The organism is Formosa sp. Hel1_33_131, assembly GCF_001735745.1.
In the GTDB taxonomy this organism is placed as follows: Bacteria; Bacteroidota; Bacteroidia; order Flavobacteriales; family Flavobacteriaceae; genus Hel1-33-131.
In genome coordinates this window covers 612843-668881 of sequence record NZ_CP017260.1, presented here as the reverse complement: position 1 = coordinate 668881, position 56039 = coordinate 612843, and the positions used below count along the sequence as shown (strand labels likewise).

The following is a 56039-nucleotide window of genomic DNA, read 5'->3' as shown; positions in this document are numbered from 1 at the left end:
TTGCTTCTGTTGCAGTTGCATCAGTTGGAGTTGTGGATGGTTGTATTGCTAACTAATACTTTGTATTATGACTAATATAAAAAAACTGATTTTTCTCAACTGTATTATTATAATATTAATATTTGTGTATTTGATAATCAATGAAGAAAAAATTATTGATAATATATGGTCAATATTAGCATTAGTTATTTCTTTAGTTAATTTATTTTTTATTAATAAAAATAAGACTAAATAAACTTTAGTTATTAATATGGGTAAATGTATCAACAATATATTTACCCTTTTATATTTTCACTTTGTAAATGAAAAACTATTTTTTCTTACTGCTTTTAGTTTTTTTTTAGGGTTTATTTCTAAAGAGTTACTTAACACAGAGGAATTAGTAATTAATTCTTTAGCTGAGCAGCTTACTACAAAACAAATAGAAAAAGCACTAAATTTTCAACAAAAATGGGAATGGATTGCTTATTTGTTATTGCCTCTATTACTTATAATTAAAATTTCTATCATTGCCTTAATATTAGATGTAGGTTGTTTCTTTTTTGATAAAGAAATTAAGTATAAAAAACTTTTTAATATAGTAACAAAGGCCGATTTTGTTTTTTTAGGGGTAATGATTTTAAAAACAATATGGTTTTATGTTTTCCAACAAGACTATACTTTAGAAAACTTACAATATTTCTATCCATTATCGGCACTTAATATTGTAGGCTATGAGGGATTACAAACGTGGTTCATCTATCCGTTTCAAGTCATCAATCTATTTGAATTCGCTTATTGGTTTATTTTAGCTTCCCTAATTAGTAAAGAACTTAAAACCACTACCTCTAAAGGTTTTTCTATTGTTGCAAGTAGTTATGGGGTTGCTCTACTTATTTGGGTCGTTGGAGTAATGTTCTTCACACTTAATATGAGTTAATTATGTTTAAAAAATTAATCTTCTTTATAGTTGTAATTGGTGTTTTAGGTTTGTTATCCTACCTAGGTTATAACATCATAATTAAAGCTAAAGAAAAAAAGGCAATAGCGGAACAACTTCAAACCATACCGGAGTTTGAATTCTTTACCCTAGAGCAACAACCGTTTACAAAAGCGGACCTAAAACCAAACTTAAATGCTATTTTTATTTACTTTAATAGTGACTGCGATTTTTGCCACTATGAGGCGCAAAACATTAGCGATAATTTAGATAGCTTTAAAAATGTACAATTCGTTTTTGTATCTACAGAATCGATTGAAGTCATTCAAAATTTTTCAAAACAATACAATTTTTACAATCAACAAAACATCACATTTTTATATGATAACAATAGCCTTTTTTCTAGTCAATTTGATGCTACATCTATTCCTTATGTATTAATCTACGATAAAAACCAAGAGCTCATAAAAAAACATAAAGGTCAACTCAATGTCAAAGGTGTTTTAAGAGCTTTACAACAAAATGAGTAAAACTATCAAACTCTCTCAAAAAGAATTACAACAGACTTTTACATTACAACACGACCAGTCCGATTGTGGAGTTGCTTGTTTGCTATCATTAATTCAATATTATGGAGGCTCAAACCATTTAGAGAAACTTCGTGAATTAAGTGGAACAACAAAACAAGGGACTACGCTTTTAGGATTGTTTCAAGCAGCTAATCAAATAGGGTTTTCAGCGAAAGGAAACGAAGCGGACTTACAAGCTATCATAGACCACAAAGAGCCATTAATTTTACATGTGGTCATTGAAGAACGTTTACAGCATTATGTGGTTTGTTATGGATATATAAATGACAAATTTATCATTGGTGACCCAGCAAAAGGAATCACGACTTACACCAAAGAGGAATTAGAAAGCATTTGGAAATCAAAAACCTGCCTTACACTTACGCCAAACAAAAATTTTATAAAAACCGAAACCCAAAGCAAAAACAAAAAAAAATGGTTTTTAAAATTGCTCAAGGAAGATTATCGTTTAATCTCTTTTAGTGTGTTGTTGGGTTTAGCTATTGCTATTTTGGGTATGGCAATGGCTATATTTTCGCAAAAATTAATTGATGATATTTTACCCTCAAAAGATTTCACAAAACTTATTACAGGCATTGCTCTCGTTGCCTTTTTGTTATTGATTAGAGTTTTGTTTACTGCTTTACGAGATTATTTTCTCATTCGCCAAACCAAAGATTTTAACAACCGTATTGTAGATCGTTTTTATTCTTCGCTGTTAAATTTACCAAAGCCCTTTTTTGATACGCGTAAAATTGGTGAGCTCGTTGCCCGTTTGAACGATACGCAACGTGTGCAGCGTGTTATTAGTCAGATTGTGGGTAATGTGGTTATTAATGCGTTAGTTACTATTGTTTCATTAGGTTTTCTATTTTACTATTCTTGGCAAACAGGCTTAATCGCTTCTATTAGTTTACCTTTTTATTTTATCCTCATTTATAGTTTTAACAAACGCATCATAACTGCTCAAAAAGAAGTGATGCAAGGCTACGCTTTTAGTGAGAGCAATTATATTACATCAATGCAAGGTATAGCCGCCGTAAAAAATAATAATAGGCAAACAATCTTTCAAAAGATAAACCAACTCATCTATGGGAGTTTTCAAGAGAAATCCTTTAACCTCGGTAAAATAAATGTACGTTTATCTGTTTTTTCAGGTGTATTTAGTGTGCTTTTCTTAATGAGTATTTTGGGTTACACTTCTATTCAAGTCTATAATGAAGTTATGCAATTGGGAGAATTAATGGCAGTTTTAGGCGTTGCAGGTAGTTTATTGCCATCTGTGGCTAGTTTGGCTTTAATAACCATTCCAATCAATGAAGCAAAAGTGGCCTTTAACAGAATGTATGAGTTTGCTTCTATGGAAAAAGAGCAAAAAGGGAATATGGAAATTTCAGACTTCAATTCGCTTGAAATTAAAAACTTGTCTTTCCGATTTGCTGGTAGAAGTCAATTATTGAAAGACATAAACATCAGAGTAAATAAAAACGAGTGTATTGCCATAGTTGGCGAAAGTGGTAGCGGTAAAAGCACGTTAGGTCAAGTCTTACAAAAATTCTATGCTTTTGAAAACGGAGCAATAATCATCAACAATAAAATTAATTTTTTTGATATAGACACAAAAAGTTGGCGTACTATTTTGGGTGTTGTACCTCAAGACGTCACTATATTTGGCGGTAATGTTATTACCAATATTCTTTTAGGCAAAGAAGATACACCTGAAAATATTGTAAAATTTTGTCAAGATTACGGTTTTGAAATTTTTATAAACACTTTACCGCAAAGTTATGCCACCATTTTGGGTGAAGAAGGCATTAATCTTTCTGGTGGACAAAAACAATTGATTGCTTTAATGCGTGCTTTATACAAAAAACCAAAGGTTTTATTATTGGATGAGTTTACCTCGGCAATGGACAGAAAAACAGAGAAGTTTGTTTTAGATTTATTAAATAAACTAAAATCTGAATTGACTATTATTTTCATATCTCATAGATTGCATTCATTACCGAAAATTGCTAACCGAATTTATGTTTTGGAAAACGGAATTATATCTAACTTTGGAACGCATGATGAATTAATGAAAACCAATAATTTTTACAGTTTATTTTGGAAAGAAATATTGGTTTAACAGCCACCCCAAATCATTAAATCGAATGACAAACAGAAATATTTTTGTAAAGTATCTTAGTCTAAGGAAATACGTTATTTTTATTTCATTGATAGTACTAATTGTTACTTCTATTTTTAGACTTGTTATAGAGTTGAATTATGGTTTTAAAGTATTACAAAATTTATCTATTTTTTTGATTTTGTTTACGCTTTTTTTTGAAGTTTTTGAGTCCCCCTTTTTCTTAAGAATATCAAATGATAAAAATGGGCTTGTTATTGAAACATTTTTTCCAAATTTTAAAAAAAATGTAGTTTTTAGAAAACAAAACATAAAAATTTTAAAAGTATATAGTAATCATAAACTAAAGAAAAAAAAACAACTAAGTTTTTTTTCTTTAAAAAAATCTATTATACTAAGTGTTGTTGATGAGAATGGGCAACAAAAAGTGCTGAAGTCATTCAATACAAGATGGCTAGGTCCGAACGGACTTGAAAAGATAAATGATATTGTAGAATGCCATAATTTTGCCAATCATAATTTTGATAGTGATAAAGCTTAGTTTTTAGATATAATGTCGTTGAATTACATTTTATAAACCACAGGAATAATTTCGCCTTTAGCCAATCTGTATTTGTCAATTTCTTGATCAGATAATGTAGCTGTATAATCCACTTCATCCACTTTAAAACCAACCGATCTTAGCGTGTCAAAGTAATCACGTCCATAAATCCGCACGTGGTCATACTGTCCAAAAATTTTGGTACGCTCTTTTTTATCAGTAATACTATGATTCTCAAAAGTAGTCTCGCGATTTAAATCTTGTGGAATTTGAAAGATCCCCATTCCTCCCGGACGCATCACCCGGTAAAGCTCTTGCATGGCTGTGGTATCGTCCAAAATATGCTCAAGCACATGATTACACAAAATAACATCAAAACTGTCAGACTCAAATGGGAGCTTACAAATATCGGCTTTCACCATTGCAATGGGAGAATTCAGATCGGTAGTCACATAATCAAAATGGTTTATTTTTTTGAACTGTTTATGAAACGCTTGCTCGGGAGCAAAATGCAATACTTTTTTTGGGGTGCTAAAAAAGTCGGTTTCATTTTTCAGATACAACCACAATAAACGGTGGCGTTCCAGTGAAAGGGTAGAAGGTGAGAGGACATTCTCACGTTGTTTCCCATACCCATAAGGTAAGAACTTTCGGAAACTCTTGCCATCAATTGGGTCTGTGTAGGTGGTGCCTTTTAAAAATAAAACGAGAAAGGGTTGGGCGACATAGCTCAATTTAATGAGTATCGGCCGTGGTATTAAATTTAAAATAAACTTAAAAAGTGTTTTCAAAATTTAAGTGTTTTGAACCTCTAATGTATTAAGTTTTAAAATAGCTTCTGTAATATGATCCCACAATTTAAGACGAAATTTCAAAGCCTCTTTTGCTGTCTCCAAAACTTCGTCCCATTTAGTAGTGTCTTCGCCACAAAGTTCAGCCACCATTTTCAATGAAATTGGGCCGTGTTCATCGCCATCTAATTCGATATGACGGTTCAAATAGTAAAGTAATTTACCATAGGTTTTATCATTGTCTTGAGTTTGCGATTGGCTCACAATTTCTAAAAACATATCTGGAATCACATCTTCTCTCCCAAACGTAAAAGCCGAAGCAATACAGTGCGGTTTGTTAGAATTCACCACTTCCATAGTGAATTGTATAAACTCTAAAATAGGGGTCTCTAAATCAATGCGTTTGGCAGCCGTTTCAAGGGAATCTCCGTTTTGAATCGCGTTTACAAACAAGCCTATGGCACTTGTATCTGCGTTCACTTGATCCATGGCGTCTATATACATTTCGTAGTGACTCATCGGCACTCCCAGTTCGTTGAGGTCGCTTTCTTCGGCCATCACAATTTCATTGATAAACCGTGCCGTTCCTCCGCCACCTTTTGGCGTCCAAGGAACATTCACATTGGTTAAATGATTTTGAAGTGATTTTAATAAGGACATAAAATCCCATACGGCAAACACATGTTTTTCCATAAACACAGCCACATCACTCATGTTGGAAAGTGTGCTGTATAAAGGATGTGATTTTAGTTGTTCACGAAGGGGTTCTAGTTGTAATTCAATTGCTTTTAAGCGACTCATCTATTGGTTAATTATAGTGTTAAAGGATTGATTCGTAATCCGTCTTCTTCATTGCTTTTTATGCCTAACGCTTCATAAACATAAGCGAAGGTTGATAATAATTCTGGTTGCCCATCTACAAGCGCGACATTGTGTTCAAAATGGGCACTTGGTTTATTGTCTTTTGTAGTGATGGTCCATCCATCGTTGTGATGTTTGATTTTATGCGTTCCCATATTAATCATAGGCTCGATAGCCACCACCATGCCTTCTTGGAATTTTTTTCCACGGCCTCGTTTTCCATAATTTGGCATTTCGGGTTCTTCATGCATGATGCGTCCAATTCCGTGTCCGATGAGTTCTCTCACCACGCCATAGCCATGGGATTCACAGTAATTTTGAATTGCATAACCAACATCTCCTACACGATTGTTGTGTTTAAAGGCGCGAATGCCTTCATAAAGCGATGCCTTAGAAACGTCTAATAATTTTTGAGTTTCATCATCAATTTCACCTACTGAAAAGGTGTAAGCATGATCGCCATAAAATTCATTTTTTAAAGCACCACAATCAATCGAAATAATATCGCCTTCCACAAGCGGTGTATCGTTAGGAATTCCATGAACGACTTGATCGTTTGGACTCATGCACAATGTGTTTGGAAATCCGTACATCCCCAAAAACCCAGGAATTGCCCCGTGATCTCTAATAAATGTTTCTGCAAGAGCGTCCAAATGTAAGGTGGTAACGCCGGGTTTCACCTCGGCAGCAAGCATCCCTAATGTTTTGGAAACAATGAGTGCGCTTTCGCGAATGAGTTCTATTTCTTCTTTTGATTTAAGCGTGAGCATAGTAAAAAAATTATGCCCAAAGATACTTAATTAAAGCATTTTTCAGTAGGTTTTACAGCCTTGATTTTGTTAGCGTTGTCTTAAAGTTTTAAGACTTGAATAGCCCCAAAAATCCTTTTTTCTTTGGAAGTGATAAAGGGTTGTCGCTGTCTGTTAGGAATTGATAAATTTCGCCCCATCCATAAAAGCCCCCAACGTTTCTATCATCGATAAAAAGGTCTGCATTTATTTTTCTGCTTTTTTTAGGGTCGTACACTTCGTTCGGAAAACTACAGTTCACAGCATAAAATTCAAGTCCATTTTCTTTACAAAAATCGACAGCTTCCTGCAACGTTTCTCCATAGCGATAGGTCCAAAGAATCAACCGATGGCCATCTTGTTGTAGTTTTTTTAAGGTTTCAAAAGCAAATATTTTTGCCTTTCCAACTTTTGGATACGCATCTTCCACGATCGTTCCGTCAAAATCAATTGCTAGGGTGAAGGTTTTGGTTAAGTCCATTCGTATGAATTTAGATTAAGCTACTTTGAGTCATCACATCAGGTTTTTCAACTCCTATGAGTTTTAAAATAGTAGGTGCAATATCACCAAGAACACCGTCCTTTATAGAGGTGAGTTCTTTGTCAATTAAAATGATTGGAACCGGATTGGTGGTATGTGCTGTATTGGGCGATCCATCAGGGTTAATCATCGTTTCGCAATTCCCATGATCCGCAATCAGCAAGGTCGTATAGTTGTGTTCCAAAGCCGTTGTGACCACAGCTTCCACACAAGTGTCAACCGCTTCACAGGCTTTAATAGCAGCTTCCATTACACCTGTATGTCCAACCATATCGCCATTGGCGAAATTTAAACACACAAAATCAAGTGTTTCTTTTTTGAGTTCTGTAACAAGAGCATCTTTAAGTTCAAAAGCACTCATTTCAGGCTTAAGATCATAAGTCGCAACTTTAGGCGAATTTTTCATAATACGACTTTCACCTTCAAAAGGGGCTTCACGCCCTCCAGAAAAGAAAAAAGTGACATGTGGATATTTCTCCGTTTCAGCCATTCTAAGCTGTGTTTTTCCATGCGTTTCAAGCACTTCTCCAAGCGTGTTTGTAACGTTGTCTTTGTTAAAGATAACTTGAATATTTTTAAAATTATCATCGTAATTTGTCATGGTCACATAATGCAAGTTGAGCTTGTGCATATTGTATTCATGCTTGTCATTTTGACTGAGAACTTCCGTTAATTCTCTTCCACGATCGGTTCTAAAATTAAAGAATAACACCACATCACCTTCTTCAATTTTGGCAACCGGTTCACTGTTGGTATCCGTCATGATAATTGGTTTTAAGAATTCATCAGTCAGTCCATCGTTATAATTAGATTCAATGGTTTCAGTCGCATTGTTAGAATGCACACCTTCACTATTAACCAAGGCATCATAGGCGATTTTCACACGTTCCCAACGGTTATCACGATCCATCGCGTAATAGCGTCCCGTAATGGTTGCCAGTTTTGCAGAAGAAGACTCTAAACGTGTTTCGAGTTCAGAAATAAATCCATAGCCCGATTTAGGATCCACATCTCTACCGTCTGTAAACGCATGAATAAAAGACTTTTCAACGCCATGATCTTCAATGACATCCAAGAGTCCATATAAATGATTCAAATGAGAGTGCACACCTCCATCACTCACCAATCCCAAAAGATGCACCGCTTTATTGTTTTTATTTGCATACAGTAAAGCGTCCTTTAAAACAGTCTCATCTTTCAATGTGTCGTTAGTCACAGCCAAATTGATTTTAGCAAGATCCTGATATACAATACGCCCTGCACCCAAATTCATGTGTCCAACTTCACTATTGCCCATTTGACCTTCTGGAAGCCCTACGTGCAATCCATCGGTTCGGAGGCTCGCATGTCCATACTTTGTATATAAAGAATCAATAAATTGGGTATTTGCATTATCAATTGCAGATACTTTTGGATCAGGAGATTTTCCCCATCCATCTAAAATCATTAAAATAACTTTCTTGTTCATAATCTCGCTGTTAAAACGTGCTCAAAGATAAGAAGATTAAAATAAAATTCAGATGAGATGTTGGATTTAGATGCTAATAAATAGTTGTATTTTTGAATTATTAAACCTTTTTAAATGCAATTTCAATTCAAAATTATCCTCGCCGACTCCATTGAGATCGTAGTGCCATTAGTCAAAAAAATGTCTAAAGAATCGATTACCGAAGCCCTGCTTTTAGAACGTTTTAAGGAAATGGTATCTCAGAATTATGAATGTATAGGTGTTTATGACGGGGATAAACTTATGGGTGTCTCTGGCTTGTGGTTTTGCACCCGCCATTATTCAGGGCGCAGTGTAGAATTGGATCATGTATTTATTGACGATGCCTATAGAAACAAAGGATTAGGGACTCTTTTTATCAATTGGATTGAGGACTATGTCAAATCAAAAGGCTATCAGGCGATTGAACTCAATGCCTATATTGATAATGAACCTTCTCAGAAATTCTACGAAAGAGATGGGTTTCAAAAATTAGGATATCATTTTGTGAAAGTGATTGGGTGACGGAAGAGTATTAAGTACAAAGTATTAAGTATTAAGAAAAAAGAGTAGAGAGAATAGAGTAGAGAACAAAGAATCAAGAACCAAGACGATGTCATTGCGAGTTTACCTATCGGCAGACAGGCTCGTAATGACGGGTGTGTATTGTCGTTGGGGGCGTAGCGCTGCAATCTCATGAAAAGGAGTCGTAATTTTCAACAGATTACTTCGTCTTGATACTTTGTACTCCCTACTTAGTACTCTCTTTTCTCTTTGTTCTTGACTCTTGTCTGTTGCCTCTAACGAACAATCATTAATTCAAACCCGACACATCCGACTCTGGCTTTAGCTCATAAGGCGTTTTATTTTTCTCAAACACTCGTGCGTTTAAGGGTCCTTTCAGCGTGATTTTTGATCCTAGAACTTCCAAATAACTCCCTTCTCTGAGTCCAATAACGGGCTGTGAATTAAAGTGATGAAATTCTTGTATTCTGGTTTCACGGGTTTCGCCCATATGCGTGCTGCTCGGATCTGGGTCTAAATAGTGTGGATTGATATTAAATGGAACAAGTCCCAATGTTTGAAAACTTTTTGGATAGGCAATCGGCATATCGTTCGATGTGCCAATGGTAAGACCACAAATATTACTTCCGGCACTGGTACCTACATAAGGCGTACCCGATTCAATCGCAGTTTTTAGTTCGTTAAAGACATCCATTTTGTAAAGTTGATCTACCAAAACAAATGTATTACCTCCGCCTGCAAAAATTCCTTCTGCATTTTTTAGAGCTTCTTTTGGATGCTCAAATTCATGCAGCCCTTTGACTGTTTTTCCTATTTTAGAAAAAGCCAGTTGGACAATTTCTGTATAGGCATCATGCGACATCCCACCGGGACGTGCATACGGAATAAAGAGAATGGTTTCTACATTCTTAAAATGAATTTTTAAAGCGTCCAACAGATAGTCTAAATAACCACTGCCATGCACGGTAGAGGTGCTCGCAATTAGGATTTGTTTCATGTGTCTATATTTATTATTTTAAAAGGTCACATGCTGCCTGCCTGCAGCAGGCAGGTTCGCTATTAGTCATTCCCATGGGTGATAATAATTTTAGTATGCTCGTCTCATCTTTTATTTTTTGTAAATTTACCGAATAATATAATTTCAAATCAATTTGAGGACTTCTTTTTTTTCAATGCAATCCATTCTATGTCTTATAATAGTTAGTGGGATGACAGTAGGTATTGCTCATGCTCAAAAGGTGGAACTCTCAGGTAAAATTATTACCAATGGAGAGCTAGAAGGGATTCATGTCATTAATAAAACGTCTTACCGTTATACCACCACCGATCAAAATGGATTGTTTATCGTAGAAGGAAAACTGTCGGATTCGCTTTATTTTTCATCCATTCAATACCTTCCAAAAACCATTGTTTTGACAGCGCAGCATATCAACAGTAAATCAATCACGGTGAGCCTTTCTGAATCTATCAATGCCTTAGATGAGGTAATGATTGGAACGGTCTTAACTGGTGATTTGAATTCGGACATTACAAACTCTGAGGTCGAACGTCCCATGGACTTTTACGATTTAGGAATTCCGGGCTATACAGGTCTGCGAATGAATTTGGCAGAAAGACGTCTTTTTGAAGCAGATGCAGGTCCTCTTGTTATTGGTTTAGGTTTAAATTTTTCCAAGCTCCTTAATATGATGTCTGGTCGTACTAAAATGCTTAAAGAACAACTCAAACTAGATAAAGACAAAAAAACCATTCAGTATATAAAAGACGTTGTAGGGCCGATTTTTTTTACAACCAATGAGTTAAAAAAAGATAAGCGTGTAGAATTTTACTATTTCTGTGCAGATGCGCCTGATTTTTTACAACGCTGTCGAGGACGAAGTGAATTAGAAATTTTACAATTCTTAGAGGATAAATTAAAAGCTTTCAAAATTGCAAGTTTGTCTAAAAATTAACAAAACAGATCAAAGAAATCTCGTTATATTTGTACCATGATACACACGCACTTTTTATTTATTAGTGGTACTGAAATCACGTTTATATTATTTATCGTGATTCTGGTGTTTGGGGCGGATAAAATTCCTGGCATTGCAAAAGGCATGGGTAAAGGCATGCGTACGCTCAAGGATGCGACCAATGATATCAAAGGAGAAATTCAAAAAAGTGCCGATAAAAATGGCATCGATACTTCGATTACTAAAGATGTAAAGGAAGAACTTGATAAAGTAAAAGAAGAGGTCAAAGACCTAACAGGATCTGTCCGTCGAAATTTCTAAAGCTATTTTTTTATACTTACCGTAAGTCCATCTCTGATAGGAAGTAACACGGTTTCCAAGCGCGGATCTTCTTTTAACAAAGCATTGTATTCTAAAACAATTTTGGTTGATACATCTGAAGGGTCAAGAGTTTCAATTACTTTCCCACTCCATAAAACATTGTCAGAAAGAATCACCCCTCCAGAGTTGAGCTTGTCTATGATTTGATGAAAATAATTAATATAATTAGGTTTGTCAGCATCCATAAACACCAAATCAAACGTAGTGTCTAGGGTGGGGATGATGTCCAATGCCGATCCTAAATGTTGAATTATTTGAGATCCATAATCAGATTTATCAAAATAGCTGCGTTGAAAATCCACCAATTCTTCGTTGATATCGATCGTGTGTAAAATACCATTTTTGTCTAGGCCCTCTGCCAAACACAAGGCCGAATAGCCTGTAAAGGTTCCCAATTCCAAAATGGTTTTGGGTCGAATGAGTTTGGATAATACACTCAAAACCCGTCCTTGATAATGCCCACTCAACATGCGGGGTTGCAAAATTTTCTGATACGTTTCTCTAGTGAGTGTTGCTAAAAGTGCGGGTTCTTCCTCGGAGTGTTTCACAACATAGTCGTCCAATTTTTCTGATATAAAATGCATTTAAGAAAGTATTTTTTGAATCAATTTTTCAGCCTGTACTTTGTCTTCCCCAAACAACCATCTTAAAACATTGTCTTCCCAAATTTCGTCGTACTGCGTTTCGGATATTAATTTCCGGTCAATAGCAAGATCTAGTAATTTTCCTGGATAAGAAGACTGCGCTTCGCTTTCCATTTCTCCTAACGGATAAGGATCGTCCAAGCCCATAATAATTTGATTACTCCCTTGACGTTTCAACATTAGTTCTAATGAATCGGTGTCATGAACCAAGGTGTCAAAATAGATATTTGGGTGTCCAACTGCTTTTCGGGGGTGAGTTTTACCCTCAAATAAATCAGGGCGACCGTCAAACCCTTGAATTCGTCTTCCAAGGTTCATTTGCGCCATTTGACCTCCATGTGCAAAACACGTTCGGATGTTAGGATAGCGTTCTTGCATACCGTTTAAGGTATAAAAATGATACGCATCTCCACATTGTGCCAGCATCCAAATTAAATGAAAACGCCACGAAGTGTTTTCGAGCTTAATCATCTTTTCACCATCATAAGGATGGACTTCAATCGCTAAATTATATTCATTTGCCAATTCAAAAATCGGGTCATTTTCCTTATCAAACACACTTCGCCATTGCCCAATACTGTCCATAAAGTGAGTGGGTAAACACAACACTCTTAAACCTAATTCTTTGACACAGCGTTCAATTTCCCATAAGGCCCCTTGAATAAATCCGGGATGCACCACAAATCCACAAGTGAATTTGGAGGCATTATCCAGTTGTATTTTGGCATTGTAGTCGTTTTGAAAACGCAAAGCTTTTTTCATTTCTTCCAAACGCAATCCGTTCCCATAGAGCTGTGATAAATTTAAAACCACTGCATGGTCAATTTTATTATGATCCATCCACTCCAGTTTTTCATCCAAGAAAAAACTTGAATGCGTCACCGGTCGACTCCAACCTTTTTGAAGCATATGCTTGCGCTCATCGTCCACCCAAAAAATCTCCTTTTCTTTCATGAATTGAGGAATTTCCTCTGGATAAGGTAGTAAATGGGAATGTCCGTTGATGCGAAGTTTACGTTTCATCTGTTTGTTTTAAATTTTGTTTGGTGCCTCCATTTTAGTGCCACATTGGGTGCAGGTACATTTTTCTTCACTTGAATAATAGCGATCAAATATAATCGGCATATCGGTTTCAATATTATCTAGCACAAAAGGCGCTCTGAACAGTTGATGGTTGCAATTTTCGCAATACCATTCCAAAGCATCTTCCACACCTTCCGGTCGTGGATACTCAATGACGATCCCTACCGTGTTTGCGCCCCGTTGTGGGGAATGGGGGACTTTTGAGGGTAATAAATATATATCACCTTCTTTGATATGGACATCTTTTGCAACGCCCTTGTCAATGATTTTTAAAATGATATCCCCTTCTAATTGATAGAAAAATTCAGGGGTTTCATTATAATGATAATCTTTTCGATTATTGGGACCACCAACAACCATTACAATATATTCGCCATCGTTCCACACACATTTGTTTCCAACAGGCGGTTTTAATAATGCTCTGTTTTCTTCAATCCACGCTTTGATATTTAGGGGAGATACTAGCTTGCTCATGGGTTTTGTATTAGGATTAATTTTTTCAAGTTACAAAGATTTTGTGCGACCACCATCTACTGGGATATTTACGCCGTTTATATAGCTCGCTGCTTCACTCGCCAAAAACACAATTGCATTGGCCGTTTCTTCTGGTTTTGCAAAGCGTTTTGCAGGCGTATAAGTTTTCATGATTGCGGTCATTTCTTTGATACTCGTCTGCGCTTGATTGGCTTTAATTTTAATAATCTCATTCAAACGCTCCGTTTCTGTAAATCCAGGCAATACATTATTGACCGTAATTCCAAAACGTCCTAATTCAAAGGACAGTGTTTTACTCCAGTTGCCAACGGCATTTCGGATGGTGTTACTCACACCCAAGCCTTCAATCGGTTCTTTTACCGAGGTTGAAATGATATTTATAATACGTCCATAAGACGCCTCTTTCATAAAAGGAACCGTGAGTTGCGCGAGTACATGGTTACATTTCAGATGTTGTGTAAAGGCATTCTCAAACTCCTCCAAGCTGGCGTCGATAATCGCACCACTTCTAGGGCCTCCTGTATTGTTGACAAGAATATGGAACCCATGATTTTTTTGAATATAGCTTTCAACTTTGGATTTTAAATCTGAGGGATTCATAAAATCAGCAATGATATAATCGTGTTGATCTGCGTTTGGAAGTGACGCAATAACGTCTTTCAGTTTGGCTTCATTTCTAGCGACCAAGGTGAGTGTAACCCCTTCAGAAGCCAAGGCGAAAGCAGCTGCTTTTCCAATGCCTTGCGTACTTCCACACACAAGGGCGTTTTTATGTTCTAAGTTTAAGTTCATCTGTCTTTTTTATTATTTGTAATTGATACATATATTTTTTGTTTCGGTGAAAAAACGGAGGACTTCAAATCCGCCTTCCCGACCGACACCTGATGATTTTACGCCTCCAAATGGAGTGCGCAAATCGCGTTGCATCCAAGTATTTACCCAGACTATTCCTGTTTCTAGTTTCTCAGAGAACATTAGACTTCGCTTTAAATTATTGGTCCATACCGTAGCGGACAAACCATATTTTACATCGTTCGCCATCGCTAAAACTTCGGCATCTGAGGTAAAAGACATCAGGGTAACGACAGGTCCAAAAATCTCTTCTTGATTTAATTTACACTGATTGGAATCGACTTCAATAATCGCAGGTGAAAGGTAGTAACCATTTTCATAACCTTCCACATGAACTTGTTCCCCTCCCAATAACAATCTGCTTTCTGTGGGGTCAATACCCTCAATATAAGACCGTACTTTTTCATAATGTGTTTTAGACACCAAAGCTCCAATTTGTGTCGATTCATCAGAGGGATGCCCTACCACAAGCTGCCGAACACGTTCTGTAAAATCGATCTTAAATTGTTCATAAATGGAGGCTTCCACAAAAATCCGACTCCCGCACAAACAAATTTGACCTTGGTTAGAAAATGAAGACCTTACTGTAGTGGTTAGCATTTTCTCGTAATCACAATCCGCAAAAATGATGTTTGGATTTTTCCCACCCAATTCGAGGGACAATTTTTTAAACATGGGGGCCGCCGTTTTGGCAATAAATTTACCTGTTTCTGTACCTCCCGTAAAGGAGATTGCTTTGATATGAGGATGTTCTACAATCGCTTTTCCGGTGCTTGAACCCAAACCATGTACAATATTTAAAACCCCTTTTGGAAGTCCTGCCTCGTTACAAATTTCTCCCAACAAAAAGGCAGTATAAGGTGTTACTTCACTAGGTTTAGCAACCACACAATTGCCTGCTGCCAGAGCAGGTGCTATTTTCCATGACAATAAATACAAGGGTAAATTCCATGGAGAGATGCAACCCACAACGCCTATTGGATGTCGCAGGGTATAGTTGATTGTTTTTTCACTTTTTGTTTCGTGGCTTTCGCTATAAAATTGAGTGATCGCATGCCCAAAAAATCGGAAGTTACTCGCCGCTCGTGGAATGTCAACTGCCCTTGCAACAGATATGGGTTTTCCATTATCTTTACTTTCTGCCGCTGCAAAGCGGTCTAAATTGGCTTCAATCAAACCGGCTATTTTCAATAAAATAGCACTTCTTTTTTCTATGGAGGTTTCAGACCAAGGGATGAATGCTTTTTGAGCAGCCTCATAAGCGGCTTGCACATCTTTAGAACTCGAGTTTGGAGTTTTTCCATACACTAAACCATCGGCAGGACCTATATTGTCGATCCATTCGTTTTGAATGGGATCTGAAAACACACCGTCGATATAGTTTTGTATGTGGATCATGCTCATTTTTTATAGGCCATTACTTTAATTTCGACCACCAAATCCGGGTGTGGAAGTTGATGTACCGCAACTGTGGTGCGCGCCGGCCCTGTTTCTGGACTGAAAAACTCGGCATAGGTTTTATTATAGCCTGCAAAATCATTCATATTTACTAAAAAGGTCGTGACATCAACCACATCTTCTAAGCTCGCTCCTTCCTTGATTAGATTGGTGTTTATATTTTGAAGGACTTCCCGCGTTTGTGTTTCAATATTCAAGTGCTTCGTACCCATTTCATCAATGATATCCACGCCAGCAATGCTGTTGTCTGCCCGTCTCGAACTGGTGCCTGAAACAAAGATAAAATCTCCAACACGTTTGGTGTGTGGATAGGCGCCTCTTGGTGTGACTTTGGTACTCATAGTGTTCGTTTTTGTTAGTATTTTAATATTTTGTAAGCGTGCCCTCTGTAAGGATGCTTTTTGTTTCTTCCTGTACTTTTTTAAGCTGATCCTTTAAATTTTCTTTCGGATCTATTTTTTGAGCGGATAGCATGTTCAAGATCGCTTTGTCTTGTGCACGACCCACAGTCATTGCTTCGTTATAACCAATTGTTTCTTTGAAAGTCACCAATGAATATTTTGAATAATAAGTCTCTGGAAATTCAGCTTCTAAAGCCATTTCAATTTTTCGTTTTTCTTGAAAAATGGGGTTGGCAATATGATCCTTCATTTCGTGAAAATTATCAATTGCTAAATCAGCAATCGCATCGGTGTCCACTTTTCTGTGTGTTTCAAACGCTTTGAATGTGGCTTCCCAATCGCCTTCATGCCGATCTAAAAAGGCATCAAATTCGACTACATCTTCAAAAGAAGCATTCATGCCTTGTCCGTAAAACGGAACAATAGCGTGTGCGGAGTCACCTAGTAAAAGGCTATTGCCTTTATAGTGCCAAGGAAAACATTTCACCGTTCCTAAGGGTGCGGTTGGGTTTTCAAAAAACTCTTCCACTAAATTGGGCATTAAATCCAGTGCATCAGGGAATTCCTTTTTGAAAAATTCAGTGACAATTTCGGGGGTTGTCAAATTATTGAAATTGTATTCGCCAGTTTCATAACTTAAAAACAGGGTCACCGTAAAGCTGCCCTCTAAATTTGGTAATGCAATGATCATAAAATCGCCTCTCGGCCAAATATGAAGTGCATTTTTAAAGGCCTTAAATTCGCCACTTTTTGTGGGCTGAATGGTTAATTCCTTATAGCCATGTGTGAGGTAATTCTGTGAAAAACTAAATAAAAATTTACGTTCTTGGAAATAACTTTTTCTTAGGGAGGAACCCGCGCCATCTGTTCCAAAGATGAGGTCTGCGGATACCTCAAAAGCATCGCCAGAAATGGTGTCTTCAAAATGCCCTACTTTGGCTTCAAAATCAACTTTTATACTACGTTTATTAAATTCAATGGTCACATTATCCAGCGCTTCTGCTTCGTCCAATAAGAGGGCGGTTAGCAATTCTCTCGAAATGGAATTTATAGATTCGTTTTCACGACCACTGTAGTTTGAAAGAAAGGTATTTCCTTCTTTGTCATGAATCATTCTGCCGTGCATTGGAATACACAGAGATTCAACTTTTGAATCCAATCCAACCATTTTAATCGCTTTCAGTCCACGATTTGAAAAGGCCAAATTGATAGAACGCCCAGCACTGATATCTACTTTTCGTAAATCTTGACGCATTTCAATCACGCGTACGTTAAATCCGCGTTGACCAAGTCGCAAAGCGAGTAAGGATCCACAGAGTCCGGCTCCAATAATTAATATATTTTCTTGCCTAGGCATTCAGAATTGTTTTTAAGATTTCTACCATTTTATAAACATCTTCAAAGGAGTTGTAAAAAGGGGTAGGGGCACAACGAATCACATCTGGAGTTCTCCAGTCAGTGATCACGTATGCAGCAGTTAATTTTGTATGTAAAGATTTGTTTGCGTTTTTCACTTGTATGGACAATTGACATCCGCGTTGTTCAGGATCTTTAGGTGTGATGATCGAAATGTTTTCATTCTGTAATTCCAGAATAAGGTATTCCATATAGCCGGTCAGTTTTATGGATTTTTCTCTTAATGCGGGCATCCCTACCTCATTAAATAATTCTAAAGACGCTTTGATTGCTGCCATGGATAAGATGGGTGGGTTGCTTAATTGCCAACCTTCCGCGCCAGGAGTAATGTCTAAGGGTTGCCGCATGTCAAAACGGGTGGCTTTGTTTTGACTCCACCAACCTGCAAATCGTTTTAAGGAAGTGTCATTGGCATAGCGTTCGTGAACAAAAATTCCGCCGAGACTTCCTGGACCTGAATTCATGTATTTATACGTACACCAAGCCGCAAAATCTACTCCTGATTCGTGAAGGTTTGGTTGAATGTTTCCAACCCCATGTGCCAAGTCAATTCCGACTTTACATCCCTGTTGGTGGCCGAGTTCTGCAATTCTTTTTAAATCTAAATATTGTCCTGTATAATAATTGACGCCGCCAATTAATAACATAGCGATTTCATCGCCTTGCGTTTCTAAAATAGATTCTAGATCTTCGATGTTTAGAAGGGTTTCACCGTTTCTAGGGGTCCATTCTACAAGCGATTCCGAAGGGTCAAATCCATGAAACTGTAATTGTGTTTCTACGGCATACCGATCGGAAGGAAAGGCGTCGCTTTCAATGACGATTTTATATTTTGTTTTGGTAGGTTGATAAAAGGAAACCATCAATAAATGAAGATTTGTCGTCAGCGTATTCATGATGACCACTTCTATGGGTTTCGCACCCACAATCTCCGCCATGGTTTTGGTCAAAAATTCGTGGTAAGGCATCCAAGGGTTTTTGGCTTCAAAATGTCCTTCAACACCCAAGTTTGCCCAATCATCCAACTCTTGTTGAATGTGGTTTTTGGTTTCTTTGGGTTGAAGTCCCAGAGAGTTTCCGGTAAAATATAACCACTCGTCTCCATTCGTATTTTTAGGAATGTAAAACTTTTCACGGTAGTGGGCTAAAGGATCTTTTTGATCTTGTGCTTTAGCATAATCGATTCCGGGCTTGTAATTTGTCAACTTCTGATGGTTTGAATTCTCTCAAAAATAAGCAATTTTGATTGAAAACAAAATGGAATTGCAGCTTAAAAATTAATGCTTCGATTTAAGTAAGTCAGGAAATTTTTGTTGAAATTTCCGTAAACGAGGGATGGAAACATTTCGTATGTAGGAATTATTCGGATGCAGACGCTCATAATTTTGATGGTAATCTTCGCCTTTCCAGAATTTTAGAAAGGGATACACTTCTGCAGCAACACTTATGTTTAACGCTTTTCCAAGGGTCTCTTTCTTTTGATCTATAATTGCTTTTTGTGCCTTATTTTGATAGAAAATAATAGAGCGGTATTGGGAGCCTCTATCAGGCCCTTGGCCATTGACTTGCGAGACGTTCTGAGAACCGAAATACACATCTAACAAGGTTGAGAAGCTCACAACTGTTGGATCGTAAATAACTTCTACAGCTTCGGCATGTCCTGTTCTTCCAGTATTACTAGCATGGTAAGTTGGGTTGTCGGTATAGCCACCTGCATAACCATTAATGACTTCAGAAACGCCTTTGACACTTTCATATATGGCCTCGACACACCAAAAACACCCACTGGCAAAATAGGCACGTGCCATGCCATCTTTTAGAGGGACTTCAATGGGAGCGGCATTTTCTACTTCAAGTTGCATTTTAGTTTTTTCTTTTTTTGTTTGACAACTCATAAAACTGAAGGTCAAGCAAAGCATAAGTGTGGTAAGATTCTTCATGGGTTTTTATGTTTATTTACGCAATAAAATTACAACCCAAATTTTATAATAGTGTGAAAATTATATTAAATAAAAAAAGCCCTCATTAAAAATGAAGGCTTTGAATAATGTAAGGTAAAAAGTTAAAGTTTAGAAATCAATTTTTCCATTTTAAGTTTTTGTTCTTCGGCTAAAACAGCATCTACTAAAATTCGACCACTGTGTTCATCTGTGATGATTTTTTTGCGAGACGCAATTTCCATTTGCACTTGTGGTGGGATTGTAAAGTAAGATCCCCCGGAAGCACCTCTTTCAATAGGTACAATGGCTAAGCCATTTTTGACGTTAGTACGTATTTTAGTGTAAGCTTTTACAAGGCGTTCTTCAATGTTCTTTTTGTAATCGTCTGATTTGGCCAATAAAAGTTTTTCTTCTTTTTCGGTTTCAGCAAGGATCGCATCAAGATCTGCTTTTTTATGTTTTAAATGCGTTTCGCGTTCTTCTAAACGTTCTTTAGTAGAAGTGATCACAACATTTTTTTGTTCCATTTGAGCACTAAATTCTTTGATGTGTTTTTCGGCCAATTGGATTTCTAATTCTTGAAACTCAACTTCTTTAGTTAAAGAGTTAAACTCACGATTGTTACGAACATTTTTTTGTTGTTCGGTATATTTTTTAATCAAACCAGTCGCTTCTTCAATAAGAATCTTTTTAGCTTTTATTTGATTGTCGATTTCGGTTAGACTTTCTTCAAGCTTTTGAACTCTGTTTTTGAATCCTTCAACATCATCTTCTAAATCTCTAACTTCTAAAGGAAGTTCCCCTCTCACATTTCTAATTTCGTCAACTCTTGAGTCGATTAATTGTAAATCATAAAGAGCTCTTAATCGATCCTCTACGCTTAGTTCTTTCTTTTTAGCCATGCTTATTTATACTTTACGGGATTTGTATTTGTCTTTGATAAAAGGACTGCAAAATTAGTAATTTTTTTCTTAAGATGGGCAACTAAAATATTTTTTATATGTTGCTCGCTTTCATAGTGCCCTACGTCTGCCAATAACAGCGAATTTTCAGCACTAAAAAAATCGTGATATTTTAAATCAGCGGTGATAAAGGCATCAGCACCAGCGGCCTTAGCAGCTTCGATTGCAAAGCTTCCTGACCCTCCTAACACGGCTACTTTTTGGATGGGAGTTTCTAAGAATTCCGAATGCCGTATAAGTGTGCAATTTAAACGGGTTTTTATAAAGTCTATAAACGAAGTTTCGTCCATTGGTTGCTCTAACTGGCCAACCATTCCCATGCCAATATGTTGATTTTTGTTTTCTAAAGCGATGATTTCATAGGCAACTTCTTCATAAGGGTGGCTGCTAAAAAGTGTTTTTAGAATGTCATTTTCCAGATGTTTTGCAAAACTGACCGTGATTTTTGTTTCTGATACTTTTTGTAAAACATGCTTCGCTCCCATCACAGGATTTGAATGTTCATTTCCTTTAAAAGTTCCAGTACCTACGCTATTAAAACTACAATCGGTGTAATTTCCAATACTTCCAGCACTACTCTCAAACAAGGCGGTTCGGACGGCATCGGCATGTTGTTCAGGGACATAAGTGGTCAATTGTTTGATGGTTCCCACTTGTGGAATTAGAATCGCTTTATTTTTTAATCCTAAAAGATCACAAAGTCCAGCATTTGAGCCTTCAAAAGCATTGTCAAGTGCTGTATGGATGGCATAAATTGCAATTTTATGTTCGATCGCTTTTATCAATACACGTTCCACATAGGTGTTTCCCGTGATTTTTTTAAGGCCTTTAAAAATAATCGGGTGAAAACTCACAATCAAGTTGCATTGGTTTTCAATGGCTTCATCTACCACTGTTTCAAGAGTGTCTAGTGTCACTAATACACCTGTTACTTTAGTGGTTTTATGCCCGACCAAAAGGCCTACATTGTCAAATTCTTCAGCATAGGCAAGTGGGGCCAAAGCCTCTAAATGCGTGATCACATCTTGAACTATCATAAGTTTTTGTTTAAGTTCAAAGATAAAATAATTACTTTCGTTGCAATGAAGCTTTTTAGAAAAATATTATTCCCCTTTGTACCCCTCTATTATGCGGCGGTATTTTTAAGAAACAAATTATATGATTGGTCAATCTATAAGTCCAAATCTTATGAATTTCCATTGCTCTGTGTGGGCAATCTATCCGTAGGTGGCACTGGAAAAACACCCATGATTGAATATTTAATTACTCTGTTGGGTTCGAAGTATAAGCTGGCAACCCTCAGTCGTGGGTATGGACGAAAGTCCAAAGGCTTTCTGATTGCCACGCCAAATGCCACGTCTCAAGATATTGGGGACGAGCCTTTACAGATTTTCAATAAATTTAAAAATATTACGGTGGCAGTGGATGCCGATCGCCAAAATGGTTTAAAATATTTGAAAGAACACAACCCCTTGTTAGAAGTTGTGTTGTTAGATGATGCGTTTCAACACAGAAAAGTCACGGCAGGATTTAATATTCTACTGACCGCATACGATCAATTGTATTGTGATGATTTTGTTTTGCCAACAGGCAATCTGAGAGAACCTAAATTGGGTGCCAAACGTGCACAGTTAATTGTGGTAACGAAGTGTCCAGAAAATTTGGGTGACTTAGAAAAAACAGCAATCACTAAACGTTTGAATCCAGAAACCAATCAAACCGTATTTTTTAGCAGTATCCAGTACAGTGAAACGCTTATTTCATCGACTTCAAACCGTGCTTTGTCGGATTTAAAAGGAACTCATTTTACGCTGGTGACAGGCATTGCAAACCCGACACCTTTAGTCGAGTATTTAACTGAAATGGAACTTGAATTTGAGCATTTAAACTATAAGGATCATCATGAGTTTTCTAAACCTGAATTGGAATTCATACATTCAAAATCGTTGGTAGTAACTACCGAAAAAGATTTTTCACGCTTGCATACAGAGGCACAAGATCATATATACTATTTGCCCATTCAATTGAAAATAGAGAACGCTTCGGAGTTTGAACGTTTGGTGGCGGGGTATGTTGAGGTTTTTTAGTTGATTTAGAAAAACACACAATGATCAGAAACTACACAAAAAAAGACAAATCAACTCTCATTGAATTATTACGACAGAACACTCCTGAATATTTTGATCCCTCCGAAGAGATTGAATTTATAAATTACCTAGATCATGAAGTAGAAGACTATTTTGTTTATGAACTTGATTTTAAAATTATCGGGGCTGGAGGTATCAACTATTTTTTGGAAGAAAAATCGGCACGAATCTCTTGGGATATGGTGGATTCAAAATCACAAGGAAAGGGCATCGGAAAAAAACTAACCCAACACAGAATCAACCATTTGAAGAGAAATACAGAAGTTGAAATCATTAGAGTCAGAACAAGTCAGCATGCCTATAAATTTTATGAGAAAATGGGCTTTGAATTAGAGAAAATTGAAAAAGAGTATTGGGCAAAAAACTTTGATTTGTATCTAATGCAGATGAGGAATGAGACAAATATCTAATTTTTTACTCTATAAATCAAATCTACAATACGGCTGGAGTAGCCTGTTTCGTTATCGTACCATCCAATAATTTTCACCATCGTTCCAATAACAGACGTCATTTGCGCATCAAAAATACAGGAATGCGTATTTCCGACAATATCAATCGACACAATCGGGTCTTCGGTATATTCTAAAACCCCTTTAAACGAGGTTTCAGCAGCCTCTTTAAACGCTTTGTTAATTGCTTCTACAGAAGTCTCCTTTTTTACATTAAACGTGATATCCGTTAGCGATCCATTAATAACCGGCACTCGAATTCCACAACCTCCAATACAGTTGGCCAACTCCGGAAATACTTTTGTCAATGCTTTCGCCGCTCCCGTTGTTGTGGGTACAATAGACTGTCCTGCAGCACGTGCACGTCTTAAATCTTTATGCGGTTGGTCATGTAAACTTTGATCGGATGTATAGGAATGCACCGTTGTGATGTATGCCTGGTTAATACCGCAAAGCTCGTTGATAATGGAGAGCATGGGCGCTGCATTATTAGTGGTACAAGAAGCGTTTGAAATGATGGTATCTTCTGTGTTTAATAAATCGTCATTTACTCCTAAAACGATTGTTTTGACAGTGTCATCGATAGGAGGGACGCTCAAAATAACTTTAGAAGCCCCGTTATTTATATGGTGAATTAACTCCTTTTTGGTTTTAAATTTCCCCGTTGCTTCAATGACGATGTCCACAGTATAGGGCGTCCAGTTGAGGTCTTTCAGATGGGATTTATTTAAGACAGGAATCGAATGACCATCAAGGATGATGTGCGTGTCATCGCTCGAAATAGTTCTTTTTAAAGTGCCGTGAATACTGTCGTATTTGAGTAGATGCGCCAAGGTTTTGGTATCTGCCAGATCGTTAATTGCAACCACTTCAATCGTTGGGTGTGCCAATAACAGTCTGAACACTCGACGCCCAATGCGTCCAAATCCATTGATTGCGACCCGTACCATCGTTAGTTGATGTGTTTTTGAGCTTTATAAGAAGATCTTACCAAGGCACTACTTTCTACATGGCGAAAGCCTAAATCCAATCCAATAGTTTCATATTCTTTGAATTGATCTGGGGTGATGAATTGCTTTACAGGCAAATGTTTTTTACTCGGTTGCAAGTATTGACCGATGGTAACCACATCTACATTCGCATTTTTTATATCGTGAAGCGTTTCAATCACTTCATCACGGGTTTCTCCAAGGCCAAGCATCAAACCTGTTTTGGTACGGCGTTGCCCTTGATCTTTTAGGTATTTTAAAACACCCAAACTTTTATCGTATTTCGCTTGAATGCGGACTTCACGTGTCAAGCGTCTTACCGTTTCCATATTATGAGACACCACTTCGGGAGCGACTTCTATAATGCGATCGATGTGTTTTTCAATCCCTTGAAAATCTGGAATTAAAGTCTCCATCGTGATGTTTGGATTCATACGTCTTACCGCTTTCACAGTTTCTGCCCACATGATACTTCCCATATCTTTCAAGTCATCACGATCTACACTCGTCAGAACCGCGTGTTTGATATTCATAATTTTGATGGAACGCGCAACTTTTTCAGGTTCATCCCAATCCACAGTTTCTGGCCGTCCTGTTTTGACGCCACAAAACCCACAAGAACGCGTACAGATATTTCCTAAAATCATAAAGGTTGCTGTGCCTTCTCCCCAGCATTCGCCCATATTCGGACAACTTCCGGAAGCACAGATGGTGTTGAGGTTGTATTTGTCAACAAGCCCTCTGAGTTCGGTGTATTTTTTGCCTGTTGGCAATTTGACACGAAGCCATTTTGGTTTGGGTTGTCTTATAATTGGGTCTGAAAGTGTTTCTACAGCCATGCGTTCAATTTGAGCCACAAAGATACAAAGTATTCTTATAAACAAATCATAAAATTGTGAGATACCACACGCTAAAACCGATTAAAAAAAGAATACCAAAACAGCTCATAATGTGGAGGATCTTGGATGGACGCCACTCCTTTGGGGTGTGTTTACTTGAAATTAAAATATAGTTGGTGAGTGCGTAAAAGGGAGCGGTTAAAAATGATAATACCGTGGCTACTTTTATGAGACTTCCCATTTCCGAGAGAAAGAAAAAATAAATACTGAGAGTTCCTAAAATTAATACAACGCTCCATATTAAATAGCCATTTTTGAAGGATTTTTCAAACACCAACTCCGTGGTTTTATGCATAGATCGTGGCGAGGCGTCAAGGGTTGTCAAGGTCGTACTAAACATGGTGGTGAACGCAGCGATTCCAATAATGACATAAGCCCAGTTGCCGAGACTTTGGGTGTACATATCGATAAGTTGAACAGAAAATGTACCAGCACTGTTGCTGAAACTATTGCCTGTAGGGTGCATGACAAGTGCGCCAAGTGCTACAAAACTAACCCCTAAAAGAATCGTTCCTAAATACCCAATATTAAAATCTAATAAAGCTGTTTTTGGATGGCGTTTCTCGGTGCTTGTTTTTTGCTTTTCAGTGGTCCATAACGAATGCCATACCGAAATATCCAAAGGCGCTGGCATCCATCCCATAAAGGCGATTAAAAATGTAATTTCAATACTGCCTTCTGGTAAGAGTTGTGTAAATGATACGGCCTCGCTCGAATTGTAAATGGCCATCGCAGTGGCAACCAAGGTTGTGAGGGTTAGAGTGATGATAATGACTTTCATCATGACGTCTAAAAATCGATACTTTCCAATATTTAAGATGATAAAACACACGCTTAAAATGACCACAGTCCAAACTTTTACGCTGATGAAGTCTCCAAATAAAGAAGTAGCAATACCGGCGGTTACAATCGTCACAGCCGCTTGAATGGTAAACATGGTTAGGGAAGTAAGTAGTCCGTACAGTATCAATACACCTTTTCCCAATTTCCGATAGCCTTCTAGTAAACTTTCACCCGTTGCACTGGCATAGCGAGGCCCGTATTGAAAAAACGGATATTTCACCAAATGAATGAGCAGTAACGCCCAGAGTAATCCAAATCCAAAATCTGCTCCTGCACGCGTGGACTGTACAAGATGAGAGACACCAATGGCAGCTCCTGCAAACAGAAGTCCAGGACCTAGTTTTTGTATAAAGCGTTTCATTGTTTTGTCAAAATAATTTCGGCTAGCAGTTTTTTGGCTCTTAAGAGTTTAATTTTTACATTATTTATTGGCGCCTCAATCTCATTAGAGATTTCCACATAAGATAATTCTTGGAAATACCGCAAATTAATCACTTGTTGGTAATGCGGTTTTAACTTTTTGATGTCTTTTAATAACTCCGCAAGATTTTGCTTCGTGATGAGTTTGTCTTCTGGGGAAGGTGCCTCATCTTGAATCCAATACACCCGCTTTTCATCTTCTTCAGACGTTTGATTGCTCAGAGATATTTTTTGTTTCCTTAAACTGTCAGAATGGGTATTTTTTGCAATGGTAATCAGCCATGTTTTGAATTTAAATGATTCATCAAAAGTATTGATTTTCTCAAAGGCTTTGGAAAATGCCTCGATTGTAATGTCTTCTGCGTCATTTTCATTACGGGTCCGTTTCATCAAAAACCCATACACATCGTTCCAAAATGTATGCAATAAAAAATTAAATGCAATTTGATCGTTTTCTTTAGCTTTCTGAATGGCGTCGTTTACTTCCAATGGGCTGGTATTGATTTAAGAGTGCTGAGGTTCAGAGCAATCTTCATATTCCTCGGGGGTTTTTCCACAAAAGCCACAGGCTTCCCCATCTTTGTTCAGCATGGGGTTTTGACTGGCACAAGTCCCTGCAAATACGCCATCTTTTTTTGCCCATATTTTTATTGAAATTCCTCCAACAGCAAGTCCTAAGAGCGCTAACGTAATTAAAAATAGAGTCATCGTATTTTTTTTTACAAAGATACACTTTTAAGGAATTTGATTTCGGTATGTGACTTTTTTTTAATTCTTGTGTCATATTTTAAAATCTAGATATTTTATTATTATGAAAAAATTATTTGCAGAGTTTTTTGGAACCTTTTGGCTTGTGTTTGGAGGTTGTGGTAGTGCTATTTTTGCAGCCGGATATCCAGATGTAGGAATTGGATTTGTAGGGGTTTCCCTCGCGTTTGGTTTAACCGTATTAACGATGGCTTTCGCAGTAGGCCCCGTTTCTGGGGCGCATTTTAACCCAGCAGTCACAATTGGTTTTTGGTCTTGTGGGCGTTTTGCTACCAAAGATTTATTAGGCTATATTCTAGTTCAAGTTCTTGGGGCGATTGTTGCTGCCGCTACTTTATTCTTAATTGTTTCAGGAAAATCTGATTTCGAAACAGTTGGAAGCTTCGCCGCAAATGGATATGGAGTGCTTTCTCCAGGCGGATATTCTATGACGTCTGTATTGATTACAGAATTTGTGACCACTGCTTTTTTTGTGATTATTATTCTTGGGAGCACGACTCATAAGTCCACCAAAAAATTCGCGCCTATTGCTATTGGGTTAGCACTCACATTGGTTCACTTGATTAGTATTCCTATTTCAAACACATCTGTAAATCCAGCGCGATCTACGGGTCAAGTATTTTTTGCTCAAGGCGGGGATTATGCAGGGCAGCTTTGGTTGTTTTGGTTGGCACCCATTGCAGGAGCACTTGTGGCTGGTTTTGTTTGTAGATTAAGTAAAAAGGCGTAAAACTTTTTTTAAAATATTTAAAGCGCACAAACGTGCGCTTTTACAGAATATTGACTTCCGTTTCTAAATCAATATCAAAAATGAATTTTACAGCTTTTTGAATTTGGATAGAGAGATTTAAAATATCCATTCCTGAAGCACCGCCATAGTTTACCAAAACCAAGGCTTGTTTGGCATGGACTCCAAAATTTCCAAATGTTTTGCCTTTGAAGCCTGCGGTATCAATCAACCATCCTGCAGGGATTTTAACAACGTCCGTAGAAATTTTATAATGTTGAATTTGTGGAAATAGTGTTTGTAATATTTCAAATTTCGAATAAGTAACCACAGGGTTTTTGAAAAAACTACCACTGTTACCAATTGTTTTTGGATCTGGTAACTTTGAGTTTCTAATCGAAATAACGGCTTTTGAAATGTCTTGAATTGTGGGGGTTTTTATGCCATAATTTTGAAGTTCAGTTTCAATCGCACCATAATTTGTTTTCAGACTGTGCTCTTGATTGCTTAACTCAAATACGACCGAAGTAATGATGTATTGCCCTTTAAGCTCTTGCTTAAAAATAGAGTTTCGATACCCAAATTGACATTCTTCTTTTGTGAAGGTTCTCAGTTCTTTTGTTTTTATATTAAGAGCTTCACAGCTTACAAAAGAATCTTTTAATTCCACGCCATAGGCACCAATGTTTTGAATGGGTGCAGTCCCTACATTCCCAGGAATTAAAGATAAATTTTCGAGTCCTCCAAAATTTTCATTGAGACACCAACACACCAATTCATGCCAGTTTTCACCCGCTGCAACTTCTATTTGAACACTATTTTCAGATCTAGAAATTACAGAAATTCCTTTGAGGTTTATTTGTAATACTAAAGCTTCCACATCTTTAGTTAGTAATATATTACTCCCACCACCAAGAATCAGTAAGTCCGTTGGATTTGTATTTAAAACATCCCTAAGCTCTTGTATGGAATTGATGGATGCAAATTCTGTTGCTTTGACATCAATTCCAAAAGTATTGAAAGGTTTAAGAGTTATGTTGTTTTTAATGATCATTAGGCGTTGTACTGATTGAGAGCTACTTTTAAAATAGCAACCGAAGTCCTAAGGTCTTCTTTATTTAGGACATAAGCAACTCGAATCTGATTTTTCCCGAGCCCCTCCGTCGAATAAAATCCAGCAGCTGGTGCCACCATGATGGTTTCATTATCAAGCCTAAAGTCTTCTAATAGCCATTGCGCAAATACATCCGAATCTGTGATTGGCAACTCTACAATACAGTAAAAAGCACCTTTTGGGATGGCGACTTTGACGCCTTCAATTTTTTGAAGTTCTTCTATTAATACATTTCTTCGTTCCACATATTCAGAGATGACTTCACTAAAATAACTGTCTGGTGTTTCTAAGGCTGCTTCACTTGCGAGTAGGGCATAAGTTGGCGGAGACAATCGTGCTTGTGCGAATTTTAAAGCCGTATTAAGAACCGTTGTGTTTTTGGTTACAATACACCCAATTCTTGCGCCACACATGCTGTATCGTTTTGATACAGAATCAATGATGATGGCATTCGGTTCTAAGCCTTCTTCTTGCATGATGGAATAATGCTCGTGACCATCATAGGTGAATTCGCGATAGACTTCATCAGAAATTAGAAATAAATCGTGTTTTTTAACCAGTATTGCAAGTTGTTTAATTTCAGCCTTGCTGTATAAATAGCCTGTAGGATTGCCTGGGTTACAAATTAATATTGCTTTTGTTTTTGGGGTGATTAACGCTTCAAAATCAGCGATAGGAGGTAAGGCAAAATTAGATTCAATATTAGAAACAACGGGCACCACTTTGACACCTTGCGCCGTAGAAAATCCATTGTAATTCGCATAAAAAGGCTCGGGAATAATCACTTCATCCTCGGGATCCATAATGCTTCCAAAAGTAAAAAACAAGGCTTCGCTTCCTCCTGTGGTGATGATAATATCATTGGCACTGACGTGAATGTCATTTTTTTTATAATAGGCAGTTAATTTTGTACGGTATGTTTCCGAGCCTTCCGAACGACTGTAGGCTAAAGTGTCTAACGTATTGTTTTTGACAGCATTTAGTGCCACTTCGGGAGTTTTAATATCAGGTTGACCAATATTTAAATGATAGACATTTATACCTTCTTTTTTTGCTTGTTCGGCGTAAGGCACTAGTTTTCTAATGGGTGATTGTGGCATTAGTGCCCCTTTTCGAGAGATTTTTGGCATAGTTCTATAATATAAATTGCCTACAAATTTATCTTAAAGTTTGTATAAAATAAAGCCCTTTAACTATTATTTAAATAAATCTGTCGTAAATTGTCTTTACCCCCTTACTACGATTCTTATGTTGAATGTAAAATCGCTTTGTATTTTTCTTTGTATTGGCTTTAATTTGAGTGTGTTCTCTCAAGGAAATTTTGAACTCAAAAATGGAGTAAGTGACAAAATACATTTTAAATTGGTGAATAATTTGATTGTTATTCCTGTGACTATTAATGGTGTTTCTTTGTCTTTTTTACTAGATACAGGGGTTTCAAAGCCGATTCTTTTTAATTTCTTCAATTTAAAAGAGGAATTATCAATCCATGAAACCGAATTAATCCTTATTCATGGATTGGGCAACGATGAACCGATTGAAGCCTTGCGCTCCTCAAATAATACAGTGATCATTGGGGAGGCTGTAAACCTAAATCAAGATTTATTTGCAATTATAGATGCCTCCATCAATTTTGTGCCTAGTTTAGGAATTCCTGTTCATGGCATTATTGGCTATGATATTTTTAAAGATTTTGTGGTCGAAATTAATTACAGTCGAAAATTTATAAAACTTTACAACCCTCTGTTGTATGATTCTAAATTATCCCGAAAATGGAGAAAATTAGATCTCATTTTTTATAATAAAAAACCCATTATAGAAGCATCTGTGACGGTAGATCATAAAGCCGTTCCAGTCAATCTTTTAATTGATACAGGTGGGAGTGACTCCTTATGGCTTTTTGAAGACCCTGCACAATCCTTATCCATCCCAAAAAACACTTTTGACGATTTTTTAGGGAAAGGCCTTAGTGGTGCTATTTTCGGAAAACGCTCGGTACTCAAATCCTTTCGTTTAAAAGACTTTCAATTAAACAAAGTCAATGTAGCTTTTCCAGATTCCTCATCCATTCAAAAAGCAAAAATCAATACGCTAAGAAATGGGAGTTTACTAGGAGATGTGTTGCATCGGTTTAATTGGGTGTTTAATTACAAATCACAGTGGGCTGCCTTCAAAAAAAACAAATTTTTCAACAAACCTTTTAAGTATAACAAGAGTGGAATTGTGATGCAATATGCGGGAGTCCGACTGCTTAAAACACGAGCAATACTCCCCAGTAAAATAGTGGGTTCTACTGCTGACAACACTACCCAAAGTTCGAGTACAATTAACTTCACATCTACTTACAAATTTGAAATTGTACCAGAACTAGAGATCTCAGACATTAGGCCCAATTCACCAGCGGATGAGGCTGGACTTAAAATAGGTGATATAGTACTTTCAATCAATAATCAAAGTCTCAGCTCATTAACACTTCAAAAAGCGATTGATCAGTTTTATGGAGCTGATGGAAAACGTATTAAAATGACCATCGAACGAGCAGGAGTTTCTATGAAATACCAGTTTAATCTCCGGGATTTATTGCATAAAAAAAGCACCCATTAAGGTGCTTTCGTTTATTTGATAAGGCTTAAATCTTATTGCTCTAAAACGCTTTTGTCTTTATCTTCAATGACACTGGCTTTACTAGAATCGATAACCGTTCCTTTAATTTTCAAAGCAACAGTAGGTCTAACTGCGTTAGAGGTTACTGTAATTGTTTTTCGAATTGGGTTGACTCTATTTGTGTCGTATTTTACTTCAATTTCACCGTTTTCACCAGGTAAAATTGGTGCTGTTGGTTTTTTTGGAACCGTACAGCCACAGCTTGATTTTACAGCAGTAACGATTAAAGGGATATTGCCTGTGTTTTTAAATTTAAATACACGAACACCATCGGAACCTTTTTCTATGATTCCATAATCGATTGTTTCAGATTCAAATTCAATTTTCGCAACCTTATCTTGTGCATAAATCCCCAAACTAAAGATGGAAATGAATAATAATGTAAAAAGCTTTTTCATAATAGTGTGTTTGTTAATGTAAATTTAGGTACTTTTTTTAAAACTACAAAAATGTACTCATATAAATTCAATTATTAATTCTAAAGAAAATAAAATATAAGTACTTTTGTAAATTAACATTCAAAAACTATTCCAAAGTATGTCTATTCCTTCTAAATATGATGCGTCAACTGTTGAAAACAAATGGTATGACTACTGGATGACTCATAAATATTTCCATTCGACTCCCGATTCTCGAGAGCCTTATACCATTGTGATCCCTCCACCAAACGTTACAGGGATTTTGCACATGGGGCACATGCTGAATAATACCATTCAGGATGTCTTGGTACGTCGTGCACGTTTACAGGGGAAAAATGCCTGTTGGGTTCCTGGTACCGATCACGCATCGATCGCTACTGAAGCAAAAGTGGTAGCAAAACTGAAAGAGAAAGGAATTGATAAAAACGACCTTACGAGAGCAGAGTTTATGGAACATGCTTGGGAGTGGACTGAAGAATATGGAGGAGTCATTCTTGAACAATTGAAGAAACTTGGATGCTCTTGTGATTGGGATCGTACCAAATTCACGATGGATGATGATATGAGTGAATCTGTGATCAAAGTATTTATTGATTTATTTAATAAAGGGTTGATTTATAGAGGGTTTAGAATGGTGAATTGGGATCCTCAAGCCCAAACAACCTTGTCTGATGAAGAAGTGATTTATGAAGAACGACAAGGCAATTTATACTATTTAAATTATAATATTCAAGACAGTGATGAGGTGATTACGATTGCAACGACACGTCCTGAAACGATTTTAGGCGATGCCGCAATTTGTATCAATCCGAACGATGAACGCTACACCCATTTAAAAGGAAAAAAAGCAATTGTTCCTTTAAATGATCGTGTCATTCCTATTATAGAAGATGAATATGTTGATATTGAATTTGGAACGGGTTGTTTAAAAGTAACACCTGCACATGATATAAATGATAAGGCGCTAGGTGAAAAACACCAGTTAGAAGTGATTGATATTTTTAATGCCAATGCAACGCTGAACAGTTTTGGCCTGCACTACGAAGGTAAAGACCGATTTGTGGTTCGAAAAGAAATCGCCAAAGAGCTTGAGTCCAAAGGCTTTCTGATCAAAACGGAACAACATACACATAAAGTAGGAACTTCGGAACGTACAAAAGAAGTGATTGAACCACGTCTTTCAGACCAGTGGTTTTTAAAAATGGAAACGCTTGCTAAACCTGCGATCAAAGCGGTTTTAGAAGACAAAACGATCAATCTGTTTCCAAAGAAATTTGAAAACACCTACCGCCATTGGATGGAAAACATCCGTGATTGGAATATTTCTAGACAATTATTTTGGGGTCAACAGATTCCAGCCTATTTTTATGGAGATGGCAAAGACGATTTTGTAGTGGCTGAAACCATTGAAAAAGCTTTAGAGTTAGCGAAAGATAAATCGGGCAATACACAATTAGGTCTTGAAAGTTTAAGACAAGACAGTGATGTTCTAGACACATGGTTCTCTTCTTGGTTGTGGCCAATGTCTGTGTTTGATGGCATTCGGAATCCAGAAAACGAAGACATAAAATATTACTACCCAACCAATGATTTAGTGACGGGACCAGATATTTTATTTTTCTGGGTGGCACGTATGATTGTTGCCGGTCATGAATATAAAGATCAAAAGCCTTTTAACAACGTGTATTTCACAGGACTTGTGCGAGACAAACAACGTCGTAAGATGAGCAAGTCATTGGGGAATTCTCCAGACGCCTTAAAGCTTATAGAAAACTTTGGAGCCGACGGCGTTCGTGTGGGATTATTATTAAGCTCCGCCGCTGGAAACGACTTAATGTTTGATGAAGCCTTATGTCAACAAGGGAAAGCATTTGGGAATAAAATATGGAATGCCTTCCGACTGATTGAAGGTTGGGAAGTTGCCGAGATTGAGCAACCTGAATATGCCGCCATTGCTGTTGAGTGGTACCAAGCAAAATTTCAAAAAACATTGGTAGAAATAGAAGATCATTTTAGCAAGTACCGCTTAAGTGATGCTTTAATGACTACTTATAAATTAATTTGGGATGATTTCTGCTCTTGGTTATTGGAAATGGTGAAACCTGCTTACGAGGCGCCCATTGACAAGAAAACTTATGAGGCTGTGGTAGCAATATTGGAATCAAATCTAAAAATTTTACATCCGTTTATGCCATTTCTGACAGAAGAAATCTGGCAATATTTGGAAGAAAGAACGCCAGAGCAAGCTTTAATTGTGGCTTCATGGCCAGAACTGAAGCCTTACGACTCGACTATTTTAGAAGGTTTTGAATTTGCTTCAGATGTTGTGTCAGGAATTCGTACGATTCGAAAAGAGAAAAATATAGCATTTAAAAATACTATTGAATTTTTGGTATTGAACAACGAGTCTCAAACCAAAGGCTTTGATGCGATTATTTCTAAATTAGGAAACATTTCAAACTTGAGCTACACAACTGAAACAGTTGAAAATGCCTTGTCCTTTAGAGTGAAATCTAATGAATATTTTATTCCAGCCAATGACACCATTGATGTGGCCGCTGAAATCTTAAAATTAGAAGAGGAACTTAAATATACAGAAGGATTTCTGAAATCGGTTCAAAAGAAGTTGTCTAACGAGCGTTTTGTTTCGGGAGCTCCTGAGCAAGTTGTGGCAAGTGAAAAGAAAAAAGAAGCCGATGCAGTTGCTAAAATTGAAACGCTTAAAGCAAGTTTGAACAACTTAAAATAAGCTTATTTTCGGTAAATTAAGTAAGTATTTGCCAAGTCGATGTAGCGTTGTTTTGCTTCGTCTTGGGTAATGTCTTCTACCTGAAAAAGGGCATTGGTTTTAAAAGCATTTATAATGGCTTTGCTACTACTCGGTCGGCTGTAATCGTTGGTTGATTTTTTGTAATAGGCATAGAGTTTCAAGAGGATGTCGGCAGGGAAGGGCTGCTCATGACTGTTGATGCTGTCAACAGCTTCTCTAAATTCTATTTCTAATGCCTCTGAATTCATACTATACTTCTGCGATGATACATTCGCCGCCTTTTACTTTTTGATTGAGTTTGACTTTAAGTTTGGTGTCCAAAGGTAAAAATAAATCGACTCTAGAACCAAATTTTATAAATCCAGCATCGGTACCCTGTACAACCGTTTGGCCTTCTTTCGCATAATTGACAATACGTCTTGCCAAGGCACCTGCGATCTGTCTGTAAAGGACTTTACCATAGGTTTTATTCTCAACAACTATGGTGGTGCGTTCGTTATCCGTACTAGCCTTTGGATGCCATGCGACTAAATACTTTCCTGGGTGGTATTTGCTAAAAAGTACCGAACCACTTATAGGGTAGCGTGTCACATGCACATTGATAGGCGACATAAAAATGCTGACCTGAAGACGTTTTTCTTTGAAATATTCTGTTTCTTCAACCTCTTCGATCACCACAACTTTCCCATCTACAGGGGCGATCACTTGACGATCGTTTTGATGGGTGTGACGTTTAGGGTTTCTGAAAAATTGTAGGATGAGTACAAGAATCACTATTAAAGAGAACTGAATGAGTTTTGAAACCCAAGGCATTTGTAAATTGTCGATTAATAACGATGTAGCCACTACAAAAACGAGTGCGACAAAAATTATTTTTTGACCTTCTTTATGAAACATAATTTAATATTCTTAAAAATAAATAGATAAATGGAGCTGCAAATATAGCACTATCTAAGCGATCTAATAGACCTCCATGACCAGGCATTATTTTACCGCTATCTTTGACGCCTGCTTGACGTTTGTATTTTGATTCTACCAAGTCACCCAAGGTTCCGAAAACACTCACAATAACACTGATAATTAACCAATTAGTAAAAGGTAATGAATCCGTACAATTGGCAATGACATAACTTCCCAAAGCCGCAAAAAACACACCTCCTAAAAATCCTTCTACTGTTTTCTTAGGAGAAATGCTTTCAAAAAGTTTTTGTTTTCCAAAATTCTTACCAACTATATAGGCAAAACTGTCGTTGATCCAAATCAAAATAAAAATATACGTAATGATTTCAGGACTGTAGTTTTCAAAATTTAGAGCGATCAATAATAAAAACACAAACCCACTACTCACATAAAAGGTGGTGTTTATAAAATGATTTGAAAGTAAGGATGGGAGACTTTTTGAGGAAAATAAATCCCGAATTAATAATAGATTTACCAATACAGAAATCACAAGTAATATTTGTGAAATATCTGATAGGCTTTTACCAGATTTAAAGAGGTTTTCCCAAAATGCAACTGCCAAAAACAACACTATAAAAATGATGTAGGAAGCGATGTTTTTTTGATGAATTAACTTATTGAATTCTGACAAACAAATCAATCCAAACATAAAAAAAAGCGCGATACAAGCGTACTTTAATTGGAGTGCCCCAATTAAAATACTTGCAAATAATAGGCCTGATAAAGCTCTTGTGGTTAGTTCTTTCAATGTTTATGTTATAAGTCTTCTAATAGTAGCAAATATAGGTTTTTTGTACTACTTCCATAGCTTAGAAAGTCGTTGGTGTCGTTGGCTTTAAAATGTTTAATGGTCGTGATGTTGGAGGGTATTTTAGTTTTACTTTGGGCTTTGATCCCCTGAAGTCCTTCGCTAATAGTATTTACAAACTGACTGGTAGTTGCAAATACAATGAAATTCTCAGGCAAATCAACTAGTTTTTTTTCTGCAATTTGATTGGAGGATATAAGCAGCGATCCGTCTTTTGCGATCAGAGACTCACAAGATGTAAATAGAAAATCTGCATCTTTTGTTTTTTGAGTCGAGCCAAATTTGAAACTTTTAAATTTTTCTTTTAGATGTTTATTAAGGATGAGTGCCTTTTTTTTGTCCCAATTATTTTCTTCAATAATATTTTCAAGAAAACTTTGAACTTCATCGTTATTTTCGCAGTAAAGAAACTTACCGCCATTTTTATTAAAGTTGATTGTAAAGGCTTCATCTACAGGCAAGCTGCTGGAGTCTAAAAACTGATCCTGATTTTTTTCATCAGTTTTGTCTTTAGAAGCATCCGTTTTTGAACCAAATATTTTACGAAACACACTCATTCTTCATCTGAAATATAAACTTTGAACTTACATCTTTCCAAAGATAAAAAATAAAGGTTTAATAAAAAGTTATTTTCAAACTTATTCTTCCTCTTCCTCTTTTTTAGGAGTTGGTTTTACCGCTTCTTCTTTTTTAGGCGTTGGAGTGACGGCTTCTTCGACTACAAAAGGACGTTTTCCAAAGATAGCTTCTAAGTTGTCTTTAAAAATAACTTCTTTTTTAAGAAGTACTTCTGCCAGCTCTGTTAACTTGTCTTTGTTGTCTTCTAAGAGTTTTATAGCGCGTTCGTACTGTGTTTCAATAATGCTTGATATTTCTTGATCAATCAGTTCAGCAGTGCGTTCGCTATAGGGTTTCGAGAATCCAAATTCATTCTCACCTGAAGAATCATAATACGTCAAGTTCCCGATTTTATCACTTAATCCATAAACAGTCACCATCGCTCTTGCTTGCTTGGTTACTTTTTCTAAATCACTCAAAGCGCCTGTTGATATTTTATCAAAGATGACTTTTTCAGCGGCACGACCTCCTAAGGCAGCACACATTTCATCTAACATTTGCTCAGGTCTTACAATAAGTCGTTCTTCGGGAAGATACCATGCAGCACCCAATGAACGTCCTCTTGGAACAATGGTTACTTTAACCAAAGGAGACGCATGTTCTAGCATCCAACTTACGGTTGCATGGCCAGCTTCATGAAAGGCAACCGCTCTTTTTTCACTTGGTGTAATTATTTTATTTTTCTTTTCAAGTCCTCCAATAATTCGATCGACTGCATCTAAGAAATCTTGTTTTTCAACTGCTTTTTTGTTATTTCGAGCTGCAATAAGTGCCGCTTCGTTACACACATTCGCAATATCTGCTCCAGAGAATCCTGGAGTTTGTTTTGATAAAAAGTCAGTATCTAAGTTTTTCGCTTTTTTCAAGGGCTTCAAATGCACCTCAAAAATTTCTCTTCGTTCTCTGATATCTGGCAAGTCAACATAAATTTGACGGTCAAATCGACCCGCTCTCATCAATGCCTTGTCAAGGACATCTGCTCGGTTGGTTGCTGCCAAAACAATCACATTTGTATTGGTGCCAAATCCATCCATTTCAGTCAATAACTGGTTGAGGGTATTTTCTCTTTCGTCATTCGAACCTGACATATTATTTTTACCTCTAGCACGTCCAATCGCATCAATTTCATCAATAAAAATGATTGAAGGCGATTTATCTTTCGCTTGCTTGAATAAATCTCTAACTCTAGAAGCACCAACACCTACAAACATTTCAACAAAATCAGATCCTGACAATGAGAAAAAAGGAGCTTTTGCTTCGCCAGCCACTGCTTTGGCCAACAAGGTTTTACCTGTTCCTGGAGGGCCCACTAATAAGGCACCTTTAGGAATTTTACCACCAAGAGCGGTATATTTTTCGGGGTGTTTCAGGAAGTCTACAATCTCTTGAATTTCTTCTTTAGCACCTTCCAGTCCAGCAACATCCTCAAAGGTTGTTTTGGTTTCTAATTTTTCATCAAATAACTTCGCTTTCGATTTCCCAATATTGAAGAGTTGACCGCCGCCGCCGCCTGGACCACCACCACCTGACATACGTCGCATGATAAATATCCAAACACCGATGATTAAAATAAAAGGAATCAATGAGGATAAAATATCACCCCAAGCATTGGTTTCCGTTTTAAAGTCCAAAACGGTATCCAGTTGTTCTTCTTGTATGGTGTCTTCTAATTGTTTTTGAAACAATTGTACATCACCAAATTCAAACTGATAACTAGGACCTCCTGATCCCACTTGGAAAAGTTGTTCCTTTTTAGTTTTTTTATGAACGTCTTTATTAGCAGCCTTTGTGGTTAGATACACCAAAGCCTCTCTTTTGTTGACGATTTCAACTTTTTTGACATCGCCATTTCTTAAGTATTTAAAAAATTGCGAAGGTGTTGTAGAGATCCCTGAAGAATCTCCTAAACCGCCAGAAAACACATTGAAAGCCAAGAAAAGTACAATGGCAATTCCGTAGATCCAGTACGCATTAAACTTTGTATTTTTAGGTTTTTTATCTTTAGACATGAGTCGTATTTTATTTAGTAACTAGTTTCTATTTCGGTAATCTTAGCATCGCCCCAAAGGTTTTCGATATCGTAGTATTCACGAATGTGTTTTTGAAACACATGAACGACTACATGGACATAATCCATCAGTACCCATTCACCGTTTTCACTACCTTCAACATGCCAAGGTTTGTCTTTGGTGTTTTTACTAACTTTTTTTTGTATTGAACTAACAATAGCATTTACTTGCGTATTAGAGGTTCCATCACAAATGATGAAATAATCGCAAACTGTATTTTCGATAGCTCTCAGGTCTAAAATAGTAATATTTTGACCTTTAACGTCTTCAATTCCATTAATCGTGAAAGTGATGAGTTCGTCTGCGCTAGGTATGTTTTTTGTCATGAATTAATTTTACTGTGCAAATTTATTACTTTTTTGGCTCTAAACCCCTTATATTGTCTTAATAATATTATAATTTAGACCCACATTTTGAACTATGCAGATAATCAAACTTAATGCCACTGATTCTACCAACAATTATTTAAAACAATTGTTGATAGACACTGCGTTAGAAGATTTTTGTGTGGTGGCAACCAATCACCAAACTAAGGGGAAAGGACAAATGGGGTCTGAGTGGATCTCTGAAAAAGGTAAAAACCTTACGTTTAGCGTCTTAAAGACTAAGCCGTCTCTAGGATTACGACGCCAATTTCTGTTGAATATCCTCGTTTCCTTGTCGATTGTGAAAACACTTGAAGGTTATAATGTCCCAAATTTAGCGATCAAATGGCCTAACGACATATTGTCAGACCATCACAAAATTGCAGGCATTTTAATTGAAAATCTAATTAAAACGAATCGAATTGAATATTCTGTGATTGGTATTGGACTTAATGTCAATCAAGAATTATTTAAAGGATTGTCCAAGGTAAGCTCCTTGAAATCTATTTTAGGAATGCCTATTGATACCGATGAATTACTTCATAAACTCATCGAGAATCTTCAATATTATTTTAGATTGTTTGCCGATACGGGGGAGGGGATTCTGAATACAGAATATGAATCGTATCTGTTCCGAAATGATAAGCCCTCTACGTTTGAATTGCCCGATCAAACCCTATTTACAGGGATCATCAGAGGAGTGACAGACGCCGGAAAATTGCGTGTGCAAATGGAAGACGCTACAAAAGAGTTTGACTTAAAAGAGTTGAAGCTGTTGTACTAAATTTCTTTAGGAATATTAAGCGCTAAGGTTTCAATAAATTTAGAGATTGGGGCTTTGATCATCATCGCCATCATTGTATTAAAATCTCCTTCAAATGTTAATTGAACCTCACTTTGAGTTTTCGTAGGGGAATCAATTTTAGCTGTTAATGAAAAATCTATTTTCCCACCAGCAGCTCCCAATACAATCGTATGTGGAGATTCCATTGATTTTTTCTTCAAAACAATTTCTGGCATTCCACTCAAGGCAAATAAGAAGGTGTCCGCGTCTATGAGTTTAAACTTACTGATGTTTTCGGGCATCAATTGTTCAAAATTCTCAACATTCGTTAAAAAATTAAACACTTCTTGAGCTGATTTGTCAAGACTTACTTTTGTTGATTCTAATTTCATATCTAAATTTATTTGCCGGACCATTCCGATGGATTTGAATTCCATTTTGACAACACATCCACTTCAGCTTGGTTGATGAAGTTGGTGTCTAAAGCTTGCTCTAACAAACTTTCGTAATTACTGAGTGTAAAAAGATTGACATTGTTAGTTTTAAAATTTTCTTTTGAAACATCAAAGCCATAAGTAAAAATAGCAACCATTCCTTTTACATTGACTTCGGCAGCTTTTAAAGCATCTACCGCCACCAAGCTACTGTTTCCTGTACTGATCAAATCTTCTACAACTACTACATTCTGACCTTTCTCGATAAATCCTTCAATTTGATTTTGACGGCCATGCTTTTTTGCTTCTGGACGCACATATACAAAAGGAAGCCCAAGATATTCTGCAACCAAAGCTCCAATACCAATGGCACCCGTTGCAACGCCTGCAATCACATCCGGTTTTCCGAACTCGATTTCTATGTTTTTAGCAATCTCTTCTTTGATATAGTTTCTAACGACTGGAAACGATAAGACCAAACGGTTGTCACAATAGATGGGAGACTTCCATCCCGAAGCCCATGTAAAGGGGTTTTTCGGGTTTAATTTGATGGCATTTATCTGAAGTAAAACTTCTGCAGTTTTTTTGGCGGTACTTTTGTTGAAAATCATGTGTCAAAATTACTAAAAATAACTACTTTTACTTTCTATTAATTAGTTTTTAATTAACAATGTATAAAATATTTGTTGGTAATAAACCAATAGTCCTCACAACCAAACTAGAAACTGAAACAGATTTCAAGAACATTCTGATTGATTCAGTGGATATTAACAAAGTACTTTCAAAACTTAGAAAAGATAAATATAATTCGGTGCGTCTAATTGGACCCGATAAAGATGTACTCCTGAAAAAATTCCTTTCCTTATTACCAAATGTGATTGCAGGGGGTGGAAAGGTTTATAATCCAAAAAATGAAATTTTATTTATTTTCAGAAATGGAAAATGGGATTTGCCCAAAGGAAAAGCAGAAGCAAAGGAAACGATTAATTTCACCGCACTTCGAGAGGTAGAAGAAGAAACAGGCATTACAGGCTTGAGCATTACCAAGCCCTTAGAAATCACCTACCATATATTTAAAAGAAATGATCGGAACTATATTAAAGTCACCTATTGGTTCGAAATGTATTCTGAATATGACGGAAAACTAATTCCACAAGAAAAAGAAGGCATCACTAAAGTCAAATGGATTCCCGAAACCAAACTTCAAAAAGTTTTAAATAATTCTTATGCGAATATTAAACTGCTCATTTAAGAGAAATGGATTCCGTGTTTTTATAAAAATCTTCAAATAAACGCCCTTTACAGTTGTTATCACTTTCAATAAGTTTATTTTTGCCAGCAAAATTGACTGAAAATGATGGAGTTTATAAGTAAGCGTTCTAGTAATGTTAAAAATGATATTTTAAGTGGCCTCACGGTTGCATTGGCCTTAGTGCCAGAAGCCGTGGCATTTGCCTTTGTTGCAGGAGTTGATCCTTTGGTAGGATTGTATGCAGCGTTCATGGTTGGATTAATCACCTCTATTTTTGGAGGACGTCCAGGAATGATCAGTGGTGCTACAGGAGCTTTAGCCGTCGTCATGGTAAGTCTGGTAGCGCGTGGAAATGCAATGGGAGCCGAAGGTGATGAAATGGGACTTTACTATCTGTTTTTGACCGTTATTTTAATGGGAATTATTCAAGTTTTAGCAGGTGTTTTTAAACTTGGTAAATTTGTCCGTTTGATTCCACACCCTGTGATGATGGGCTTTGTAAACGGATTGGCAATTGTTATTTTCCTCTCTCAATTAAGTATGTTTATGACGTCTGAAAATGGCGAAATGGTATGGATGCAAGGTGCGTCTTTATGGACCATGATTGGTTTGGTGGGATTGACCATTGCCATTATGTTTGGGCTGCCGCAACTCACTAAAAAATTACCGGAGGCACTTGTGGCTATTTTGGTGGTTTCTGCAATTGTTATTTTTGGAGATTTAGATGTTGCTACTGTTGGAAGCTTTATTAGAGATGGTGGTGGCGACGGTTTAAAAGGGGGCTTGCCACTTCCACAATGGGCTATTTTTGAAAAGATCCCCCTTAATTTTGAAACTCTAAAATTCATCGGGCCCTATGCATTGATTCTTGCTGCGATTGGGTTGATTGAATCTTTAATGACCTTAAATTTAATTGATGAACTCACTGAAACACGAGGAAATTCCAATAGAGAATGTATGGCCCAAGGAGGCGCAAACATTATCACCGGAATCTTTGGTGGAATGGGTGGTTGTGCAATGATTGGACAGTCGATTATCAATATTAAAGGAGGCGGAAGAGGACGTCTTTCAGGGATTGTAGCCGCATTGGCACTTTTAGCCTTTATCTTATTTGCATCGGGTCTTATAGAACAAGTGCCGATTGCAGCTTTGGTAGGCGTTATGTTTATGGTCGTAATAGGTACGTTTGCATGGTCTAGTTTTAGAATCATCAATAAAATTCCAAAGACAGATGTGTTTGTATTGATATTAGTGTCGTCAATGACGGTCTTTTTTGATTTAGCAATCGCTGTGATTTCTGGTGTCATTGTGAGTGCACTTGTATTTTCTTGGGAAAACGCAAAGCGCATTCGTGCTCGAAAACGCATCAAAGAAGATGGTACGAAAGTTTACGAAATTTGGGGTCCATTATTCTTTGGAAGTATCACCGCTTTTAATGATAAGTTTGATGTTAAAAACGACCCTCAATCTGTTGAAATTGATTTTGTGGAGTCACGTATAAGCGATCATTCGGCTATTGAAGCAATATCGAATCTCGTGGCGAAGTATAAAGAAGAAGGCAAAGCAATTCACTTGAAACACCTGAGCGAAGATTGTAAGATTTTGTTGTACAAATCTAGCCCCTTATTTAAAGAGGTTATAGTTGAAGCGATTGACGATCCACGCTACCATTTGGCCGAAAATCCAGAAGCTTTTACAAAAGCACTTTCAGAGTACAAACTCTAGGGGTTTTTAACACGTACGGAGTTGGGCACTAGTTTTTGGTAATCACCATCAAAGCGAATAATTTCCCTCACAATAGAGGAGGAGATAAACGAGGTTTGTGCAGAGGTGAGCAAAAAGACTGTTTCTAAGGTTGATAAATGCCGATTGGTTTGTGCGATGGCCTTTTCAAATTCAAAATCTGCAGGATTCCGCAAGCCTCTTAGAATAAATTCCACTCCAATCTCTTTACAAAAATCGGTGGTCAAACCACTGTAGGATACCACTGATACTTTTGGATTGTCCTTAAAAGTATTCTCAATAAACCGTTTGCGTTCTTCTAATGAAAACATATAGTTTTTAGAAGAATTTTCGCCAATGGCTACAATCACTTCGTCAAACAAGGTCACGCCTCTGTTAATGATATCTACATGTCCTAGAGTAATTGGGTCAAATGAGCCTGGAAAAATTGCTTTCTTCATTTTGTAAAGTTAAGGATTTTTATGAAGTGCTTGCTGAATGGCGTTGTCAAACAAGTCGGACATCGAAATTCCCGCCTGTGCTGCTTGCTGTGGTAAGATACTTTCCTTGGTAAGCCCTGGTATTGTATTGACTTCTAAAAAATGCGGTTGACCATCTTTAAAAATAAATTCACTTCTAGAAAACCCATCTAATTTCAAAACCTCATAAATATGTTTTGCGGCCTTTCGGACGTCTGCTTCTTGCGTTGCGCTCAAACGTGCGGGAGTAATTTCTTGTGATTTGCCTAAATATTTTGCTTCGTAATCAAAAAAGTCATTATCCGTTACAATTTCAGTGATTGGGAGTACGGTAGTAACTCCTTTATAACGAATGACGCCAACCGACACTTCGGTCCCATCTAAAAACGATTCAATAATGAGCTCATCATCTTCCTTAAAAGCAACTTCTATAGCCTTTGGCAAGTCCGCTTTTGAATAAACTTTTGTAATTCCAAAACTACTTCCGGCCTTATTGGCTTTCACAAAACAAGGAAATCCGACCGCTTTTTCAATGGCTGTAGGGGCAATCGCATCGCCGACATTCAAAAAATAGGAGTCTGCCATGAGAATTCCGTAAGGCTTTAAGGCACTTAAACAGTCTCGTTTATTAAAGGTGAGCGCTGCTTGATACATGCCACAACTGGTGTGTGGAATGGATAACAATTCAAAATAGGCTTGGATGGTTCCATCTTCCCCCGGACTGCCGTGAATGGCATTAAATACACAGTCAAAATTGATTTTTGAACCCTCAACTAAGATGGAGAAATCAGCTTTATTTACGGGGTATTCTTTTAAATCATCCGCGACATATACCCATTTATCTTTAAAAATATGGACGCAATACGCATTGTAGGCGTCTTTGGGTAAACTGTCATAGACAACGCTTCCGCTTTTTAAAGAGATTAAATATTCGCTAGAATATCCGCCCATGATGATGGCAATATTTTTTTTCATTTCTACGTTTATACAGTAAAAATATTACTTTTATCTCAAATCAAAATCATTTTAAACCAAATATATTTACTTCAAACTAAACAAGCTAAAGATTTTAAGGACACAAATATTTGATTAGCTTTGTTACATTATTAAAAAGCAGCATGAATTTCATTAAATTCTTATTCAGTAAATTGTTTATAAAGCAATTAATCTTTGCATTTATCGCTTTGGTTATTTTTGGGTTTTTAGCCCTCAAATGGCTCAAATCGTATACCAATCACGGTACGTTTGTGACGGTACCCGTACTTACGGGTCAAACTTTTGAAGCCGCTCAAATGCTTATTAAAGAACACGAACTCCGAAGTGAAGTTCAAGATTCCTCAAACTACAATCCGAACTACCCCAAAGGGGCGGTGATCGAACAAGATCCTTTGGCGGGAAGTCAAGTCAAAGAAGATCGAAAAATATATTTAATTCTCAATCCTTCTGCCTACAGAACACTGGCAGTTCCGGATGTCATTCGACGTACGTTCAGACAAGCAAAACCCTCGCTTGAAGCATTGGGGTTTCAAATAGGAACTACAATTTATAAAGATGACTTGGGGAAAGATGAAGTGTTAGAAATTCGCCACAACGGTAAAATCATTGAAGCAGGTACGATGCTTCCAAAAACCTCGAAAATCGACCTAGTTTTAGGAAACGGGATTCGAAAGCAATAATTAACCATGGAAGAGTCAAATGAATTATTAGTGAATGACAATGAATTGCATGAGCATTACACATTTACGGTCGAAAAAGGGCAACAGCCTTTACGAATCGATAAATACCTCATGAATTTTGTTGAAAATGCCACTCGAAATAAAATCCAAGCAGCGGCAAAGGATGGAAGTATTTTAGTGAATGAAATCGCAGTCAAATCAAATTATAAGGTAAAACCATTTGATAAAATTCGCGTGTTGTTTGAGCATCCGCCTTATGAAAACTTATTAGTTCCCGAAGATCTTCCTATTGATGTTGTTTATGAAGATGACGATTTATTGGTGGTCAATAAAGCCCCAGGAATGGTCGTTCATCCGGGACATGGAAATTATTCAGGCACTTTGATCAATGCTTTGATGTTTCATTTTGACAATTTACCGAATAACAGCAGCAACCGTCCGGGATTGGTGCATCGGATTGATAAAGACACAAGTGGATTGTTGGTGGTTGCTAAAACTGAAATAGCGATGGCGCATTTATCAGCACAATTCAAAGCCAAAACAAGTGAACGCGAATACGTGGCTTTGGTGTGGGGAAATGTAGATTTAGAAGAAGGTACGATTGAAGGAAATATTGGACGTCACCCTAAAAATAGGTTGCAGAATACCGTCTATTTTGGAGATGAAGCTGATAAAGGTAAACCCGCAGTGACTCATTATAAAGTATTACAACGTTTGGGCTATGTCACTTTGTTGGCATGCCGATTGGAAACGGGACGTACCCACCAAATACGGGTGCACATGAAACACATTGGGCACACGCTTTTTAATGACGAGCGTTATGGTGGCGAACGCATTCTAAAAGGTACGACGTTTACCAAATACAAGCAGTTTGTGGACAACTGTTTTAAAACCTTACCACGTCAAGCCTTGCATGCCAAATCCTTAGGATTTGTGCATCCTACCACAGGCGAAAAAATGTCTTTTACCACTGAGATTCCTCAGGATATGCAAAGCTGTATCAAAAAATGGGAAAGCTATTCGAATCATTTGGTTGAAGATCAGAACTAAGAAGTATCAACTTTAAGTATTGGAACATAGAAATTATGAATCTAATTTTTTTTTAGAATTTAACGATAGTCCTTAACTTTGAGTTATAAAATTAGCAATAAATGAAACTAGTCATCTCACCCGCAAAGTCATTAAATTACGATAGTGATTTACCAACGCCTTTAAGCACCGACAGTTGTTTTTTGGGCGAAGCGCAGAAACTCAATACACTTCTTAAAAAGAAATCCGCCAAAGCACTTTCGGAATTGATGCATATTTCACCCAATTTGGGACAACTCAATTATGAACGCAACCAAGAGTGGGAAATTCCTTTTACAACTCAAAATGCCCGACCGGCTATTTATGCATTTAATGGTGATGTGTATCGGGGGTTAGATGCTTATACCATTGAAGAATCAAAATTAGAGTCTTTACAAAACTCAGTTCGAATAATTTCTGGACTGTATGGGCTTTTAAAACCCTTGGATTTGGTGCAGCCGTACCGCTTGGAAATGGGGACAAAATTCCCTGTTGGAAAATCTAAAAACCTTTATGAATTTTGGCGCCAAAAAGTGACGACTGCTCTGAATGAAGAACTGAAAGAAGGGGAGTTGTTTGTGAACTTAGCAAGTCAAGAATATTTTAAGGCCATAGATGTCAAAGTTCTTAAAGTGCCCGTTATTCATGTCGATTTTAAAGAGTTTAAAAATGGACAGTATAAAACCATTGCCATTTTCGCCAAACTTGCACGTGGCTATATGACACGTCACATCATTGAAAACACTGTGGAAACTACCGAAGGTTTAAAAACCTTTACGACAGATGGCTATGCGTATGATGCGAATTTATCAACGGATACAAAATTAGTATTTACGCGTTAATTTTTTTAAAATAAGACGTACCTTTGTGGCATCGTTCAGAATGACCTATCGTATTGTATATTGTCATTTTCAAAACATAATATATGACATTTCAATCTTTAGGACTCATCGAAGCCCTACTTAAAGCAGTCCGTTTACAGGGCTATGAGACGCCATCTCCAATACAACAAAAAGCCATTCCTCCAATTCTTGAAGGCCTCGATGTGTTAGCATCGGCTCAAACAGGAACAGGGAAAACCGCAGGATTTACCCTGCCAATGCTGCAAATTTTATCTAAAAATCCTGTACCACACCGCCGTCCAGTACGCGCGTTGGTGTTGACCCCAACTCGAGAGTTGGCAGATCAGGTGTATACAAATGTGAAGCATTACAGTAAGTTTTTAGACTTGCGTGCTGCCGTTATTTTTGGTGGTGTAAATCAAAATCCACAAATCAAACACCTCCGCAATGGAGTTGATATTTTAGTGGCCACTCCAGGCCGATTGCTCGATTTGGAAAACCAAGGGCATTTGTCCTTAGCCAAAGTAGAGATTTTTGTACTCGATGAAGCCGACCGTATGTTGGATATGGGGTTCAAACGTGATATTGATAAAATCAGATCGTTGATCCCGTCCAGACGTCAAAATTTAATGTTTTCGGCAACTTTTTCTAGAGAGATCAAAAGCTTGGCGCAAACCATTTTACGCACTCCTACTCTTGTAGAAGCGACGCCAGAGAACACAACCGTTGAAGCAATTGCACAACAGGTGTATAGAGTAGCCAAAGAGAAGAAAACAAACCTTCTTATCAAATTAATACAAGACGGAAATTGGCAACAAGTATTGGTGTTTACACGTACCAAACACGGTGCCAATAATCTTTGTAAAAAACTAGAAAATGCACGCATTTCTGCGATGGCTATTCATGGAAATAAAAGTCAAGGAGCACGAACCAAAGCTTTGGCTGGATTTAAAAATAAAGACGTTAGAGTCTTGGTCGCAACTGATATTGCTGCACGTGGCTTGGACATTCCATTGTTGCCGCATGTGGTGAATTACGAGCTTCCGAACATTCCAGAAGATTATGTGCACCGTATTGGGCGTACAGGAAGGGCAGGCGCCAACGGCGTTGCCTTATCGTTGGTATGTGCAGAAGAAACGTCTTATTTGACGTCTATTGAAAAACTGACCAAGCAACGTTTTAAGAAAGAAATTGTTGAAGGTTTTGAACCTGATCCAAATGCGTCCACTGTGCCGCCAAAACAAGGAGGTGGTCGTCAACGTGGCGGAGGACGTCCAAGCAACAACCGTAAGGGGTCTGCTGGTGGTGGCAACCGATCGAACCACAACCGTCGCCGTTAATTTTTATGGAAACGCAACCTAACAATCCCTTACATGGGGTGAAATTGGAACAAATTCTCGTCGCACTCGAAGCCCATTATGGCTGGGAAGTGATGGGCGAGAAAATCAATATCCGTTGTTTTACAGATGGTCCCACACTAAAATCCAGTCTTAAGTTTCTCAGACGAACGCCTTGGGCACGCACCAAAGTGGAGAATCTTTATTTGAGGTGGTTGAAGACGCAGTAGGGGGTGCTATTAAATTTGCTAGCACAAGTATCTTGCTTGTGCTGTTATTCTGTTCAGGAGCGTGACGCTCGAGTTAGCATAGACTTTCACATCCGTTTATAAATTCCATTAGGAACGGTTTTAAGGAGTAACGAAATCAGTCGCCATCTTTTAGTCACGTATCCTACAGTCTTTTTCCTTTTTATGAGTCCATAAATCTGTTTGGCTGCTTTTTCCTTGGTGGCAACCCAAAATTGTCCTTCGCCTTTTGCCATGTCGGTATCTATAAGACCGGGTCTGATATCCGTCACATAAATTTGTTTTTTAGAGTTTTTAGCCTTTTGTCTGAGTCCTTCTAGGTAATTTATCTGATAAGCTTTAGACGCGTTGTAGGCGGGCGCCATTCGACTCCCCCTCAGTCCTCCAATAGAGCTGATGGCGACCAAATGTCCTTTGCCTTGTTTTTCAAAATAATTAAATGCCCAGTCCACAACTTCAGTGAAGGCAATCACATTTAGTTGATTTGTAGCATGCTCTATTTCATATTCTAGGTTTTCATTTAAATCGCCTGTGCCAGCACTCAAAACTAATAGGTCTAAACCATCAAGTTGCGCCACCAAATCCTCCAGTTTTTCAGAATTATTTTCTCTAGTGCAATCAAAAGCACTGATGCTGAAATTTTTTGGATTTAATTTTTTTAACTTCTGAAGTTCCGTTTTTCGTCTTCCCGTAATTCCAATCATATAGTCATTCTCAACAAGAATTTTTGCCAAGGCATTTCCAATTCCCGAAGTTGCTCCAACGATGATTGCTTTTTTCATTTGGCTTCTCTTTTTTTACATATAAACTGCCAATACGATAAACGCAAACAATATGGTTCCATTTAGAAGTGTTCTTACCAAATGCAGTCTTCCCCATTTTTTGATGTCGTTTGCTGTTTGTTCAGAAAGTGGGTCCACATTTTTGTCCATGAGTCGCCTGTTTAATGGCATCATAAAAATTATGGTATAAGGGCCGTTTAAATGCATGAGCAAGGACACCCCAAACCACCACAAGTTTCCTGTAAATATTGAATATGCCAATGCCAAGACTGTTACAATGATTGATGACACCAAAACCCAAATATGCGTTTTGTCAAAAAAGGGTTTAAAAATTTCAATGGCGGTTGCTTTTTTTGCCATTACCAAAATTGGATGGACAATGACTGTGGCTGTTAATGCTATTCCAAATTGTGCACCCATGATAAATAGGATCATTACTACTAATACGTCATTCATGGTTTAAGGTTTTAGATTTTTTTTAAATTTTAGTGTTTATAAAATTGGGAGAGTTTGTCTGATTTGGTTAATTTAACCCAATGTCATTCAATTTTCAATTTCAATGCATCGAATGAATCAGATTTAATTCCAATCAATCCATGTTTTGTCTCCCCTTTTTTAATGATCACTCCATTGATGTTATGATCCATCAGGTCAGAGTTGAATTTTTGATTAGCAGACCCAGCAGCAATCATATTTCCTCCAGCCAATCCAGGTCCTAAAACCAATCCGATTGGAGTTGAACTCGTATTTTCCGTAAATCCATTTGAGTTTGTTTTTGTTGTATGAAAATTTACAGGTGTTAAAAGTAAGTACCATAAATACGATGCAGGACTTTGTTTTAGCGTACTAAATACTTTTTCATTTTCTAAGATATAAACTTCTGCTCCACCTTTGTAAGCTAATGTAATGTCTCTGCCAAACATTAAATCTCTGTTAGAGTTGTTGGTTATTTTTATAGCAACAAGTTTGACTCCTTTAGTATATTCTTTTTTGGCATATTTTTTATCAAGTAAGTCGTATTTATATTCAAGCTTCACACCATCAGTTTCATAAGTTGAAATGTAATTTATTGATGTTGGTTTAATCATTTTGTAACCAGAGGCACAATTTGTCAATGTGGAGATTACAATACATAAAAGGGTGATTTTAATGAGTTTCATTTGTTTGATTTAGTTGTTGATGTTTTTTTTAATCACTTAGTGTAAAAAGCCCATCCAAACACCTTCGAAAAATAGTGCATCAGAAATAGGCGTCTATACAAGCGTCTTACGTTACAGTAAAAAATATGTTACTCTAGGTTCATTGGTTATGAAGAATCAGATTGGAGGTCTAAGTACTTTTTTCAACTACAAACAAGCCATATTCAGTAAACGTAATTAATAATTTTTTAGATTTATTCTATTCGTTTTAATTGCCCTATTTTTTCCCAGTTTGGATCTGTTTTCATTGTAACGGCAACATAAACTCGATTGTCATTAGCATCAATCATTGCAGATGAATTGTTGTTCATTTGTGCAATAACTTGGTCTGGTGTCAATTTATACATACTTCCATTTGATGCATCAACAATAATCCCAATAATCCCACCAAATAATATATTTCCTAAGAACCACTCGTCCATTTCGCGTTTAATTTTCATTTCATATGGGTAGTATTTATCTAATGAAATTTGAATGTCATAACTTTTTTTATTGGATTTATCTCCTTTTGCTTTTCCTTTTCGCCTTAATGAAATTGATTGAGGTGTTTTGCCATAGTCTTTTCCGTCAATTTTGATCGTTGCCCCACTTGGTTGACTACTAAAATCTACTAATTGAGTTGGGCCGTGAATAATTGAAGCGCAACTTGATAAAATTAATGTTAAAACTCCGAGCGTAATAATTTTGATTTTCATAATATTTAATTTATTGTTTAGATTACTAGTTAAGTAACTTTCCAAACACCTTCTAAACAGAAGGATGTGTCAAAAATAGGCGCCTATACAAGCGTCTTACGTTACAGTAAAAAATATGTTACTCTAGGTTCATTGGTTATGAAGAATCAGATTTGAGGTCTAAGTCCATCACAAACGTACAAAAAAAAATGACTTTCAACCAATATGGCATTGTTTTTTAACACTTCGGGGTGTGAAATAAATGTTAAACTATTTAACATTAATAGTATTACTATTATATTTGCTGAGTATTACAATGGAAAAACTACAATTACATATCACCATTAGCCCAGATCTTTATACAAAGAATCCAGAATCGTCGGTTTTAGGACAGAAAATTGTCTCTAAAAGTATTGAGATGATTGATGCTTTGGGCTTTGAAGATTTCACTTTTAAGAAGTTGGGTCTTGAAATTGGTTCCAACGAAAGTTCGGTGTACCGTTATTTTGATAGTAAACATGCACTCTTGGTCTATTTAATCAATTGGTATTGGAGTTGGATTGAGTATAAATTGGTGTTTTCCACCTTAAATGTACCCTCTGCTCACGACCGCCTTACCCAAGCAGTTTTGATACTTACAGCCGAAGTGACAGAAGACAATGCGTTTTCATACATCAATGAAGTGTTATTAAACAAAATCATCATTTCAGAATCTTCGAAAGCCTACCACACCAAGGCGATCGACAGTGAAAATAAAAAAGGCTATTACAAAACCTACAAACGCGTGGTGCAACGGGTCAGCGATCTTGTAACAGAAATCAATCCGAGTTATGAGTTTCCACATATGTTAATTTCAACCGTGATTGAAGGGGCCCACCATCAGCGGTATTTTTCAAAACACTTGCCCTCTTTAACCGATTTTGAAGAAGGAAAAAATAATATTGTACGGTTTTATACCGATTTAGTTTTTAATACCCTTTCCGAAAAATGAAGCAGTTTTCATACATCATAGCCCTCGGGTTTAGAGTCCTCATTTTTGCATTGGTATTTGGATCCATCATTTTACAACCTGTGGTTGAATCGCTGGCGGTATCTGAACCACAAGCATTTTCTTGGCTCGATTTAGAAACTGAAAACGATTCGAGTGAAAAAGAAACGCAAGAAATAGAAGACTCTAAAGAGAAAAAAGTGGAACTTCGATTTGTAATTGAAGAAACGACTTCCAGGGTCTTTGTCAAAAAAGAATCTATTTACGGTAAACAGTATCTAAAATCCGAGGTAACCATTGACACTCACGACCCACCTCCAGAAGACGTATAATCCTTCCGTCATTAAAAGCGTATTCCATTAGAAAGGTTAGCGACTTTTAAGTCATTTCAATTACAAAAAATTAAACAAATCAAATGTGAGCACTGCACAGCTGTAGCGCTTCAACACCATATATTATAATGAACAGTTCAAACCCATTTAAAAATTTAAAATCAGACCTACCTTCTAGTATTGTCGTATTCTTTGTGGCGCTACCCTTGTGTTTAGGGATCGCCCTTGCTAGTGGCGCACCGCTTTTTTCGGGACTTATTGCGGGGATTGTTGGCGGCGTTGTCGTAGGAGGTATCAGTAAATCCACAGTAGGGGTGAGTGGACCCGCAGCAGGCTTGGCTGCGATTGTCCTAACCGCAATTGGAACTCTCGGGAGTTTCGAGAACTTTTTATTAGCCGTCGTATTAGGAGGCGCCATTCAATTTCTATTTGGCATCTTAAAAGCTGGTGTGATTGGGTATTATTTCCCGTCTTCCGTAATTAAAGGGATGCTTACCGGAATTGGGATCATCATCATCCTCAAGCAAATTCCGCATTTTTTTGGCTATAATTCCAATCCAGAAGGGAGTTTTGCCTTTTTTCAAGTGGATGGAGAAAACACGTTTTCTGCCATATTAAATACGATTAACTTTATCAGTCCAGGAGCGACAATTATTGCACTTTTGGCATTGACTATTTTGTTGTTATGGAGTGAGGTCTTAGACGACAAAGGAAAATTCTTTAAATTGGTGCAAGGGCCTTTGGTAGCTGTTGCTACGGGGATCATTTATTTTATAAGCACCAAAGGCAGTACACAGTGGGGGATTTCATCGGACTTACTTGTGAGTGTACCTGTTCCAGAAGATGCCACTTCTTTTTTCGCACAGTTTAGTTTTCCAAATTTTGGAGCCATTAGCAATCCCCAAGTATGGATTGTGGCGTTTACCATCGCCTTGGTAGCAAGTTTAGAAACTTTGTTATGTGTAGAGGCTACTGATAAAATTGATCCTTTAAAACGTGTGACACCCACCAATAGAGAATTACTAGCGCAAGGTATTGGAAATATATTTTCGGGATTGATAGGAGGGTTGCCAGTGACGCAAGTGATTGTTCGCAGTTCAGCCAATATTCAATCGGGAGGAAAAACAAAAATGTCAGCCATTATTCATGGATTCTTATTGTTGATCTCAGTAATTTTGATTCCTAATTTATTAAACAAAATACCGCTTTCCGTTTTGGCGGCGATACTTTTTATTGTAGGTTATAAATTAGCGAAACCTACTTTGTTTATAGAGATCTACCGATCAGGATGGAAACAATTTACGCCCTTTATTGTAACGGTTTTAGGAATTATTTTCACCGATCTTTTGATTGGAATTTCATTGGGACTTGCCGTTGGAATTGTTGTCATTCTGATAAAGAGTTTTCAAAATTCACATTTCTTACACATTGAAGATAAGAGTAACGGAGTCCAGAAAATTAAAATGACCTTAGCGGAAGAAGTGACCTTTTTTAACAAAGGAGCCATTCTAAAAGAATTGGATAACTTAGCACGCAAAAGTTATTTGGAATTAGATGTCACCAAAACGCGCTATCTTGATAATGATATCATTGAGATTTTAGAAGATTTTTCTGAGAAAGCACGTCAAAGAAACATTGATATCAAATTAATATCTGTCAGAGGTGTTGTGGAAAACCCTGAGAGTTTTATAAAGTTTTTCCAATTACGACCACAAACAATTTAATAAACAACACAACTAAATTAATATTTAAAATTATGAAAGCACACACTAAAGAAAGTCAGTCAGCAATGACACCAGAAACGTCCTTACAATCCTTAAAAGATGGAAACAATCGCTTTTTAACTGCAACCCAAGTTGCAAGAAATTTAAACGCACAAGTAGATGCGACGAGCAGTGGACAGTATCCTTTTGCAACCGTTTTGCATTGTATTGATTCACGCGTATCAGCCGAACATATTTTTGACCAAGGGATTGGCGATTTATTCAGTATTCGTATTGCGGGAAATTTTGTCAATGAAGATATTTTAGGAAGCATGGAATTTGCATGTAAACTTGCAGGAACCAAAGTATTGGTGGTCTTAGGACACACCGCTTGTGGGGCTGTGAAAGGCGCTTGCGACCATGCACGAATGGGGAATCTAACGGCGTTGATCAACAAAATTGAACCTGCAGTTGAGGCTGTGCCGCTTCCTGCGGATGAAGCTTCAAGAACTTCTGGGAATATTGATTTTGTAAACACCGTAGCGGCTAAAAATGTTGAAATGACATTGAGTAATATTCGTAGCAACAGTGCCATTCTTAACGAAATGGAAGCCAAAGGCGAGTTGATCATTGTTGGTGGGATGTATGACATTGCCAACGGGAAAGTGACGTTTTATGCTTAAAAAATCAAACTTCTTTATGGCAGCATTAACAGGTATGTTACTGCTGCCTTATATTGCAACCGCTCAAAGCAGTG

At 37.2% G+C, this 56039-nt stretch carries 65 protein-coding genes (2 of these 65 cut by a window edge); 26 read left to right on the top strand and 39 right to left on the bottom strand.

Features of this window, described 5'->3' with window-relative positions:
* The 5 genes from FORMB_RS02955 to FORMB_RS02935 form a co-directional block, all read left to right on the top strand.
* On the top strand, positions 1–56 hold the final stretch of the coding sequence (locus tag FORMB_RS02955; RefSeq protein WP_069676035.1) for a hypothetical protein. 130 nt of this gene lie to the left of the window's left edge; the window shows 56 of its 186 coding nt (coding positions 131–186); the start codon falls outside the window, past its left edge; its stop codon occupies positions 54–56.
* A gap of 194 nt (positions 57–250) precedes the next feature.
* Positions 251–919: a hypothetical protein gene (locus FORMB_RS02950; RefSeq protein WP_069676034.1), complete on the top strand. Its 669-nt coding sequence runs from the start codon at positions 251–253 to the stop codon at positions 917–919.
* Positions 920–921: 2 nt separating this feature from the next.
* Positions 922–1449, top strand: coding sequence for a peroxiredoxin family protein (locus FORMB_RS02945; RefSeq protein ID WP_069676033.1), 528 nt, complete (start codon positions 922–924; stop codon positions 1447–1449).
* On the top strand, positions 1442–3616 hold the full coding sequence (locus FORMB_RS02940; protein WP_069676032.1) for a peptidase domain-containing ABC transporter: 2175 nt from the start codon (positions 1442–1444) through the stop codon (positions 3614–3616). Before FORMB_RS02945 ends, FORMB_RS02940 begins: the two co-directional genes overlap by 8 nt.
* Positions 3617–3641: 25 nt before the next feature.
* Positions 3642–4157, top strand: coding sequence for a hypothetical protein (locus tag FORMB_RS02935; protein ID WP_069676031.1), 516 nt, complete (start codon positions 3642–3644; stop codon positions 4155–4157).
* A gap of 23 nt (positions 4158–4180) precedes the next feature.
* Here FORMB_RS02935 and FORMB_RS02930 read toward each other — a convergent pair whose 3' ends face one another.
* The 5 genes from FORMB_RS02930 to gpmI all read right to left on the bottom strand — a co-directional run bounded on the left by FORMB_RS02930 (position 4181) and on the right by gpmI (position 8606).
* Complete coding sequence (locus FORMB_RS02930) at positions 4181–4948, bottom strand: class I SAM-dependent methyltransferase (RefSeq protein WP_069676030.1); 768 nt, start codon at positions 4946–4948, stop codon at positions 4181–4183.
* A 3-nt stretch (positions 4949–4951) separates the two neighbouring features.
* On the bottom strand, positions 4952–5749 hold the full coding sequence (locus tag FORMB_RS02925) for a DUF3050 domain-containing protein (protein WP_069676029.1): 798 nt from the start codon (positions 5747–5749) through the stop codon (positions 4952–4954).
* Between the two features lie 11 nt (positions 5750–5760).
* The gene (map, locus tag FORMB_RS02920; protein WP_069676028.1) at positions 5761–6579 is read right to left on the bottom strand and encodes a type I methionyl aminopeptidase; all 819 of its coding nucleotides are present in this window, start codon (positions 6577–6579) and stop codon (positions 5761–5763) included.
* An 88-nt stretch (positions 6580–6667) separates the two neighbouring features.
* Complete coding sequence (locus tag FORMB_RS02915) at positions 6668–7078, bottom strand: BT0820 family HAD-type phosphatase (protein ID WP_069676027.1); 411 nt, start codon at positions 7076–7078, stop codon at positions 6668–6670.
* A gap of 10 nt (positions 7079–7088) precedes the next feature.
* Complete coding sequence (gene gpmI, locus FORMB_RS02910; RefSeq protein ID WP_069676026.1) at positions 7089–8606, bottom strand: 2,3-bisphosphoglycerate-independent phosphoglycerate mutase; 1518 nt, start codon at positions 8604–8606, stop codon at positions 7089–7091.
* 114 nt (positions 8607–8720) lie between these two features.
* Here gpmI and FORMB_RS02905 point away from each other — a divergent pair, with 114 nt between their 5' ends.
* Positions 8721–9149, top strand: a complete 429-nt coding sequence (locus FORMB_RS02905; protein ID WP_069676025.1) for a GNAT family N-acetyltransferase — start codon at positions 8721–8723, stop codon at positions 9147–9149.
* Between the two features lie 289 nt (positions 9150–9438).
* On the opposite strand, the gene pepE is transcribed toward FORMB_RS02905, so the two are convergent.
* Positions 9439–10146 (bottom strand): dipeptidase PepE, encoded by a 708-nt coding sequence (gene pepE, locus FORMB_RS02900; protein WP_069676024.1) that lies wholly within the window; start codon positions 10144–10146, stop codon positions 9439–9441.
* 211 nt (positions 10147–10357) lie between these two features.
* On the opposite strand from pepE, the gene FORMB_RS02895 reads away from it, so the two are divergent.
* Positions 10358–11101, top strand: coding sequence for a carboxypeptidase-like regulatory domain-containing protein (locus tag FORMB_RS02895; protein WP_069676023.1), 744 nt, complete (start codon positions 10358–10360; stop codon positions 11099–11101).
* A gap of 36 nt (positions 11102–11137) precedes the next feature.
* Positions 11138–11422, top strand: coding sequence for a Sec-independent protein translocase subunit TatA/TatB (locus tag FORMB_RS02890; RefSeq protein ID WP_069676022.1), 285 nt, complete (start codon positions 11138–11140; stop codon positions 11420–11422).
* Positions 11423–11424: 2 nt separating this feature from the next.
* Here the strand turns inward: FORMB_RS02890 and FORMB_RS02885 are convergent, their stop codons facing one another.
* The 11 genes from FORMB_RS02885 to FORMB_RS02835 form a co-directional block, all read right to left on the bottom strand.
* Positions 11425–12066, bottom strand: a complete 642-nt coding sequence (locus FORMB_RS02885) for an O-methyltransferase (RefSeq protein WP_069676021.1) — start codon at positions 12064–12066, stop codon at positions 11425–11427.
* A complete protein-coding gene (locus FORMB_RS02880; RefSeq protein WP_069676020.1) occupies positions 12067–13149 on the bottom strand; it encodes an amidohydrolase family protein in 1083 nt (360 codons plus the stop codon).
* A gap of 9 nt (positions 13150–13158) precedes the next feature.
* Complete coding sequence (locus FORMB_RS02875) at positions 13159–13683, bottom strand: 3-hydroxyanthranilate 3,4-dioxygenase (RefSeq protein WP_069676019.1); 525 nt, start codon at positions 13681–13683, stop codon at positions 13159–13161.
* A gap of 30 nt (positions 13684–13713) precedes the next feature.
* Positions 13714–14496, bottom strand: coding sequence for an SDR family oxidoreductase (locus FORMB_RS02870; protein WP_069676018.1), 783 nt, complete (start codon positions 14494–14496; stop codon positions 13714–13716).
* Between the two features lie 12 nt (positions 14497–14508).
* A complete protein-coding gene (locus FORMB_RS02865; protein ID WP_197493489.1) occupies positions 14509–15954 on the bottom strand; it encodes an aldehyde dehydrogenase in 1446 nt (481 codons plus the stop codon).
* A gap of 2 nt (positions 15955–15956) precedes the next feature.
* Entirely contained in the window at positions 15957–16355 is a 399-nt protein-coding gene (locus tag FORMB_RS02860; protein WP_069676017.1) for a RidA family protein, read from the bottom strand.
* A 22-nt stretch (positions 16356–16377) separates the two neighbouring features.
* Positions 16378–17772 (bottom strand): FAD-dependent oxidoreductase, encoded by a 1395-nt coding sequence (locus FORMB_RS02855; RefSeq protein ID WP_069676016.1) that lies wholly within the window; start codon positions 17770–17772, stop codon positions 16378–16380.
* The gene (gene kynU, locus FORMB_RS02850; RefSeq protein WP_069676015.1) at positions 17765–19036 is read right to left on the bottom strand and encodes a kynureninase; all 1272 of its coding nucleotides are present in this window, start codon (positions 19034–19036) and stop codon (positions 17765–17767) included. Before kynU ends, FORMB_RS02855 begins: the two co-directional genes overlap by 8 nt.
* Before the next feature lie 72 nt (positions 19037–19108).
* Entirely contained in the window at positions 19109–19771 is a 663-nt protein-coding gene (gene msrA, locus FORMB_RS02845; protein WP_069676014.1) for a peptide-methionine (S)-S-oxide reductase MsrA, read from the bottom strand.
* Between the two features lie 122 nt (positions 19772–19893).
* Positions 19894–20673 (bottom strand): zinc ribbon domain-containing protein, encoded by a 780-nt coding sequence (locus FORMB_RS02840; protein ID WP_069676013.1) that lies wholly within the window; start codon positions 20671–20673, stop codon positions 19894–19896.
* A 2-nt stretch (positions 20674–20675) separates the two neighbouring features.
* Positions 20676–21770, bottom strand: a complete 1095-nt coding sequence (locus FORMB_RS02835; RefSeq protein ID WP_069676012.1) for a Nif3-like dinuclear metal center hexameric protein — start codon at positions 21768–21770, stop codon at positions 20676–20678.
* Positions 21771–21815: 45 nt separating this feature from the next.
* On the opposite strand from FORMB_RS02835, the gene lpxK reads away from it, so the two are divergent.
* On the top strand, positions 21816–22820 hold the full coding sequence (lpxK, locus tag FORMB_RS02830) for a tetraacyldisaccharide 4'-kinase (RefSeq protein ID WP_069676011.1): 1005 nt from the start codon (positions 21816–21818) through the stop codon (positions 22818–22820).
* A 20-nt stretch (positions 22821–22840) separates the two neighbouring features.
* Positions 22841–23290: a GNAT family N-acetyltransferase gene (locus tag FORMB_RS02825; RefSeq protein WP_069676010.1), complete on the top strand. Its 450-nt coding sequence runs from the start codon at positions 22841–22843 to the stop codon at positions 23288–23290.
* On the opposite strand, the gene gap is transcribed toward FORMB_RS02825, so the two are convergent.
* Genes gap through FORMB_RS02800 form a run of 5 tightly spaced genes read right to left on the bottom strand, consistent with a single transcriptional unit; the run spans position 23287 to position 27188 of the window.
* Positions 23287–24279, bottom strand: coding sequence for a type I glyceraldehyde-3-phosphate dehydrogenase (gene gap, locus FORMB_RS02820; protein ID WP_069676009.1), 993 nt, complete (start codon positions 24277–24279; stop codon positions 23287–23289). The genes FORMB_RS02825 and gap overlap by 4 nt on opposite strands.
* Positions 24280–24281: 2 nt before the next feature.
* Positions 24282–25157, bottom strand: coding sequence for a lipoyl synthase (gene lipA, locus FORMB_RS02815; RefSeq protein WP_069676008.1), 876 nt, complete (start codon positions 25155–25157; stop codon positions 24282–24284).
* A 46-nt stretch (positions 25158–25203) separates the two neighbouring features.
* A complete protein-coding gene (locus FORMB_RS02810) occupies positions 25204–26421 on the bottom strand; it encodes an NRAMP family divalent metal transporter (RefSeq protein WP_069676007.1) in 1218 nt (405 codons plus the stop codon).
* Positions 26418–26969, bottom strand: coding sequence for an RNA polymerase sigma factor (locus FORMB_RS02805; RefSeq protein ID WP_069676006.1), 552 nt, complete (start codon positions 26967–26969; stop codon positions 26418–26420). Before FORMB_RS02805 ends, FORMB_RS02810 begins: the two co-directional genes overlap by 4 nt.
* A gap of 15 nt (positions 26970–26984) precedes the next feature.
* Positions 26985–27188 carry a membrane or secreted protein gene (locus FORMB_RS02800; protein ID WP_069676005.1) on the bottom strand — a complete coding sequence of 68 codons (204 nt, stop codon included), beginning with the start codon at positions 27186–27188 and terminating at the stop codon, positions 26985–26987.
* A 103-nt stretch (positions 27189–27291) separates the two neighbouring features.
* Between FORMB_RS02800 and aqpZ the strand changes: the two genes are divergently transcribed.
* The gene (aqpZ, locus tag FORMB_RS02795) at positions 27292–27978 is read left to right on the top strand and encodes an aquaporin Z (RefSeq protein ID WP_069676004.1); all 687 of its coding nucleotides are present in this window, start codon (positions 27292–27294) and stop codon (positions 27976–27978) included.
* Between the two features lie 40 nt (positions 27979–28018).
* On the opposite strand, the gene murB is transcribed toward aqpZ, so the two are convergent.
* Together murB and FORMB_RS02785 are read right to left on the bottom strand one after the other, a co-directional pair.
* Positions 28019–29029: a UDP-N-acetylmuramate dehydrogenase gene (murB, locus tag FORMB_RS02790; protein WP_069676003.1), complete on the bottom strand. Its 1011-nt coding sequence runs from the start codon at positions 29027–29029 to the stop codon at positions 28019–28021.
* The gene (locus FORMB_RS02785) at positions 29029–30219 is read right to left on the bottom strand and encodes a pyridoxal phosphate-dependent aminotransferase (RefSeq protein WP_069676002.1); all 1191 of its coding nucleotides are present in this window, start codon (positions 30217–30219) and stop codon (positions 29029–29031) included. The genes murB and FORMB_RS02785 overlap by 1 nt, the downstream gene beginning before the upstream one ends.
* 118 nt (positions 30220–30337) lie before the next feature.
* Here FORMB_RS02785 and FORMB_RS02780 point away from each other — a divergent pair, with 118 nt between their 5' ends.
* Complete coding sequence (locus FORMB_RS02780; protein WP_069676001.1) at positions 30338–31693, top strand: aspartyl protease family protein; 1356 nt, start codon at positions 30338–30340, stop codon at positions 31691–31693.
* Between the two features lie 32 nt (positions 31694–31725).
* Here FORMB_RS02780 and FORMB_RS02775 read toward each other — a convergent pair whose 3' ends face one another.
* Positions 31726–32151 (bottom strand): DUF1573 domain-containing protein, encoded by a 426-nt coding sequence (locus FORMB_RS02775; RefSeq protein ID WP_069676000.1) that lies wholly within the window; start codon positions 32149–32151, stop codon positions 31726–31728.
* A gap of 139 nt (positions 32152–32290) precedes the next feature.
* Here FORMB_RS02775 and FORMB_RS02770 point away from each other — a divergent pair, with 139 nt between their 5' ends.
* A complete protein-coding gene (locus FORMB_RS02770; RefSeq protein ID WP_069675999.1) occupies positions 32291–34921 on the top strand; it encodes a valine--tRNA ligase in 2631 nt (876 codons plus the stop codon).
* A gap of 2 nt (positions 34922–34923) precedes the next feature.
* Here the strand turns inward: FORMB_RS02770 and FORMB_RS02765 are convergent, their stop codons facing one another.
* The 6 genes from FORMB_RS02765 to rsfS form a co-directional block, all read right to left on the bottom strand.
* Positions 34924–35190, bottom strand: coding sequence for an acyl-CoA-binding protein (locus tag FORMB_RS02765; protein WP_069675998.1), 267 nt, complete (start codon positions 35188–35190; stop codon positions 34924–34926).
* Position 35191: 1 nt separating this feature from the next.
* The gene (locus FORMB_RS02760) at positions 35192–35839 is read right to left on the bottom strand and encodes a phosphatidylserine decarboxylase family protein (RefSeq protein WP_069675997.1); all 648 of its coding nucleotides are present in this window, start codon (positions 35837–35839) and stop codon (positions 35192–35194) included.
* Complete coding sequence (locus FORMB_RS02755) at positions 35829–36650, bottom strand: phosphatidate cytidylyltransferase (RefSeq protein ID WP_069675996.1); 822 nt, start codon at positions 36648–36650, stop codon at positions 35829–35831. Before FORMB_RS02755 ends, FORMB_RS02760 begins: the two co-directional genes overlap by 11 nt.
* 8 nt (positions 36651–36658) lie before the next feature.
* Positions 36659–37267 carry an LUD domain-containing protein gene (locus FORMB_RS02750; protein ID WP_069675995.1) on the bottom strand — a complete coding sequence of 203 codons (609 nt, stop codon included), beginning with the start codon at positions 37265–37267 and terminating at the stop codon, positions 36659–36661.
* An 81-nt stretch (positions 37268–37348) separates the two neighbouring features.
* Positions 37349–39337, bottom strand: coding sequence for an ATP-dependent zinc metalloprotease FtsH (gene ftsH, locus FORMB_RS02745; RefSeq protein WP_069675994.1), 1989 nt, complete (start codon positions 39335–39337; stop codon positions 37349–37351).
* A gap of 14 nt (positions 39338–39351) precedes the next feature.
* Positions 39352–39723, bottom strand: a complete 372-nt coding sequence (gene rsfS, locus FORMB_RS02740) for a ribosome silencing factor (RefSeq protein ID WP_069675993.1) — start codon at positions 39721–39723, stop codon at positions 39352–39354.
* A 94-nt stretch (positions 39724–39817) separates the two neighbouring features.
* Here rsfS and FORMB_RS02735 point away from each other — a divergent pair, with 94 nt between their 5' ends.
* Positions 39818–40546 (top strand): biotin--[acetyl-CoA-carboxylase] ligase, encoded by a 729-nt coding sequence (locus FORMB_RS02735; RefSeq protein ID WP_069675992.1) that lies wholly within the window; start codon positions 39818–39820, stop codon positions 40544–40546.
* Here FORMB_RS02735 and FORMB_RS02730 read toward each other — a convergent pair.
* On the bottom strand, positions 40543–40938 hold the full coding sequence (locus tag FORMB_RS02730; protein ID WP_069677873.1) for an SRPBCC family protein: 396 nt from the start codon (positions 40936–40938) through the stop codon (positions 40543–40545). The two genes, FORMB_RS02735 and FORMB_RS02730, sit on opposite strands and share 4 nt — an antisense overlap.
* A gap of 8 nt (positions 40939–40946) precedes the next feature.
* Complete coding sequence (gene pyrE / locus FORMB_RS02725) at positions 40947–41591, bottom strand: orotate phosphoribosyltransferase (protein ID WP_069675991.1); 645 nt, start codon at positions 41589–41591, stop codon at positions 40947–40949.
* 59 nt (positions 41592–41650) lie between these two features.
* Between pyrE and FORMB_RS02720 the strand changes: the two genes are divergently transcribed.
* Both FORMB_RS02720 and FORMB_RS02715 read left to right on the top strand, forming a co-directional pair.
* A complete protein-coding gene (locus tag FORMB_RS02720) occupies positions 41651–42232 on the top strand; it encodes an NUDIX hydrolase (RefSeq protein WP_069675990.1) in 582 nt (193 codons plus the stop codon).
* A gap of 102 nt (positions 42233–42334) precedes the next feature.
* The gene (locus tag FORMB_RS02715; protein WP_069675989.1) at positions 42335–43957 is read left to right on the top strand and encodes a SulP family inorganic anion transporter; all 1623 of its coding nucleotides are present in this window, start codon (positions 42335–42337) and stop codon (positions 43955–43957) included.
* Here the strand turns inward: FORMB_RS02715 and coaD are convergent.
* Positions 43954–44415, bottom strand: a complete 462-nt coding sequence (gene coaD, locus FORMB_RS02710; RefSeq protein WP_069675988.1) for a pantetheine-phosphate adenylyltransferase — start codon at positions 44413–44415, stop codon at positions 43954–43956. The genes FORMB_RS02715 and coaD overlap by 4 nt on opposite strands.
* A gap of 9 nt (positions 44416–44424) precedes the next feature.
* On the bottom strand, positions 44425–45408 hold the full coding sequence (locus FORMB_RS02705) for a D-alanine--D-alanine ligase (protein ID WP_069675987.1): 984 nt from the start codon (positions 45406–45408) through the stop codon (positions 44425–44427).
* Between the two features lie 143 nt (positions 45409–45551).
* Between FORMB_RS02705 and FORMB_RS02700 the strand changes: the two genes are divergently transcribed.
* From FORMB_RS02700 to FORMB_RS02680, 5 genes are all read left to right on the top strand, one after another.
* Positions 45552–46109: a PASTA domain-containing protein gene (locus tag FORMB_RS02700; protein WP_069675986.1), complete on the top strand. Its 558-nt coding sequence runs from the start codon at positions 45552–45554 to the stop codon at positions 46107–46109.
* Positions 46110–46115: 6 nt separating this feature from the next.
* Positions 46116–47159 carry an RluA family pseudouridine synthase gene (locus FORMB_RS02695; protein WP_069675985.1) on the top strand — a complete coding sequence of 348 codons (1044 nt, stop codon included), beginning with the start codon at positions 46116–46118 and terminating at the stop codon, positions 47157–47159.
* A 101-nt stretch (positions 47160–47260) separates the two neighbouring features.
* Positions 47261–48019 (top strand): peroxide stress protein YaaA, encoded by a 759-nt coding sequence (gene yaaA, locus FORMB_RS02690; protein ID WP_069675984.1) that lies wholly within the window; start codon positions 47261–47263, stop codon positions 48017–48019.
* 83 nt (positions 48020–48102) lie between these two features.
* The gene (locus FORMB_RS02685; protein ID WP_069675983.1) at positions 48103–49359 is read left to right on the top strand and encodes a DEAD/DEAH box helicase; all 1257 of its coding nucleotides are present in this window, start codon (positions 48103–48105) and stop codon (positions 49357–49359) included.
* 5 nt (positions 49360–49364) lie between these two features.
* Positions 49365–49586 (top strand): VF530 family DNA-binding protein, encoded by a 222-nt coding sequence (locus tag FORMB_RS02680; RefSeq protein WP_069675982.1) that lies wholly within the window; start codon positions 49365–49367, stop codon positions 49584–49586.
* An 86-nt stretch (positions 49587–49672) separates the two neighbouring features.
* Here FORMB_RS02680 and FORMB_RS02675 read toward each other — a convergent pair whose 3' ends face one another.
* From FORMB_RS02675 to FORMB_RS02660, 4 genes are all read right to left on the bottom strand, one after another.
* Entirely contained in the window at positions 49673–50386 is a 714-nt protein-coding gene (locus FORMB_RS02675; protein WP_069675981.1) for an SDR family NAD(P)-dependent oxidoreductase, read from the bottom strand.
* A 15-nt stretch (positions 50387–50401) separates the two neighbouring features.
* A complete protein-coding gene (locus FORMB_RS02670; protein WP_069675980.1) occupies positions 50402–50842 on the bottom strand; it encodes a DUF1772 domain-containing protein in 441 nt (146 codons plus the stop codon).
* An 83-nt stretch (positions 50843–50925) separates the two neighbouring features.
* Complete coding sequence (locus tag FORMB_RS02665) at positions 50926–51546, bottom strand: hypothetical protein (RefSeq protein ID WP_069675979.1); 621 nt, start codon at positions 51544–51546, stop codon at positions 50926–50928.
* A gap of 233 nt (positions 51547–51779) precedes the next feature.
* Positions 51780–52280 carry a PEGA domain-containing protein gene (locus tag FORMB_RS02660; RefSeq protein ID WP_083243894.1) on the bottom strand — a complete coding sequence of 167 codons (501 nt, stop codon included), beginning with the start codon at positions 52278–52280 and terminating at the stop codon, positions 51780–51782.
* 295 nt (positions 52281–52575) lie between these two features.
* On the opposite strand from FORMB_RS02660, the gene FORMB_RS02655 reads away from it, so the two are divergent.
* From FORMB_RS02655 to FORMB_RS02635, 5 genes are all read left to right on the top strand, one after another.
* Positions 52576–53250: a TetR/AcrR family transcriptional regulator gene (locus FORMB_RS02655; protein WP_069677871.1), complete on the top strand. Its 675-nt coding sequence runs from the start codon at positions 52576–52578 to the stop codon at positions 53248–53250.
* Positions 53247–53579: a hypothetical protein gene (locus tag FORMB_RS02650; RefSeq protein WP_069675978.1), complete on the top strand. Its 333-nt coding sequence runs from the start codon at positions 53247–53249 to the stop codon at positions 53577–53579. The genes FORMB_RS02655 and FORMB_RS02650 overlap by 4 nt, the downstream gene beginning before the upstream one ends.
* 128 nt (positions 53580–53707) lie before the next feature.
* Positions 53708–55303, top strand: coding sequence for a SulP family inorganic anion transporter (locus FORMB_RS02645; protein WP_069675977.1), 1596 nt, complete (start codon positions 53708–53710; stop codon positions 55301–55303).
* Positions 55304–55335: 32 nt separating this feature from the next.
* The gene (locus tag FORMB_RS02640) at positions 55336–55965 is read left to right on the top strand and encodes a carbonic anhydrase family protein (protein ID WP_069675976.1); all 630 of its coding nucleotides are present in this window, start codon (positions 55336–55338) and stop codon (positions 55963–55965) included.
* 16 nt (positions 55966–55981) lie between these two features.
* A protein-coding gene (locus FORMB_RS02635) for a DUF2490 domain-containing protein (protein WP_069675975.1) crosses the window boundary here: on the top strand, positions 55982–56039 show its 5' portion. Its footprint extends 593 nt past the window's final position; 58 of the gene's 651 nt are visible here — the first part of the coding sequence; its start codon is at positions 55982–55984; its stop codon lies off the right edge, out of view.

What these genes read in the sequence shown, in the direction of transcription:
- FORMB_RS02950 (WP_069676034.1), top strand. Translation starts at nt 251, where the DNA reads ATGGGTAAATGTATCAACAATATATTTACCCTTTTATATTTTCACTTT.
- FORMB_RS02945 (WP_069676033.1), top strand. Translation starts at nt 922, where the DNA reads ATGTTTAAAAAATTAATCTTCTTTATAGTTGTAATTGGTGTTTTAGGT.
- FORMB_RS02940 (WP_069676032.1), top strand. Translation starts at nt 1,442, where the DNA reads ATGAGTAAAACTATCAAACTCTCTCAAAAAGAATTACAACAGACTTTT.
- FORMB_RS02935 (WP_069676031.1), top strand. Translation starts at nt 3,642, where the DNA reads ATGACAAACAGAAATATTTTTGTAAAGTATCTTAGTCTAAGGAAATAC.
- FORMB_RS02925 (WP_069676029.1), bottom strand. Translation starts at nt 5,749, where the DNA reads ATGAGTCGCTTAAAAGCAATTGAATTACAACTAGAACCCCTTCGTGAA.
- map (WP_069676028.1), bottom strand. Translation starts at nt 6,579, where the DNA reads ATGCTCACGCTTAAATCAAAAGAAGAAATAGAACTCATTCGCGAAAGC.
- FORMB_RS02915 (WP_069676027.1), bottom strand. Translation starts at nt 7,078, where the DNA reads ATGGACTTAACCAAAACCTTCACCCTAGCAATTGATTTTGACGGAACG.
- gpmI (WP_069676026.1), bottom strand. Translation starts at nt 8,606, where the DNA reads ATGAACAAGAAAGTTATTTTAATGATTTTAGATGGATGGGGAAAATCT.
- FORMB_RS02905 (WP_069676025.1), top strand. Translation starts at nt 8,721, where the DNA reads ATGCAATTTCAATTCAAAATTATCCTCGCCGACTCCATTGAGATCGTA.
- pepE (WP_069676024.1), bottom strand. Translation starts at nt 10,146, where the DNA reads ATGAAACAAATCCTAATTGCGAGCACCTCTACCGTGCATGGCAGTGGT.
- FORMB_RS02895 (WP_069676023.1), top strand. Translation starts at nt 10,358, where the DNA reads ATGACAGTAGGTATTGCTCATGCTCAAAAGGTGGAACTCTCAGGTAAA.
- FORMB_RS02890 (WP_069676022.1), top strand. Translation starts at nt 11,138, where the DNA reads ATGATACACACGCACTTTTTATTTATTAGTGGTACTGAAATCACGTTT.
- FORMB_RS02885 (WP_069676021.1), bottom strand. Translation starts at nt 12,066, where the DNA reads ATGCATTTTATATCAGAAAAATTGGACGACTATGTTGTGAAACACTCC.
- FORMB_RS02880 (WP_069676020.1), bottom strand. Translation starts at nt 13,149, where the DNA reads ATGAAACGTAAACTTCGCATCAACGGACATTCCCATTTACTACCTTAT.
- FORMB_RS02875 (WP_069676019.1), bottom strand. Translation starts at nt 13,683, where the DNA reads ATGAGCAAGCTAGTATCTCCCCTAAATATCAAAGCGTGGATTGAAGAA.
- FORMB_RS02870 (WP_069676018.1), bottom strand. Translation starts at nt 14,496, where the DNA reads ATGAACTTAAACTTAGAACATAAAAACGCCCTTGTGTGTGGAAGTACG.
- FORMB_RS02865 (WP_197493489.1), bottom strand. Translation starts at nt 15,954, where the DNA reads ATGATCCACATACAAAACTATATCGACGGTGTGTTTTCAGATCCCATT.
- FORMB_RS02860 (WP_069676017.1), bottom strand. Translation starts at nt 16,355, where the DNA reads ATGAGTACCAAAGTCACACCAAGAGGCGCCTATCCACACACCAAACGT.
- FORMB_RS02855 (WP_069676016.1), bottom strand. Translation starts at nt 17,772, where the DNA reads ATGCCTAGGCAAGAAAATATATTAATTATTGGAGCCGGACTCTGTGGA.
- msrA (WP_069676014.1), bottom strand. Translation starts at nt 19,771, where the DNA reads ATGAAGAATCTTACCACACTTATGCTTTGCTTGACCTTCAGTTTTATG.
- FORMB_RS02840 (WP_069676013.1), bottom strand. Translation starts at nt 20,673, where the DNA reads ATGGCTAAAAAGAAAGAACTAAGCGTAGAGGATCGATTAAGAGCTCTT.
- FORMB_RS02835 (WP_069676012.1), bottom strand. Translation starts at nt 21,770, where the DNA reads ATGATAGTTCAAGATGTGATCACGCATTTAGAGGCTTTGGCCCCACTT.
- lpxK (WP_069676011.1), top strand. Translation starts at nt 21,816, where the DNA reads ATGAAGCTTTTTAGAAAAATATTATTCCCCTTTGTACCCCTCTATTAT.
- FORMB_RS02825 (WP_069676010.1), top strand. Translation starts at nt 22,841, where the DNA reads ATGATCAGAAACTACACAAAAAAAGACAAATCAACTCTCATTGAATTA.
- gap (WP_069676009.1), bottom strand. Translation starts at nt 24,279, where the DNA reads ATGGTACGGGTCGCAATCAATGGATTTGGACGCATTGGGCGTCGAGTG.
- lipA (WP_069676008.1), bottom strand. Translation starts at nt 25,157, where the DNA reads ATGGCTGTAGAAACACTTTCAGACCCAATTATAAGACAACCCAAACCA.
- FORMB_RS02810 (WP_069676007.1), bottom strand. Translation starts at nt 26,421, where the DNA reads ATGAAACGCTTTATACAAAAACTAGGTCCTGGACTTCTGTTTGCAGGA.
- FORMB_RS02800 (WP_069676005.1), bottom strand. Translation starts at nt 27,188, where the DNA reads ATGACTCTATTTTTAATTACGTTAGCGCTCTTAGGACTTGCTGTTGGA.
- aqpZ (WP_069676004.1), top strand. Translation starts at nt 27,292, where the DNA reads ATGAAAAAATTATTTGCAGAGTTTTTTGGAACCTTTTGGCTTGTGTTT.
- murB (WP_069676003.1), bottom strand. Translation starts at nt 29,029, where the DNA reads ATGATCATTAAAAACAACATAACTCTTAAACCTTTCAATACTTTTGGA.
- FORMB_RS02785 (WP_069676002.1), bottom strand. Translation starts at nt 30,219, where the DNA reads ATGCCAAAAATCTCTCGAAAAGGGGCACTAATGCCACAATCACCCATT.
- FORMB_RS02780 (WP_069676001.1), top strand. Translation starts at nt 30,338, where the DNA reads ATGTTGAATGTAAAATCGCTTTGTATTTTTCTTTGTATTGGCTTTAAT.
- FORMB_RS02775 (WP_069676000.1), bottom strand. Translation starts at nt 32,151, where the DNA reads ATGAAAAAGCTTTTTACATTATTATTCATTTCCATCTTTAGTTTGGGG.
- FORMB_RS02770 (WP_069675999.1), top strand. Translation starts at nt 32,291, where the DNA reads ATGTCTATTCCTTCTAAATATGATGCGTCAACTGTTGAAAACAAATGG.
- FORMB_RS02765 (WP_069675998.1), bottom strand. Translation starts at nt 35,190, where the DNA reads ATGAATTCAGAGGCATTAGAAATAGAATTTAGAGAAGCTGTTGACAGC.
- FORMB_RS02760 (WP_069675997.1), bottom strand. Translation starts at nt 35,839, where the DNA reads ATGTTTCATAAAGAAGGTCAAAAAATAATTTTTGTCGCACTCGTTTTT.
- FORMB_RS02750 (WP_069675995.1), bottom strand. Translation starts at nt 37,267, where the DNA reads ATGAGTGTGTTTCGTAAAATATTTGGTTCAAAAACGGATGCTTCTAAA.
- ftsH (WP_069675994.1), bottom strand. Translation starts at nt 39,337, where the DNA reads ATGTCTAAAGATAAAAAACCTAAAAATACAAAGTTTAATGCGTACTGG.
- rsfS (WP_069675993.1), bottom strand. Translation starts at nt 39,723, where the DNA reads ATGACAAAAAACATACCTAGCGCAGACGAACTCATCACTTTCACGATT.
- FORMB_RS02735 (WP_069675992.1), top strand. Translation starts at nt 39,818, where the DNA reads ATGCAGATAATCAAACTTAATGCCACTGATTCTACCAACAATTATTTA.
- FORMB_RS02730 (WP_069677873.1), bottom strand. Translation starts at nt 40,938, where the DNA reads ATGAAATTAGAATCAACAAAAGTAAGTCTTGACAAATCAGCTCAAGAA.
- pyrE (WP_069675991.1), bottom strand. Translation starts at nt 41,591, where the DNA reads ATGATTTTCAACAAAAGTACCGCCAAAAAAACTGCAGAAGTTTTACTT.
- FORMB_RS02720 (WP_069675990.1), top strand. Translation starts at nt 41,651, where the DNA reads ATGTATAAAATATTTGTTGGTAATAAACCAATAGTCCTCACAACCAAA.
- FORMB_RS02715 (WP_069675989.1), top strand. Translation starts at nt 42,335, where the DNA reads ATGATGGAGTTTATAAGTAAGCGTTCTAGTAATGTTAAAAATGATATT.
- coaD (WP_069675988.1), bottom strand. Translation starts at nt 44,415, where the DNA reads ATGAAGAAAGCAATTTTTCCAGGCTCATTTGACCCAATTACTCTAGGA.
- FORMB_RS02705 (WP_069675987.1), bottom strand. Translation starts at nt 45,408, where the DNA reads ATGAAAAAAAATATTGCCATCATCATGGGCGGATATTCTAGCGAATAT.
- FORMB_RS02700 (WP_069675986.1), top strand. Translation starts at nt 45,552, where the DNA reads ATGAATTTCATTAAATTCTTATTCAGTAAATTGTTTATAAAGCAATTA.
- FORMB_RS02695 (WP_069675985.1), top strand. Translation starts at nt 46,116, where the DNA reads ATGGAAGAGTCAAATGAATTATTAGTGAATGACAATGAATTGCATGAG.
- yaaA (WP_069675984.1), top strand. Translation starts at nt 47,261, where the DNA reads ATGAAACTAGTCATCTCACCCGCAAAGTCATTAAATTACGATAGTGAT.
- FORMB_RS02685 (WP_069675983.1), top strand. Translation starts at nt 48,103, where the DNA reads ATGACATTTCAATCTTTAGGACTCATCGAAGCCCTACTTAAAGCAGTC.
- FORMB_RS02680 (WP_069675982.1), top strand. Translation starts at nt 49,365, where the DNA reads ATGGAAACGCAACCTAACAATCCCTTACATGGGGTGAAATTGGAACAA.
- FORMB_RS02675 (WP_069675981.1), bottom strand. Translation starts at nt 50,386, where the DNA reads ATGAAAAAAGCAATCATCGTTGGAGCAACTTCGGGAATTGGAAATGCC.
- FORMB_RS02670 (WP_069675980.1), bottom strand. Translation starts at nt 50,842, where the DNA reads ATGAATGACGTATTAGTAGTAATGATCCTATTTATCATGGGTGCACAA.
- FORMB_RS02665 (WP_069675979.1), bottom strand. Translation starts at nt 51,546, where the DNA reads ATGAAACTCATTAAAATCACCCTTTTATGTATTGTAATCTCCACATTG.
- FORMB_RS02660 (WP_083243894.1), bottom strand. Translation starts at nt 52,280, where the DNA reads ATGAAAATCAAAATTATTACGCTCGGAGTTTTAACATTAATTTTATCA.
- FORMB_RS02655 (WP_069677871.1), top strand. Translation starts at nt 52,576, where the DNA reads ATGGAAAAACTACAATTACATATCACCATTAGCCCAGATCTTTATACA.
- FORMB_RS02650 (WP_069675978.1), top strand. Translation starts at nt 53,247, where the DNA reads ATGAAGCAGTTTTCATACATCATAGCCCTCGGGTTTAGAGTCCTCATT.
- FORMB_RS02645 (WP_069675977.1), top strand. Translation starts at nt 53,708, where the DNA reads ATGAACAGTTCAAACCCATTTAAAAATTTAAAATCAGACCTACCTTCT.
- FORMB_RS02640 (WP_069675976.1), top strand. Translation starts at nt 55,336, where the DNA reads ATGAAAGCACACACTAAAGAAAGTCAGTCAGCAATGACACCAGAAACG.